Raw genomic sequence first — 42651 nt, 5'->3', positions numbered from 1 at the left:
GCGGGGCGGGCGGGGCCGGCTTGTCGCCGGCTCAGAAGGTTGTTTGGGGCTGCTTGGGGGGGCGCCCCCCCCCCCCCCGGGGGGGGGGGGCCGCCCCCCCCCCCCCCCCGGCCGGAGCACGGGCCGCCCCGGCCGGCCCGCGCAGGACATCCCGTGGAGGAGGAGCCGACCATGCAGGCACACGCCGGTGACGACGCCAGGACCCGAGCGACCCCGCGGACCGCCGAACCCGAGGACCCGGACGCCGGGGGGCCGCCCGCCCGGCCGGACCGCGCCATCACGACCCGCGGCCTGGTCAAGAGCTACCCGGGCCCCGACGGCACCACCACCGACGCCGTGCGCGGCCTGGACCTGGACGTGCTCAGGGGCGAGACGTACGCCTTCCTCGGCCCCAACGGCGCCGGGAAGTCCACCACCCTCGCCGTGCTGTGCGCCCTGGCCCGCCCCACGTCCGGCCGGGCCACGGTGGCCGGCGCCGACGTGCTGCGCCACCCGGACCAGGTACGAAGACTGGTCGGGATGCTCTTCCAGCACAGCGCCCTCGACCCCGACCTGACGGCCGAGCAGAACCTGCACATCCACGCCCGCCTGTACGGCCTGCGCCGCAGGCACGCCCGCGTCCGCGTCACCGAGATGCTGGAAGCCGTAGGACTGGCCGACCGGCGGCGCGCCCTGGTCCGCACCCTCTCCGGAGGCATGCGCCGCCGTCTGGAGCTGGCCCGCGGCCTGCTGCACGCGCCCGAGGTGCTGTTCCTCGACGAGCCGACCACCGGCCTCGATCCGCATGCCCGCGCCCAGGTCTGGCAGTACCTGCGGGCCCTGCGCGACCGGCACGGCAGCACCCTGTTCGTCACCACCCACTACCTGGAGGAGGCCGAGAACTGCGACCGTCTCGGCATCCTCGACCACGGCCGGCTGGTGGCCGAGGGCACGCCCCACGCGCTGAAGGCCGAGATCGGCGCGGACCGCCTGGTCCTGCGCACCGGCGACGACGCGGCGGCCCGGCAGGCCCTCGGCCGGGCCGTCCCGCCGGGCACCGTCCTGACCGCGGATCCCGAGGGACTCTCCCTGCGTCTGCCCGACGGCAGCGCCTGGATCCCGCGCCTGTGCGCCGCGCTGGCGGACGAGGGCATCGCGGTGCACGCCGCGTCCGCGACCCCGCCGACGCTCGACGACGTCTTCTTCCACCACACCGGCCGCAGCATCCACACCCCCCGGTCCCACCCGGCTCCGGGCGTCCCGGCTCCCGGCAGCGCCGGGCCCGCCGCCGAGGAGGCCCCATGACCGCGCCCGCCCCGCCGGCCGCGGACGCCCACGACGGCGCCGCCGACTCCGGCCCCGCGCCAGGGCCGTCGCCGCGCCACGAACTGCGCGCCGTGCACGCCCTGGTCCACCGCGACCTGCTGCGCATGGCGGCCCAGCCCGTCCACACGGCGCTGATGCTGCTCCAGCCGGTGCTCTACCTCTTCGTCCTGGGCGGCGGTCTGGCCGCGCTGATCCCGAACTCCTCGCTCGGTGTCGGCTACCAGACCTACCTCTTCCCCGGCATGCTGATGATGACCGTGCAGGCCCCGGCCATCATCGTCGGCGTCCGCCTGATCACCGACCGGCAGAGCGGCTACCTGCGCGAACTCCTGATGGCCCCGGTCAGCAGACCCACCCTGCTGCTCGGCAGCTGCGCCGGCGGCACCCTCGTCTCCACCGTCCAGGGCGCGGTCCTGCTCTGCCTGGCCGGTGCCGTCGGGCTGCCGTACGACCCGCTCCTGCTGGCGCTCCTGCTCGCCGCGATGATCCTGGCGTCCTTCACCGTCACGGCCCTGGCGCTGCTGCTGGCCGTGAGCATCGACCGGCCGGAGATCTTCCACATGCTGCTCGGCCTGGTGATGATGCCGCTGCTGTTCCTCTCCGGTGGCTTCTTCCCGCTGCACAACCTGCCGGGCTGGGCGCACGCGCTGGCCGCCGTCAACCCGCTCGCCTACGGCGTGGACGTGCTGCGCCGCTGCATCGCGCTGCGGGTCCCGGACGCGGCGACCCCCGCGGGCATCGAGTGGTGGGGCCGGCAGCCTCCGCTGCTCCTGGAGGGCGCGCTCCTGGCCGCCGCCGGCGCCGTGGCCCTGCTCTGGGCCGCGCACCGCTTCGGCCGTCCCGAATGACACCTTCGGCACGGCCGGCGGACGGCGTGTGCGGGGCCTCAGCCCATCTGCCCGGTCCTCGCGTCGCGCCACAGGTCGACGCCGCCGTCGACGGCGTACGTGTCGATCTCGGCCAGCTCCTCCGCCGTGAAGTCGAGGTTCTCCAGCGCGGCGACGTTCTGCTCCAGCTGCTCGGTGCGGGACGCGCCGATGACCAGCGAGGTGATCCGCTCGTCGCGCAGCGCCCAGGCGAGCGCCATCTGCGCGAGGGTCTGGCCGCGCCGCTGGGCGACGGCGTTCAGCGACCGCAGCCGGTCCACCATCTCGTCCGACAGCCAGTCCTTGTCGAACGACGTGCCGGCCGCGGCCCGCGAGCCCTCCGGGATCCCGTCGAGGTAGCGGCCGGTGAGCAGGCCCTGCGCGAGCGCCGTGAAGCCGATGACGCCGAAGCCCTCGTCCCGCGCCGCGTCGAGCAGCCCGTCCGTCTCGATCCAGCGGTTCAGCATGTTGTACGACGGCTGGTGGATGAGAAGGGGCGTCCCCAGGTCCCGCAGGATCGCGGCGGCCTGCCGGGTGCGCTCGGCGTCGTAGGAGGAGATGCCGACGTACAGGGCCTTGCCCTGGCGGACGGCGGTGTCCAGCGCGCCCATCGTCTCCTCCAGGGGCGTGCTCGCGTCGAGGCGGTGCGAGTAGAAGATGTCGACGTAGTCGAGGCCCATGCGCTGCAGGGACTGGTCGAGGGAGGCGAGCAGGTACTTGCGGGAGCCGCCGCCCTGGCCGTACGGGCCGGGCCACATGTCCCAGCCGGCCTTGGTGGAGACGATCATCTCGTCCCGGTAGGGCGCGAGGTCCTGCTTCATCAGCCGCCCGAAGTTGATCTCCGCGGAGCCGTAGGGCGGGCCGTAGTTGTTGGCCAGGTCGTGGTGGGTGATCCCGAGGTCGAAGGCGCGCAGCGCGATGTCCCGCTGGGTCTCGAACGACCGGTCGTCACCGAAGTTGTGCCAGTAGCCGAGCGACAGGACGGGCAGGTCGAGGCCCGATCGCCCGGTGCGCCGGTAGCGCATCGTGCCGTTGTACCGCTCGGGGTCGGCGACGTGGTTCATGGGGGTCTCCGCAGGTGACGGTGGGTTTCGTGCCGTTCGTGGGGTGAACGTGCCTACTGTGCCCCGGCTCGATTGCCGAGTCCAACAGCTCACGCACATCGAATTCATCGCTGTCACTTCTCAAAGCGGCACCCGCCGGCGGCCCGTCACGGCCGCGCGGGGACGGCGCCCGCGCGCCGCCCCCGCGTACGGTCCGGCCGGTCAGACGCTCGCCGTGAAGGTGTAGGTACCCGCCGGCAGATGGTACGTCGCCGGGCCCGCCGGGACGGCCTGCGCCGGCGCGACGACCGACTCGGGCCGCGAGGTGGGCACGGTGACGGAGGCCCAGGTGCTGACGGGCACGGTGACGTGCAGCCGCAGCCGGCCACCCGAGACGGCCCAGTTGCTGGCGGCGCCGCCGTACGGCGTGTCGTATGTGCTGACGGCCGAGGTCACGCCGCCGCCCGGCCGCGGCGCGATGCGCAGTGCGGCGTACCCCGGGCTCGCGGGGCCGAGCCCGCCGACCTGGCGGTAGAGGAAGTCACCGACCGACCCGAGGCCGTAGTGGTTGAAGGAGTTCATGCCCGGGTCGTTGAAGGACCCGTCCGTGCGGATGCCGTCCCAGCGTTCCCAGATCGTGGTGGCCCCGCGGTCGATCATGTAGCCCCAGCCGGGGAAGCCGTGCTGGAGAAGGATCCGGTAGGCCGTCTCGAGGTGACCGTGGTCCGCCAGCACCGGGAGGAGGTTCTCCACGCCGAGGAAGCCGACGCTGAGGTGTCCGTCCGTGGCCGCGACCTTCGCGGCGAGCCGGCCCGCCGCCGCACCGGCCAGGGACGCCGGGAGCAGCTCGAAGGCCAGGGCCAGCACGTAGCCGGTCTGGGTGCCGCCGCGGACCGTGCCGTCGTCCGCGACGAACCGCGCGCGGAAGGCGGCCGCGACCCGGTCGGCGAGCTGCCCGTAGGAGTCGGCTTCGGTGCCGCGGCCGGTGGCGGCCGCCATCCGGGACACCAGACGGGCCGACCAGGCGGAGTAGGCGGTGCAGATGAGGTCCTGCGCCGTGTTGTCGTCGACGTTGAGCCAGTCACCGTACGTCGTCCGATCGCGAATCAGGTCGCTGCCGGAGGTGGCGTGCAGGTAGTCCACCCAGCGGGCCATCGCCGTGAAGTGCCGGTCCGCGACGGTGAGATCGCCGAAGCGCTGCCACAGCGTGTACGGAATGATCACTCCCGCGTCTCCCCAGCCGGCCGTGCCGGACCCGCCGGTCACCGCCGGCGCGACGTCGGTGAAGGCGCCGTCGGGCTGCTGGGCGTCCGCCAGGTCGTCGACGAACTTGGCGAGGAGCCCGTGCGTGTCCAGGTTGAAGGTGGAGGTCGCGCAGAAGGCGGCGATGTCGCCCGTCCAGCCGAGGCGTTCGTCCCGTTGGGGACAGTCGGTCGGGATCGAGAGCATGTTGCTGCGCTCGCCCCACACGATGTTGTGCTGGAGCTTGTTGAGCAGCGTGTCGGAGGCGCTGAACGAGCCCGGCTGCCGGGCGTCCGTCCACACCGCGCGGCCGGTCACGGTGCCGGCGTCGGGCCGGAAACCGGCGGGCAGGCCGCTGAGTTCGGCGTACCGGTAGCCGTGGACGGTGAACCGGGGCTCGTACGTCTCCACGTTCCCGGTGCCGGCGAGGGTGAAGGAGTCGGTGGCCTGGGCGCCGCGCAGGTTGGTGGTGTAGAGCGTGCCGTCGGGGTTGAGGACCTCGCCGTGCCGGACGGTGACGGTGGTGCCGGCGTCCCCGCGGACCGCGATGCGGTTCCAGCCGGCGAAGTTCTGCCCCATGTCGAAGATCCACACCCCGGGCCGTGCCTCGGTGACCGAGACCGGGCGGAACTCCTGCTGCACGGTGACCCCGTTGTCGACCTGCGCGACCAACCGCGGGACCGCCCCGTCCCGGACGGTGACGGCGGTCCAGCCGCTGTCGTCGAAACCGGGGGTGTCCCAGCCCTGGACGTGCAGCCGCGCGTCGTAGCTCTCGCCCTGGTACAGGTCGTCCGCGGTGATCGCGCCGGTGGCCGTGCGCCAGCCGCGGTCGGTCTTCACCAGCTGGGTGGATCCGTCGGCGTACGTGACGAGCAGCTGTGCGCCGTAGAACGGCTGGGTGCCGTAGTGCCGGCTGCCGGCGAAGCCCAGGTTGCCGGAGAACCAGCCGTTGCCGAGCCAGGCGCCGAGCACGTTGGTTCCCTGCCGGAGCCGCGCGGTGACGTCGAACACCTTGTACTGCAGGCGCTTCGCGTAGTCGGTCCAGCCGGGCGCCAGGACGTCGTCGCCGACCTTCGCGCCGTTGAGGCGGGTCTCGTGCAGGCCCAGGGCGGTGGTGAGCAGCCGTGCCGAGGCGATCGGCCCGCGCACCTCGAAGCTCGTGCGGACCATCGGCGCCGGACCCACGACCAGGACGTTCGACCCCCACGGGCCGCCGCCGTAGGTGGCGAGCGCACGGGCCGCGGGCCAGGCGCTGTCGTCGTACCCCGGGTCCTGCCAGCCGGCGGGCGGGTCCTGGTGCGCCCGCCACGTGCCGTCGGTGACCACCGTCGGGCCGCCGGCGACGGTCAGTGCGGCGATCAGTCCGGCCGGGGACGGCGTCGTGTTGGCGCTCGCGATCGCCAGGGTGTTGGCGCCGCTCCTGAGCTGCGCGGTGACGTCGACCGTCGCGGCGGTCTTCCAGGAGTCGGTGACGCGCCGTGAGCTGCTCACCGGGGTTCCGTTGACCCAGACGTCCGCGGTGTCGTCCCCGGTCACGATCAGGGTCGCGGCGGCGGGTGCGGAGTCCAGCGTGAAGGTACGCCGGAACGAGCGGGTGGCGACGGGTGCCTGGGAGGCGGGATCGCCCTCCGGGTACCAGATCCAGGTGGCCCCGGACAGGTCCCGGCCCGGCGCCCGTCCGACGAGATCGGCGGACCACTCGGTCGCGGGCGCCAGCAGTCCCGTCTCGAACCACGCCGGTGCGCTCCACGCGGACGCCCGGCCCTGCGTGTCCCACACCCGCACCCGCCAGAAGCTGCGGGTCAGGCTCTTCAGCGGCGCCCCGGCGTAGGCGATGTCGACCTGCCGGTCGGACGGGACCCGCCCGCTGTCCCACAGGTCGCCGCTGCCGCCCGCCGTGGACGAGACCTGGATCCGGTAACCGCCCTGCCGCTGCTGCGGCTCGGCCGAGTCCAGGGTCCAGCCGAAGCACGGGTGCGGCGCGTCCACGCCGAGGGGGAGGGTGCGGCGCTCGACGGTTCCGGCGGCCACGCGCAGCGGGGACGGCGCCGAGAGGTCGGGAGCGGTGACCCGGGTGTACCAGGGAGCCGTGCCGTAGGCGCCGAGATCGCGGGCCGCCGGCCAGGCGCCGTCGGCGAAGCCGGGCTGTTCCCAGCCCGCCGGCACGTCCTTGCCCGCCGACCAGCTGCCGTCGGTGACGGCGTCGGTCGTGCCGCCCGCGGTCCGCACCCTGATCCGTCCGATGACACCGGCCGCGCCGCCGTCGTTCCGGCTGGCCAGCGCGATGGTGTTGGTCCCCGCGGTGAGGGCGGGCCGCAGGTCCACGTACAGGGCGTCGCGCCAGGAGTCCGCGGCTCGGCGGGAGGCGGCGAGCGGCTTGCCGTTCAGCCATACGTCCACGGAGTCGTCGCCGGTGACGACGAGCTGGGCATCGGTCACCTCGCCCTCGGCGACGGTGAAGCGGCCGCGGAAGTAGCGGTGTCCGGCGGGGGCCGAGGAAGCGGGGTCGCCCTCCGGGTACCAGATCCAGTGGGCCGGGGACAGCGCGACGGGACCGGCCGGCGCGCCGGCCGCCTGCGCGGGTGCGGCGACGGTGCCGACGGCTCCCGTGGCGAGGGCACCGGCGGCCAGCGCCGAGGCCGTGCCGAGGAAGCCGCGTCTGCTGACCGGGGATTCCGGTGAGCCGGGAGTGGGGGATGGGGTCTGACTGGCCAACGGAGTACTCCTTCACGCGGGTCGGGCGAAGCAGGACGGCTCGGTGAGCGGCGCACGCGGACGGGAGCTTCCGTCCGGGCACGGTGTGGCGGGTCGGACGAGAGGATTGAAACGTTTCAAACCGTTAATGCGGTGGAAATGTATGAAAGTTGATGAGCGGCGTCAATAGAGTGGCGCATCGTTTCATTCACTCGGCCACGCTGACCGCGGAGGTGCCGAGCGGCCGAGGGCGACAGCGCGTCGACGACACCGGCGGTGCCGGAGGCCCTCCCGCGCGCCTGTGTCCCCAGCAGGTCCTGGTCCGGAAGCTCACGGCCACGCTGCTCGCCGACGGCGGCGACCTGCGCTACGAGACGGCCGGCGTCTCCCTGCACGCCCTGACCCTCCCCCCCCGAAGCGGACCAGGTCGAAACGGCGGGCCCCGGCCCGGCCGGTGCGCAGGTGCCGGCCCGAGAGGCTCGACGGCTGCCACGGGCATCCCCCTCGCCGTGCCCGGTGAACGCGACGTGCGGGAGGCGTGCGGGATGTGCAACCCCGGTGTTCCATCGGGTGATTGACGTGACGGAAGGTGCCTGCTTCACTGAGGCAGTGGCTGAGCCACTGGACCAAGAAGTCTCTGAACCAGTGGGCCGCCGGACCGGTGAGCCGCTGAACAACTGACCGAAGCCTGGGAGATCCTCCGTGGCCGTCGAGAGCATTCCGCGCCGAACCGTGGTCGACCTGCTGGAAGCACGGCTGCGTGACGACATCCTGAACGGCACGCACGAACCGGGGTCGCTGCTGCCTCCGGAGAGGGAGCTGGCCGCCGGGTACGGAGTCACCCGTACGACCCTCAAGCACGCGCTGACCCGGCTGGAGCAGGCGGGACTGCTGAGCACCCGGCACGGCATCGGCACCCGCATCCTGGACTACCTGCGGGTCGGCGGGGCCGACCTGCTTCCGATGCTGGCCGCACAGGATCCCACCTGGCTGCGGGAGGTCTTCGAGGTGCGGCGCCACGTCGGCGTCCTGATCGCGGGCCGCGCGGCACTCCGGCGCACGGAACGACAGGCCCGGCGGCTGGAGGAGCTGCTCCGCCAGGTCAGGGACGCCGCCGACGCCGACGCCGTGCAGCTCGCCGACGCGGAGGTGCACCGCGAGCTGGCGCGGGCCACGGGGAACCGCGTCTACCTGCTCCTCACGAACACGCTGTTCAACGCCTATCTCCCGGTGCGGGCCGCGCTGCGCGCGCCGTTCGAGGACGCGGCGGGGGCGACGGACCGGCTCGCACCGGTGGTGCGCGCCGTGGTGGACCGGGACGGCGAGGGCGCGCGGCGGGCCGCGGAGACGTACCTCGCCGGCACCGAGAAGATCATGCTCGCCTCGCTGGGCAGCCCTCGCGGCCGCCCGGCCGCCGACCGCCCCCGCTAGCCGCGCCGCGCGGCCCCGGCGCCCGCCCCGCCGATCACCGCCGCGTGCGGCGGGCACGGCGCGCGGCCGAACCGCCGGGCCCCGGCGCGCCCCTGATCATGCGCCGGCGCCCGTTCATCCCTCGTTCTCGTTATGTCATGCACGGGTCAATCGCGCGGGCCCCGGAGGCCGTCCGACGAGGGCGGCCCCGGGGATCCGGGGCGAGCGGGGCCCGGCACCCCCAAGACGGCCGCCCGTCCACCGTGGGCGCGGCGGCGACCGACACCACAAGGAGCATGGTGAACAGATCAAGCAAGAGACGCGGCCTTCTCGTCGGCGTGATGCTGTCCGCGGTCGTCGGCGGCACCGTCCAACCGGCGATCGCCGCACCGCCGCGGGACGCCGGGGACCAGGCCACGCCGTCGCGGACCTCCGCGGTGGGGTCGACCGAGCAGGAGATCGCGCGGACGCTGTCCGCCTCGCTGCGCGACCCGCGGTGGCGCGCGCAGGTCCGTACGGCCGCTCTCGGCACCGAGGACGTGGACCTCCAGGCGCTCACGGGCGCTGCCACCGCCGCGCGGGGCCGCGACCTGTTCGCCTCCGTCGCCGCGGCGGACCGCCGGATCGCCGGACTCAAGGGCCTGCCCGCGTCGACCGGATCGCTGCTGCGCGTCCGGCTGGGCGCGCCGTCCATGCGGTCCGGCCTGACCGCCGGGGCCACGCCCTGGATCGCCGTCGCCGCGACCGCCGACGACGCCAAGACCCTGACGGCGTACGACAGTCAGGGCCGTACGCACTCCGTCGACACCGCGCGCGTCCCCGACCGGCCGCTGTACATCCTGGACATCGACGTCACCAAGGCGCACCGGGCCGGCCTGCGGGTGCTCCAGCAGGCCTTCGTCGACAAGGGGCTGGCCTCCCGGCCGAAGGCGGCGGCCGGCGCGGCCGCCGCGAACGGGGGCTGGTGGGCCACCAAGGTCACGGCCGTCGAGGTGAACGACGACCAGGAGCCGTGGTTCAAGGGCGCCGCCGAGATGTTCTCGCTGGTGACCGGCTTCGGCCAGGACGGCGCCGCACGCGTCGACTCGGTGGACATGCCCTACCTGGACTACGGCGGCACCGTCTACTACCCGAACCAGATCCTGGTCAACTGGTCGAACTACAAGTACGACCTGGCCGACGTCGTCATGATGGAGGACGACGACGGCACCAACTACCGTGCGCTCGCGCAGGCGATCACCACGGCGCTGCTCACCGTGACCGACCAGGGCACCTACATCCCGCTGGTGAACGCGGTCCTGAGCGCGATCCCCGACAGCTGGTTCACCGACGATCCCGACTACGTGGAGTCCTGGTACACCCTCGCCCAGAACTCCACCGGCCGGCTGAACGGCGCCTCGGGCAACGGCTGGATGACCGTCGAGCCCTACTTCGTCTCGGAGTTCTAGACCCGGCGCGCGAGCGCGGACCGTTCACCGCCCGCCGGTGAACGCTCCACGGGGGGTGCCTGCCGGATCGTCCGGTTCGGCAGGCCCCCCCGTAGCTCGGCTTCACGGGCCGGTCTCCTGGTCTTGGGCCAGGGCGTGGACGACCGGGGCGGTGCTCGCGTACAGGTCCCGGTACTGGGCGAACCGGCGATCGTAGACGGCCGCGGTGGCGGGATCGGGGCGGACCACCGACTCCACCGGGTTCCAGGCCGTGATGTCCGGCCGGCCGACCAGACCGGCGGCGAGGAACGCGGCACCGTAGCTCGCGCCGATGGTCGTACGCGGGACGGACTGGTCGAGACCGGTGACGTCGCTGACGATCCGCGGCCACAGCCCGCCCCGGGTGCCGCCGCCGACCGCGACGATCCGCCGGATGTCGGCGCCGGCCGCGAGCATCGTCTCGACGTTGTGCCGGACCCCGAACGCGATCGCCTCCAGCGCCGCCCGCACGAGGTCGCCCCGGGTGTGACCCAGCGTCAGGCCCGCGATCACGCCGCGGGCGTCCGGGTCCATCAGGGGGGTGCGTTCCCCGGCGAAGTACGGAAGCATCACCAGGCCGTTCGCCCCCGGCGGTGACACGGCCGCCTCGTCGAACAGCACCCCGTGGCCGACGTCGCCGACGAGGTGCCCCAGCCAGTCGGTCACGGCTCCGGACGTGGCCATGCCGCCCGCCAGACAGCGGGTGCCGGGCAGCGCGCCGACCGTCGACCACATCGACGGACTGGTCACGAGCCGGTCGACGGTGTTCACCAGAAACATCGTGGTGCCGTACATCAGCATCAGGTCGCCGACCCGGTGGCCGCCCACGCTGACGGCCTCGCTCCAGGCGTCGATCGTCCCGACGACGACGGGAGTGCCGGCCGGGATGCCCGCGACGGCCGTCCTGACCCGTCCGGCCTCCTCGCCCGGCCAGCGCAGCGGGGGCAGTTCGATGCCCGGGGCGATCCGTTCGGCCCACTCGGCGATCCAGCGTTGTCCGTGGATGTCGAACAGCGGGGTGCACTGGCTCGCCGAGTGCAGGTCCAGCACGTAGGCGCCGGTCAGCCGCTGGGCCAGCCAGGAGGCGGGCATGAGAAGACGGCGGGCGCGCGACCACGCCTCGGGTTCCCGCTCCCGGATCCAGGCCAGTTTGGGGCCGACGGCCTGTGACGACAGCGCCGACCCGCACCTGCGGAAGACCGTGTCCGCGCCCAGCTCCCGGTTCAGCGAGGCGATCTGCTCCGTGGCGCGGGTGTCCACGCCGTACAGCACCGCCGGCCGCACCGGCTCTCCCGCGTCGTCGACCAGCAGCGTGCACGGGCCCATGCCGCTGACTCCCACGGCCCGCACGGCGATGTCGTCGCGGTCGAGGAGTTCGGCCGCGAGCGAGACGAACTCGTCCCACCACACCTGTGCGTCCATCTCGACATGCCCGGGCCGGGGACGGTCGACCGCGTGACGGCGTACGGCCTCGCCCAGGATGCGGCCCGCCGCGTCGACCACCACACCCTTGGTGCTGGAGGTGCCCACGTCCACTCCGAGGACGACGTCGATCATGTCTGCCTCCCTTGGCGCCGGATGCGCCACCGTAGCCTGCCGTGCGGACCGGTGACCGCCACCGCGCCCGAGGGGAGCGGGAGTTGCCGCACTCGTTGACATGCTCCTGCCTTGTAGCTAGCTTCACGAGGAGTTCCCGCTGTGCCCCTCGGGCGATCACGGCCCGGGGCCCCGCCAGGCACTCGCATCTCAGGCACCTCATCTCCACGGTTGGACAACGTTGTCAGCCTGCGGCGATCAAGGCAATCTCGGCACGTCGTCCATCCCCCGGGGTCGCGTTCTCGACGTGAAGACAACGTTGTCCGACCTCCACTTCCGAGTAGAGGAGCACAACCCCGTGATCACTCGACTGTCGAGACCACCCGGGACCATGGCGATCGGTCTCCTCGCCGCCGCGGCGCTCGCCGCGGCCGGACTGTGCACGCCCGCGTGGGGGGCCGGGAAGGCCGCGCTCGTCACCTCGCCCGCGTCCCTGGTCAACCCGTTCATCGGGACGTCCAACCAGGCCGACGACTTTCCGGGCGCCGACGTCCCGTTCGGCATGGTGCAGTGGAGCCCTGACACGCCGTCGCGTCCCGACGGCGGGGGCTACGAGTACAACGACTCGTCGATCACCGGCTTCAGCCTGACCCACATCGCGGGACCCGGCTGCGGCGCCGCCGGCGACGTACCGGTGCTGCCCACGGTGGGAGCCGTGAACACCGGTGCCACGGACGCGTTCTCGCACGCCAACGAGTCGGCGTCCGCAGGGTCCTACAAGGTCACGCTCAACAACCAGGTGACCACCGAGCTGACCACCACGACCCGCAGCGGCATGGCCCGCTTCACCTTCCCCTCGACCAGCCAGGCCAACCTGATCTTCAAGCTGACCGGCAGCCAGAACGGCGCCGGCGCCACCCAGTTCACGAAGGTGTCGAACACCGAGGTGAGCGGGCAGATCACCAGTGGCCGCTTCTGCGGTGCGGGCAACACCTACACCGTGTACTTCGACATGGTCTTCGACCAGCCGTTCGCGTCGCAGGGCAGCTCGGTCGCCAAGGCGTCGGCGGACACCTCGCCGGCCCCCGCCAAGGCGTCGAAGAACGCCGCCGAGAAGCCGAACCGGCCGGTGCTGCACGGCAAGAGCCCGAAGGCCGCGGAGGCCAAGCCCACGAAGGGCGCCGCCGCCCCGGCCGCCGCCGCCTCGAACGGCTACGTCACCTTCAACACCACGTCCAACCCGGTCGTGCAGGCCAAGGTCGGCGTCTCCTACGTCTCGGTCGCCAACGCCGTCGCCAACCGGACCGCGGAGAACGGCGGCTGGGACTTCAACGCGACCCGCACCGCCGCCCAGAACGCGTGGAACAGCACGCTCGGCAAGGTACAGATCGCCGGCGGCACGGCCGCGCAGCAGCAGAGCTTCTACACCGCGCTGTACCACTCGCTGCTGCACCCGAACGTGATCAGCGACAGCAACGGCCAGTACTACGGCTTCGACGGCAGGACGCACACCGTGGACGCCGGCCACGGCGCGGTGTACGCGAACTACTCGGGCTGGGACATCTACCGTTCGCAGGCCCAGCTCGAAGCGCTGGTCGCCCCGCAGGTCGCCTCCGACACCGCGCAGTCCATGGTCGACGACTACGCGCAGACCGGGATCTTCCCCAAGTGGTCGGAGAACAACGGCGAGTCGTACGTCATGGTCGGTGACCCGGCGGACGCCATCCTCGCCGACTACTACGCCTTCGGCGCACGGAACTTCGACACCGCCACCGCCCTCGCCGACATGGTCAAGCAGGCGAGCACCGCCAACAACGACCGCCCGGGCCTCGGTTACCTGAACTCGCCGGGCTACATGCCGCACGACGGCAGCTACGGCTGCTGCAACTTCTACGGCCCGGTGGCCACCACCCTGGAGTACGACACGGCCGACTTCGCGATCTCGGCGATGGCCGGCGCGCTCGGCGACACCGCGAACCAGCAGACCTACGCCAACCGCGCGCAGGACTGGCGCAACGTGCTCAACCCCGCCTCCGGTTTCGTGGAGCCCCGCAACGCGAGCGGCGCGTGGACCGGCGGCTTCGACCCGACCAGCGGCACCGACATGGTCGAGGCCGACTCGTGGATCTACACCGGGATGGTGCCGTTCGACATCGGCGGCCTGACCCGCGCCAAGGGCGGCAACACCGCCATGAACCACTACCTGGACACGGTGCTGCGCAGCTACACCGGCGCCAACGGCTACGCCTGGGTCGGCAACGAGCCGAGCATCGAACTCCCCTGGGAGTACGACTACACCGGGCAGCCGTGGAAGACGCAGGGCACCGTGCGGGCGATCCAGGACCAGATCTGGTCCAACACGCCCGGTGGCCTCGCCGACGGCAACGACGACCTCGGCGCCATGAGCGCCTGGTACGTGTGGTCGGCGCTCGGCATGTTCCCGGAGACACCCGGGACCTCCGACCTCGCCCTCGGCTCACCGCTGTTCACCCAGGCCGTGATCACCCTGCCCTCGGGCAGGACGCTGACCGTGAACGGCAACGGGGCCGCGGACAACGCCCCCTACGTGCAGTCCGCGGCGTGGAACGGCTCGGCGTGGAACAACGCCTACGCCCCCACCTCGGCGATCACGTCCGGCGGCACGCTCGACTTCACCCTGGGCACGAGTGCCAACACCTCCTGGGCGACGGCGGCCGGCGCGGCTCCGCCCTCCTACGCCGGGACCACCACCGCCCCCGCTTCGCCGCGGATCGGCCCGCTCACCTCGGCGGTGGCCTCGAACCTCTGCGTGGACGACGCCTCCTCCGGCACCTCCGACGGCACCCACGTCCAGATCTACGGCTGCAACAACACCTATGCCCAGGACTGGATCGTCGCCGGTGACGGCACGATCCGGACCCTCGGCAAGTGTCTGGACGTCGACCACAGCGGGACCACCAACGGCACGCTGATCCAGCTGTGGACCTGCAACGGCAGCGGCGCCCAGCAGTGGACCGCCGGAGCCAACGGGTCGCTGGTCAACCCCCAGTCCAAGCTGTGCCTGGACGACCCCAACTCCTCGACGGCCAGCGGCACCCAGCTCCAGCTCTACACCTGCAACGCCACGGCGGCGCAGAACTGGAAGCTGCCCGCCTGAGTTCCGTGGGACGCGCACCCGTGGGCCGCGGCCGTTCCGCCGCGCCCCCGGGAACGCGTCCCCGGCGGAGGCCGGAGCGCCGGCTCCGCCGGGGGAAGGAGGGACGGGATCAGCAGTACAGGTTGGCGCCCGGGGTGACGCCGAGGATCGACGTGAAGCGCTGGTAGGCGTCCACGCGGCTCTGGACCTGGGCCGGGTTGCGGCCGTCGCACTCGAGGGAGCCGTTGATGGAGCGGATGGTCTGGCCGAAACCGGCGCCGTTGACCATGGCGTTGTGCGGGGTCATCGTGCCGGGACCGCTCTGCGTGTTCCAGTACCACAGGCCGGTCTTCCAGGCGACGGCCGAGTCGTTCTGCACCAGCCAGGGGTTGTTGAGCAGGTCGATGCCGAGCGCGTCGCCTGCCGCCTTGTAGTTGAAGTTCCAGCTGAGCTGGATGGGCCCGCGGCCGTAGTAGGCGGCCTGTCCGGCCGGGCAGCCGTAGGACTGGCTCCGGTCGCAGTACGTCGGGTAGTTGGCGGTGTTCTGCTCGACGACGTAGACCAGCCCGCCGGTCTCGTGGTTGACGTTGGCGAGGAAGGCCGCCGCTTCCTGCTTCCTGGTCGTGTCGCTGCCGGTGGTGGCGAAGCCGGGGTAGGCGCCGAGCGCGGCGGTCAGACCCTGGTAGGTGTAGAAGGAGTTCCGGTTCGGGAACATCTGGTTGAACTGTGCCTCGCTGACGGCGAACCCGGACGGGTTGCCGCCTCCGCCACTGCCGGCCGGCGCGTTCCACTTCTGGTTGGCGCCGCCGGTGCAGGTCCAGATCTGCAGGCGCGTGGCGTTGGCGCTGCTGTTGTCCCGCACGTCGAGGCACTTGTTCGCGGCGGGGTTGACGATGTCGTGGGCGGCGGTGACGACCCACTGCTGATTGGCTCCGCCGGAACAGTCCCAGAGCTGGACGGCGGCCCCGTCGGCGGTGCCGCGGTCGACCACGTCGAGACACTTGCCGAGGGCGCGCAGGGTGCCGTCGCCGTTGTTGGACCAGCTCTGGGCGCCGGTGCCGTTGCAGTCGTAGAGCTGGACGGCGGCGCCGTTGGCGCTGCTCGCGCCGGCCACGTCGACGCACTTGCCGGCCAGGCCCGTGATCTGGCCGGTGGCCGCCTGGGCGGGGACGACGGTGAACAGGGCGGACAGGACCGCGGTGAGGACGACGGCCAGGGTCAGTCTGCCGAGGACGGTGTGCCCGCGGAGGCGGGACATGAGGGCGGGGAGGCGCATGGGGGTGTGCTCCTGAGGTGGGGTGAAGGGGGGTGGGGGGCGTGACCGGCCCGCGGGGGCGGGCGTCTCAGCCGAGGACCTGCTGGATCACGACGATGTGTCCGGCGTCGGGGTCGAGGACGCCTCCGAGCCGGCTGAACGCGCCGTCGGTGAGATCGAGGCACTTGGGTTCCTGCGGTGTCTGCGCGAACGTGCCGCGGTCGTTGATCCGGACGGTCAGGGACGGGCCGTTGGCGACGTCGGTGACCTGGACGCGGGTGCCGAAGGCCAGTTGGGGCTGGCGGGAGAGGGAGGTGGCGGCCGTGTCCGCGGTGTTGTCGAAGACCTCGCCGCTCGCGGTCAGGGCGCCGGCCGGCTGGGGGCCGTAGTGCGTGGCCCAGCACGGTTCGCCGGTCTGCTGCGCGGGCGCGTTCCACTTCTGGTCGGTGGCGCCGGTGCAGGTCCAGAGCTGGATCCGGGCGCCGTTCGCGGAGGAGCGGTCGGTGACGTCGAGGCACTTGCCGGCGAGGCCGGTGATCCGGCCGGTCGCCGCGGCCGCCGGTGCCGCGGTCAACGGGCCGAGGGACAGGGCCAGGAGGGCGATGACGGGAGTTCCGCGTAACGCGGTGCTGAGGAAGGACGAGCGAGCGGTCATGGGGGGTGGGGGAGCCTTTCCGAGGCGGCGCGTGGGTGGGGCGGACACCGAGGACGCACGTCGGGACGACCTGACATGGGGAAGGTAAAAGGTCTATACCAACCACGTCAAGATGTGAACATGTCAGATGTGGCCGGAGTCCGTGCCGTTCGGCCGGACGCCCAAACCGGCGCGCGTCGCATCGGCCCGGCTGGCGGAGGCGTGGGCGTGTGCGCCCGTGATCGTGTGCGCCGTTGGCGGAGCGGCGCCGGCGGACAGCATCTCCTCAGCACTGCGCGAGGAGGCGTGTGATGGCCAGTGAGTTCCAGCGGGACAAGCTCCGGGCGATGTTCGAGGCGTTCGACGCGGACGGGAACGGCTATCTGGAGGAGGAGGACTTCGCGGCGCTCGCGGTCCGCTGGGGCCGGCTGCCGCGGGTGAGAGCGGAGTCGGGGCTGGCGGCGCGGGTGGAGAGCGTGATGCGGGGGTGGTGGCGTCAACTGTCGGCCACCGTCGATGTCGACGGGGACGGCAGGATCGACATGGACGATCTGCTCCGCATGGTCGACCTGCTGCCCACCATCCCGGAGGCGGTCACCGCCACCGCCGACACCGTCTTCGACGCCGTCGACGAGAACGGCGACGGCCGCATCAGCCGGGACGAGCACCGGCACCTGATCGACACCTGGCACGGACGGGCCGTCGAGACCGGAGACGTCTTCGACCGGCTCGACCAGGACGGCGACGGGTACCTGGACCGGCCGGAGTTCGCCGTCCTGTGGACCCAGTTCTGGACCAGCGACGATCCGCGCGAACCCGGCAACCTGATGTGCGGTGACCTGCCTTGCGGCCGGTAGGCGAGCCCGGCGGCTTCGCGCCACAGTGCCCCGACTTCCCGGACATCCGGGTATGGATCTCCGATCCCGGGGCACACGGAGGATCACTCGGCGCCATCCGGCGCCGAACGGTGGCGCAGGGCGCCACCCCTGCAACCTGTGTCTCGCGAGTGGCGCCCCCGCGTCCGCGAGCCGAGCTTGGGGGAGAGGGAATCTCCATGATTCTTCCGGCGGAGAAGGAACTGCGGGCCGCGCTGGCCCGGTTCGCCGACGCGCGCATCGAGCACGACGTACGCCCCACCGGCCGCACCAGCCGCCGGCTGGAGGACGCCACGTACACGCTGTGCGTGATGACCGGAGCCACCGACGCCGACCAGGCACTGCACACCGCGGACGCTCTGCTGCAGGGCTACCTGTCCGCCCGCGAGGAGGGCGCCCAGGAGGACGAGACCCTGGCCGCGTAGCCACGCGAGGCCCGCGCGGTGGCCCTCGGTCGCCGCGCACACGGAATCTTGACACACGCTTTACGCGGGACGGGCAACCGTGGGCCGTGCGATGACTGTCTGAGAGATAGTCGGAGTGGCCTCGCGAGGGTCGAGGAACGAGAGAGTGGGGCATACGGTGGGGCGGCGCAAGGGCGGCATAGGCATCGCACTCGTCACGGGCATGATGATGGTGGGTGCCAGTGCGTGCGGCGGGGGCGGCAGCGACAAGGCGAGCGGCGACGACGCGAAGCCGTCCCAGAAGCCGAGCACGAGTGCCTCACCCACCCCGACGAAGCCCGCGGGCCCGCCGATGCTGCTGGACACGATCACCCCGCAGACCGGCACCACGGTCGGTGTGGCCATGCCGATATCGGTGATCTTCACCGATCCGGTGGCGGCCAAGGCGCGGGCCACCGTGGAGAAGCACCTGAAGGTGAGTGCCTCGCAGCCGGTGACCGGCGCCTGGCACTGGATGGGCGACCGGCGCGCCGACTGGCGGCCGAAGTCGTACTGGCCCTCCGGTACGACGGTGAAGATCGACGCCGACATGAAGGGCGTCAGCAACGGCAACGGGCGCTACGGCGTGCACGGTTACACGCACACCTTCAAGATCGGCGACGATGTCCGCGCCGACGTCTCGGTGACCGCGCACACCATGAAGGTGACCCGCAACGGTCAACCGGTGCGCACCCTCTCGATCAACGCGGGCAGCGCCCAGTACCCGACGTGGAACGGCACGATGGCCGTCATCGACAAGCAGGAGAAGGTCCACATGACCTCCTGCAGCGTCGGCATCAGCTGCGACAAGGGCAGCCCCAACTACTACGACCTGACGCTGCCCTGGGACGTTCACCTCACCCAGTCCGGCACCTACGTGCACTACTCGACCGGCGACCCGAACCCGGGCAGCGGCAGCGCCCGCGGCTCGCACGGCTGCGTCCACCTGTCCATGTCGGACGCCAAGTGGTTCTACGGACAGGTCAAGCAGGGCGACCCGGTGACCATCACCGGCTCGCCGCGCGCCAAGGCCCCCGCGGACAACGGCTACGCCGACTTCAACCTGGGCTGGGACCAGTGGCTCGCGGGCAGCGGATCGGGAGAGCAGACGACCGGCACGCTCTGATCCCGGGCGCCTCGGAAGCGAAAACAGGCCCGTTCTGAACCGCGGGTTCACCGAAAGACGACTCAGAGTTCATCCCAGGCCTACAAGTTCATGGGCATGACCTCAAGACCTCGCTTGCGCAAGCGCACCCGGATCGGCATGGCGATCGCGGTGACCGTCGCCGTGGCCGGCACCGGCACCGTCGTGGCTCAGGCCCACGGCTGGCTGTCGGCCCCGACGCATGACTTCGACGCGGCCGCCGACTCCTTCTCCGGTCACGACAAGGTGACCGGAGACGTGCTGCGCAACGACTCCGGCGCGACCGCCGTCGTACGGCACACCGATCCGTCCCACGGCACGGCGACGGTCAACGCTGACGGCACCTTCACGTACACACCGAGCCCCGGCTTCAAGGGCACGGACACCTTCACGTACACGGCGACCGACGCCGTGGAGCTGTTCAAGGACACCCAGCCGAACGGGAATCCGCTGCCCTCGCTCGCGACGGTGGCGGGCCCGGGCGGCACCACCACCCGGATCTCCGGCGAGGGATACGGCTCCGCGCTCGCCCCGGTGCCGGGCCGCGCGGACCGCTTCTACGGCCTCACCGACCGCGGTCCCAACGCCGACGCCCCCGACGGCAACAAGTCCGAGATGGTCACCGACTTCACGCCGCAGCTCGGCGAGTTCAAGCTCCACAAGGGGAAGGCGGAGCTGATCAGGACGATCACCCTGAAGGGTCCGAAGAGCCTCGGCGGCGTGCGCTACAGCGGCCGTCCGCCGCACGACACGAGCGAGGTGATCGACGACGTCGACGCCACGAACGCGGCCGGCGGCACTCCCGTGCCCGTCGAGCGGGACCCCTACGGCTACGACTCCGAGGGTCTGGTGGCGCTGCCCGACGGCACGTTCTGGGTCTCGGACGAGTACGGCCCGTACCTCACGCACTTCGACGCGAACGGCTACGAGCTGGGCCGGCTGACCCCGTACAAGGACAGCCAGGACAACAAGTTCCACAAGATCCTCGGCTACCTGCCCGCCGAACTGGCCAACCGCTCGAAGAACAAGGGCATGGAGGGCCTGACGGTCACGCCGGACGGCTCGACCCTGGTGGGTGTCATGCAGGCCGCGCTGCAGCAGCCCGACCTCGGCGGCACCAAGGCGTCCAACCTCGCGCCCACCCGCATCGTCACGGTCGACCTGCGCACGCTCAAGACCAAGCAGTACCTGTACCTGCTGGACGACCCGGCCACCACCGGCGACGCGAGCAGCGAGATCACCGCGCTGTCCGCCACGAAGTTCGTCATCGACGAACGCGACGGCAACGTCGAGCCGTTCGCCCGGAAGTCGCTCTACGAGGTCGACGTCAACGGCGCGACCGACGTCAGCGGGCTGACGATCGGCGGCAAGTCGCCCGAGGCGTTCGTCGGCAAGGTCGGCACCAACGCCGCGCTCACCGCGCTCACCGCGGCCGGCGTCCAGGTCGCGCAGAAGCAGCCGTACCTCGATGTCGGGACGCTGGTCAGCCAGCTCGACCCGACCGGGACGTTCTTCGCGCACGACAAGGTCGAGGGCGTCGCCACCACGGACGCCGGCCGGACGCTGTACCTGTCCAACGACGACGACTTCGGCATCGACACCATCGCCGTCGATCCCGACGGGAAGTGGACCGTCCACCAGAAGGTGCTGCCGTCCACGGGCCGGACCGACAACGGCGAGATCCTGAAGGTCGACACCGCCAAGCTGCCGGCCGTGCTCAAGACGGTCACGGTGACCCTCCGCGTGTACTGACCCGCGCGGGCTTCCGCACGGACCCGGTCCGCGGCCCTCGCTCACCTCACGCCGGTGAGCGAGGGCCCGGGGCGCAGCCGTAGCGATCGCGAGCGGGCCGCCCTGGCCCGCTCCACGAGGGACACGGCGGCCGGCCCCCAGTCGGGATGCGCGAAGGAGAACCCCGCCGCGCGCAGCCGGCCCGGCACCACCCGACGGCTCTTGAGCAGCAGTTCCGTGTCCGAGCGCAGTGCGAACGCACCCCATTCGGCCATCCGGCGGGTCGCCGGCAGCCCCACCGGGACGCCCCAGGCCGTGCGGAGCGCCCGCATGAACTCGCGGTGGGGAACGGGACCGGGCGAGGCGAGGTTCACCGGCCCGTCGAGGTCGTCCCGGTCGATCAGGAACTCCACCGCGCGCACGAAGTCCTCGTCGTGGATCCAGGAGACGTACTGCGCACCGCCGGCCACCGGGCCGCCCAGCCCGAGCCGGGTCAGCCGCGACAGCACGTCGAAAACACCGCCCCGGTCCGGGCTCATCACCATCGCCGACCGCAGTGCCACTTTGCGGGTCGCGGGAGTCGGCGCCTCGGCCTGCGCACGCTCCCAGTTCTCCGCGATCCGCACGCTGTACGCCCAGTGGTCCGGCACCCCGGCCTCCGAGCCGCCGACGACCCCGGTCGCCTCGTCGTGCGCGGCGTCGAAGCGATGGGCGTAGACGGTCGCCGTACTCATCTGCAGCCAGACGCGCGGCGGGCGTGCGGCGGCGGCGATCGCCTCGCCGACCACCCGTGTCGAATCCACCCTGGAGTCCATCATGGCCTTCAGGTTCCGGTCCGTGTAACGGCAGGACACGCTGCGTCCTGCCAGGTTGATCACGACGTCGCAGCCGTCCAGCGCCGAGGCCCAGTGGCCGAGCGTGGCGCCGTCCCATCCGATGTCGTGGGGCCGGGCGGGACGCCGGGTCACCACCGTCACGTCGTGCCCGGCCGCCGTCAGGGCACGGTCGAGCACCGTACCCACCTGCCCGGTTCCCCCCGGCAGCACTACCTTCATGCGAACCCCCTCGGCTTCGTCCGGCACAGCGTAGACCCTGATTTTGAACATGTTCAACTCCGCTGGCATTGTTCCTGGACCGACCACGGCGTCCACGGCCGGGTTGACGACCCACCACGCCTCCGGCGCGGGACGTCGCATAGGTTCATGCCATGTTCAAACCCGAGCGGTTCGACCTCGACGCCTATCTGGAACGCATCGGGTGGGACGGAGCCAGGCACGCCGACCTCGCGACCCTGCGGGGGGTCCACCGCGCGCACGCCCTGTCCCTGCCCTTCGAGAACCTGGAGCCGCTCGCCGGCACCGCCCCTTCCCTGGCCTCCGAGGACCTCGTCGCCAAGCTGGTCCGAGGGCGCCGCGGCGGATACTGCTACGAGCACAACACCCTTCTCGGGCTGGCCCTGACCGGCCTCGGCCTGACCGTGACCGGGCTCGCGGGACGGGTCGTGCTGGGGTGACGGTGCGCACACTCGCCGACGAGACCGAGGCGCGGCGCGTGGTGGAGGAGGAGTTCGGCATCCTCGTACCCGAGGGACTCCGACTGCTGGGCTGATCAGCACCGGTTCCCGCCGACGGTGAGGCCGCCGCCGCGACGGGAAATCCCCGGGCCGTTGTCGGTACCCGCTGTTACCTTCATCCGGCGCATGTGATCCACATGTCACGAACACCCATGATGGAGGGGTACTTGAGCAACAGGAGCAGGACACGAAGACACGCACGGACCGCGGTCGTGGGCTGCGTGACGGCGCTGCTGGCCGCAACCGCGGGTACGGCGTGGGGAGTCGACAACCTGCCGCCGGACCAGCCCCGCGTCCAGGACCTCCAGTCGGGCGGCAAGGCCTGCGCGACTGGTGCCGACACCGCCTACGTGTCAGCGCCTCCGCGGCTGACCGCTGTGCTGTACGACCCGGAGGAGGACAACCAGCCCTCCGAGAGCAGCCCCCTCAAGGGAGAGTTCGAGGCGTGGTGGACGGACGCGGCGGGCGTGGTGCAGCACCGCTCGTACACCACCGTCACGCTGTCGTCGGGTACCCGTTTCTCCTGGACGGCGCCGACGGACATCCCGGCGAACACGCCCGTCTCCTGGCACGTCCGTGCCGACGACGGCAAGGCGACGTCGCCGTGGAGCGACGAGGGTGAGGGCTCCGTCTGCACCTTCGTGTACGACGACACCAGCCCGCAGCCGGTGACGATCACCTCTCCCGACTACCCCACGCCCGACCAGGAGTTCTGGGTGGACGGAGTCGGCGTGTACGGCCACTTCACGGTCCGGTCGCCCTCCGACGACGTCGTGTCGTACACCTACGGATTCATCGGCGGTCCCAACGGAACCGTTTCCGCGAAGCAGCCGGGCGCCCCCGCCACCATCACGTTCCTGCCGCTCACCGCCGCTCCCCAGACACTGACGGTGCAGGCCGTCGACCGCTCGGGCCGTGTCAGCACACCGACGCGCTACGCCTTCAACGTGAAGTCCGGCCGCGCGCCGGTCGGCCGCTGGAAACTGGACGATCCGGCGGGCTCCCGCTCGGCCACGGCCGACATCGGCACGGCGGCACGCGCCGGAACCGGCGTCACCTTCGGCGCCGCCGCGCCCACCGGCACGGAGACCACCTCCACCGCCACCCTCGACGGCAGCGGCCACGGCTTCCTCACCCCGGCCCGCCCCGCCGCCGACGTCCGCAAGACCTTCGCCGTCAGCGCGTGGGCACGCCCCGCTCAGACCGGCCGGACCATGACGGTCGCCAGCCAGGACGCGGACGGCGGCCCCGGCTTCACCCTCGGACTGCGCGGCCAGGACTGGTCGTTCACGATCGCCGGCACCCGGGTCTCCGGCGGCGCCCCGGAGACCGGCGAGTGGGCTCATCTGCTCGGGCTGTACGACGCGGAGACGGGCCTCGCGCACCTCTACGTCAACGGCCATGAGGTCGGTACGGCCGCCCCGGCGACCCCTGCCGAAGCGGCCGGCGCGTTCCAGATCGGACGGGCCCGCGGGACGGCCGGCTACCGGGACCGCTGGCACGGCGAGGTCGGTGACGTCCGGGTCTACGACCGGGTCGTGGTACCGCAGGAGGCGGCCGAACTGGCCCGCCGCGCACCGAAACTGCTCGGCCACTGGTCGTTGGAGGACGCGACGGACGGCGCCAGCCCCGAGCGGTCGCACGGTACGCCCCTGCACCTCGGTCCCGGCGCCTCCATATACCGCGGCTCGGACAATTCGTGCATACCGGAGATCGACCCCGACTGCACCTACACGCCGCCGCCACTGGACGGAGACGGTCACCTGACCCTCGACGGCGAGACCGGGTACGCGGCAGCGGAGGGTCCCGTGGTGGACACCTCCGACAGCTTCACACTCGGTGTCGTCGTGCGGCTCGCGGACTCCGAGCCCGCGCACCCGATGACCGTGCTCTCGCAGGCCGGCGAGCACACCGACGCGTTCAAGGTGCGCTACGAACCGGCCGCGCACGCCTGGCAACTGGTGATGCCGGAGAAGGACGAGGCGGGAGCACCCGAGAGGGTCGTCTCGCAGATCGAGGCGGCCGACGGAGGAGAGGGCCAGGGCCACCGTCTCGCCGTGGTCTACGACGACGGCACCGACACCGTCAAGCTCTACGCCGACGGCTACACCAACACCGAGGCGACCGCGACCCTGCCCGACGGATGGCACAGCACCGGTGCCCTTCAGGTCGGCCGGGGCAAGGCCGGTGACGGCTGGGGCGAGTACCTGCACGGTGACGTGGACGAGATCCAGGCCTACGCGGGGGCCCTCAGGGACGAGGACGTCAGGGGGCTCGGGCACACCACGGATCCCTGTCTGTGCTGACACCGTGGCACATCTGACCGGCGGCTCGCCGGAACGTAGTGTTCCGGCGAGTCGCCGATCGTGCGGTCACTCCTTCGGCGCGGCGAGAGCGGCCAGTTCGCGGTTGACGGCCGCCTGGTGCGCCTCGGCGTCCGTCCGGGCCTTCTTCGGACTCCACCGGCCCGCCATCACGAACACGAAGGGCACGAAGAGCACCTGGCCGCCGACGCAGATCCACCACCAGGTGCGCCATTCGCCGGGGCCGTCCTTCGACGCCTTCTGGACCGTGGCGCCGTGCTCCTTGAGGACCTTCAGCTGCGGCCCCGCCTTCTGCACGACGGCGAGGTCCGCGGCGCCGACCTCCTTGACGGCGCGGGCGCTCAGCTCGGGTGGCGTGGTTCCCGGGGCGTACTTGTCCAGTTCGGCGAAGAGATCCGGGTGGGCGCCGACGATGGCCAGCGCGGGCGCCGCCTGCGCGGAGGCGGCCTTGACCTCGGCGCCGTGTTCCACGAGCGGGGTCACCGAGGTGACCAGGACCGGGATGAAGGCCGCGGAGACGGCCACCACGATGCGCACCGTCCAGCCCCACACCGCCAGGCCCGCCGCGGTCGCCGCCGGGTTGTGCTTCTCCACCGTCTCGGTGAAGCTCGCCATCCAGGGCGCGTAGGCGATGCCGCTGAAGACGCCGATGCCGACGAACAGCCAGGCGAACGTGTAGTAGCCGGTCGTCAGATGGGTGGCCCTGGTCGCGAAGACCGCCGTCACCACGATGGAGCCCACCGCACCGACGATCATGAACGGCTTGCGCACCTTCAGCCGGTCCGAGGCCAGTCCGACCAGGACCAGGGCGAGGGCGTTCGCCGCCCAGTACCAGTTGGCCAGCGCGTTGGTGCGCTGCTCGCTGTAGCCGAAGACGGTCGAGAAGTAGACGACGAAGTTGCCGACGGCCGCGTAGTACAGCAGCAGGAACACCGCGATGGCGAACGCCGAGCCCAGCACGTCCAGTCGCATCATCTGCCGCCACTCGCCACGGCGCAGCGCCTCGGTGTCCAGCCCCTTGGCGCGCGCCTCGACCAGCGCCCGGTCCCGCAGCGTCACCATGATCTGGTCGCGCAGCGCCGGGGACAGCTCGCGCAGCGCGAGGACCGCGACGACGAAGACGACGAACCCGGCGATCGCCGAATAGCGCAGTTCGTCCTGCCAGCTCGCGCTGTCCAGGGTGTTGCTGGTGACGGTCGTGACCACGAGGGAGCCGATGACCGGGCCCATCGTCCAGGAGCCCATCGCGGTGGCCCGGCCGAGCTGCGGGGAGAAGTCCCTGATCAGCGCCGGCGTGGCGACCAGCACGATGCCCTCGATGAAGCTGACGACCGCGAAGAGCACCAGGTAGGCGGACTGGTTCGCCGCGTTCGGCAGCCCGAAGAAGACCAGCAGCGAGGCGACGAGCAGCCCGTAGACCACCAGGTTCGCCCGGCCCCAGCGGTCCGCGAGACCCGCCACGAGCGAGGCGAAGGCCCCGACCGCGTTGCCGATCACCGAGACCCAGATGAAGTAGCGGTAGGTCATGCCGAAGTGCGTGATGATCGACGTCGCCACCGCGTACTGGATGTAGAGCATGTAGTACAGGACGACGGTGGTGACGACCACGATCGCGAGGTACGCCATGCGGCGGCCGGTGGGCGGGTAGTCCGTCAGTTCACGGCGGTACAGCCGGGCGAGCGGGCCGCGGACCTCCGCGGCGGGCACATCGGGAGCGGGTCTGTGGGCGTCGGTCGGTGGCGTGGCGGCGGACATACGGCTCCTCCCAGGGATACCCGGATTCCGGGCGCGTCGCGTCGGCACGACAGGGCCCTGCGCCGGCCCGGCTCCGACAGCGTGGCCAGAGGGTAGTACCGACTGGTCGGTACGCCTAGGGGGTCTGCATCCCCGAAACGCCGTGCCGGGACGGCCCGTTCACGGCCGGGCTCGGGAGTTCCCCCGCCGAGTGGGGTGCGGACGGTCCGGAGGCGACGGCGCTAGGCCGAGTCGCGCAGCACCAGTTCGGGGTCGAAGACGACCGACGTCGGTTCGGTGCGGCCGCCCTGGATGTGCTCGTGGAGCAGCCGGGCCATCTCCGCCGCCATCTCCTCGACCGGCTGGCGGACCGTGGTCAGGCGGGGCCGGCAGGACACGGCGATGGCGGAGTCGTCGAAGCCGACGACCGCGACGTCCTCCGGCACCCGTCGGCCGCGCTCGCGCACGACCTGGCAGGCGCCCTGCGCCATGAGGTCGTTGGCGGCGAACACGCCGTCCGTGCCGGGGTGGCGGTCCAGCAGGTCCGACATGGCCGCCAGACCGCTGTCCAGGGTGAACCCGCCCTCGGCGACCGGGACGTAGGGGTGGCCGTGGCGGGCGAGGGTGTCGCGGAAGCCGGCGAGCCGCTCCTGGCTCGCGGCCACGTCCAGCGGACCGCTGATCGTGGCGGGCCGGCGGCAGCCGCGCGCGAGGAGGTGCTCGGCGGCGAGGCGCCCGCCGTCGCGGTGCGCCAGGTCCACGTAGCTGAGCGGGACCGGGCGGGAGGGGCGGGCGAAGAGCACCGCGGGGAGCCGGGCGTCGGCGAGGAGGGCGGGCAGCGGGTCGTCCGCGTGGGTGGAGACCACGAGGGCGCCGTCGGCCCGGCCCTGCCGCAGGTAGGTCAGCACCTCCTCGCGGGCCGCGGCGGACTCGGCGAACATCAGGACGGGGTGCATCGAGCGGGGCCGCAGGAAGCCGACGATCCCGCTGACGACCCGTCCGAAAAACGGGTCCGCGAAGACCGAGGTGGCGAAGGCGTCCTGGCCGGCGGCCGTGGTGTCCCCGGCGCCGGAGACCACCAGCGCGACGGTCTCGGCCCGCCGGGTCACCAGCGAGCGCGCGGCCCGGTTGGGCGCGTACCCGGTCCGCTCGATGGCCCCGCGGACCACTTCCTGTATCCCGGGATCCACGTTGCGGATGCCGTTGACGACCCTGGACACGGTCGCCCGGGAGACACCGGCCTCCCGGGCCACGTCCTCCAGGGTCGGGGCCCGTCTGCTCATGCAGGCACCCTAACGGACCCGCCGACCGGGCAATAGAGCGCTCTCCCGGAGTGCGATGCCGCACTCCGGGAGAGCCCTCCGGTCAGGCGTAGACGCCGAACTCGTACAGCGAGTAACCGTAACCGGTGCCCCGCGCCGTGCCGTTGACCCGGACGTAACGGCCGGTACCGGTGACGTCGAAGTCGTCGATCCCGCCGTTGCCGTCGGTCACGGTGCGCACGGTCTGCCAGTTCTGGCCGTCGTCGGAGGTCTGGATCGTGTACGCCTTGGCGTACGAGGCCTCCCAGGACAGCTGGACGTGCCGGAACGTGGTGCGGGTGCCGAGGTCGACCTGGAGCCACTGGGGGTCGCTCCAGTCGCTGGCCCAGCGCGTGGTCTGGTTGCCGTCGACCGCGTTGGCCGCGGTGCACGGGCAGTCACCGTAACTCGGCTGGTACGACGAGGCGGTGGCCGGTTTCCCGCGTGCCACGTCGGTGCCGGACGGCACCGGCGGGACGACCCGGATGGAGCGGGTCTCGACCCCGACGTTGCCCTTGCCGTCGGTCGCCTTGACGTACACCTTCCACACGCCCGGCCGGTCGGGCGCGGTGAACCTCAGGCGGCCGCCGCCGAGATCGGTGAAGGGCAGCGAGGCCAGGTTCTTGCTCTGGTCGATGTACATGCTGTTGTCGAGGACCTCGTAGGAGATCCGGTCGCCCTCGGGGTCGGTCGCCTTCACGGCCAGCACGACGTCACGTCCGGCCTGCACCTGGCCGGTGCCGCCCTCCACGGTCAGGTCGGAGATGACGGGCGGGGTGTTGTCGTGGCTGGTGTCGCCGCCGTAGGCCCGCTTCACGGCGTAGTACGACAGGCGCTTCTGGCCGGCGGGCAGCAGGTTGAACCAGATACCGCCGAAGTCGTACTCGGTGCCGTAGTGGAACATCGTGGCGCCGAGCGCGACCCCCTTGTGCCCGGTGATGCAGCCCCAGGCCCGGGTGTACCCGTCGGCCTTGGCCTGGTCGGCGGGCTCCAGCGGAACGCCGTTGGCGTCGTCGGGCACCTCCCACTCGCCGGCCGGCCCGGTCTCGGTGACGACGTAGGGCTTGGTGTAACCCCCCTGCTGCCAGGCGGCCTTGACGTCGCAGACCGCGTTGTAGGAGTTGACGGCGTACAGGTCGAGGTCCGGTGCGTTCTTCTTGAAGTAGGGCCAGGCGCCGACCCACGCGTCCGTGGACGTGACCGGGTGGTTGGGGTCGATCGCGTGGATCTTCTTGGTGATGTCGTTGACGAGGGTGGTGTACGCGTTGCGCTGACGTTCCAGTTCGTCGCCGCTGTAGCAGTTCTGCAGCCCGAGGACGGACTCGTTGCCGACGTCCCACATGAGGACGCCCGGGTTGTCTTTGTACGTCTGGACCCACTTGGGGAACTCGTCGAGCACCTGGTTCTTGTAGGCGGTGTCGGTCAGGTAGTTGACGCAGCCGCCGCTGCCGGGGCCGCCGCCGGGCTGGAGCCAGAAGCCGGCGATCACCTTGACGCCGTGCGCGGCCGCGGAGTCGAACAGCGGCTTGCTGGTGGCGTCGGTGCCCCAGGTGCGGATGGTGTTGACGCCCATGGACCTGAGGTCGGGCATGTACTTCTCGGCGTCGGAGACGCTCGGGCCCCAGGTCAGGCCCTTGATCTGGTACGGCTGCCCGTCCACCGTCAGCTGCCAGGCGCCCTGGCCGCCGGTGACCTTGACGACGCTCCCCGCGGCGTGGGCCTGGGCGGCGGGCAGGGCGGCGAGGAGTCCGGCGGCCAGGACGCCGGCGGTGAGGGGTGCCGCGACGCGGCGGGTTCGGGTACGGATGCGGGTGCGGGTGCGTGGGGTCATCTCGGCAGGCTCCTCAGGGCAGTCGGTAGTGCTCGTCGAGCGCGGCGCCCGCCTCCGGATGGGTCTCGTCGTAACCGCGCGCGTCGCACTGGAGGCCGCCGACGACGCAGTGGTCGACCAGCGCCTTGAGCGTGCGGTCGTCCCAGGCGTTGAAGAAGTCGTAGTGGAAGCTGTGTCCCGTTCCGCTGGACAGCCGCACCTTCGACATGTCGCCGTTGACCGGGAAGGCCATCTTGAACTCGATCATCGGCAGCGCCACCGGGTGGTCGGCCGGGCACATGTTGTCGTTCGTGCCGGGCTTGACCACGGGGTAGGCCATGTGGCTCTTGTGGTCGGGGGTGTCCAGGTACGTGCCGTCCCAGCAACTGGGCGCCTGGAAGCGGATGTTGAGCTGGACGTCCGCGCGGTTGGGACAGGTCGCGGGGAACTCGGTGTTGAAGTAGCTGTCACCGCACTCCCAGCCCTCGACGAAGCCGGGGTGGTGGCGGAACTCGTCGGCGCTCTGCAGGGGGCTGCCGACGACGAAGCGCAGTCCCTTGGGGAAGGGGCGGACGCTGGTGTAGTCGGTGACACCGGACTTGTAGTAGATGACCTGCGGGCCGACGGGCAGGATCTGCTGGTTGCCGTTGTACAGGGTGGGCATCCAGTAGCCGGACAGGTCGCCGGGGGCCTTGCAGGTGGTGCCGCCGGCCGACAGCGAGGCGGTCGTGCTGTTGGCGTCGGTCGTCGTGTTGCCCATGAAGGTGTGGTCGTGGGACTTGCCCGGCTGCTGTGGGTACACGATCGGGTCGTCCGGCCTGGTGTGGGTCACCGAGCAGTTGGCCTGGAACTCGTGGAAGTAGCGGTGCGGCGGGTCCTGGGTGGACGGCGTCACACCGGTGACCGGCGGGTTGGCGGGAATGTAGCCGTCGCCGTCCGGGTCCTCCGGGGAGGTGGCGGTGGACGCGGCCATGGCGTGACCGGAGTGGGTCGCCGCGAACGCCGACGCGGCGGCGGTGTGCGGTGCGGGCGGCCCGGCGCTGACGGCGATGCCGCCGAGGCCGAGCGAGGTCAGCAGGAGCGCGCCGGTGATCAGCGTGGCTGACAGGCCTTTCGATCTCCGTGGCATGGAGACCTCCTCCTGGGTGGGGGTGTCAGAGGGCGTCGCCGGCCGTCCCCGTGACGTGGCGTCGGACGCGCCGGACGTCGGGGGTGCCGGGAGACGGATGGGAGAGCGCTCTCCCGCCGAGGAGTGTTGAGGGCATGTCATCAAGGTGTCAAGGGATCCGGCAGAAGAGGGCGAGGAAAGATTCCGGATCCCGGGGCCTTGCCGAACGCTGAAACTCATGAGTTAACTCAAGTCATGAACTAAGCGCGCCGGCCCGGCCGTCGAGACGGGACCCCGACGGAACCGAGGCCGAAGGAGGGGTCATGGCGGAGCCCGCTCGTCCTGGTCGTCACGAGGACGCCCGTCGGAGTGCGTGTTCGGCTGTCACGTGTGCGTTCGGACACGGACGGCGGGTCCTTCACCCACAGGTGCGAGGATCGGCGAGGACGAGCCGGTCACCGCATGACAGCAGGCCCGGCCGGGCAGCACTGCGGCATCCGACGCCGCGTCTGCCACCGAGGGAGCACGCACGTGAGCGATGTGGTCTTCACGGCCGATTTCACCTCCGCCCGCCAATGGGTGGCCGGACGTTCCTGGGCCTATCCCAACGGCGGCCCCACCAACCCGGACGACAACAAACTGGACTACCTCACCTCGGACCCGGCCTACTCACGCAGCGGCACGTTGCGCGCCACCCGCAGGACCGACGGCTGGTGGACCACCGGTCTGCTGACCACCGAAGGAAGCGCGGAAGCCTTCGCCGTCCGCACCGGCGACCAGCTCCGGACCCGCGTCCGCCTGCCCACGGGACTGGGCGCCTGGCCCGCGATCTGGACCTGGCGGGACGGCGGCAACGAGGTCGACGTCTTTGAATACCACCCCGACAACCCCGACCTGCTGGAACTCACCAACCACGTGCGCGAGGGCCACACCTACCTGCGCCACCCGGCGGTGCGCCCGGGCGCGGTCGTCGACCTCGGGGTCACCTTCGGCCGGCGCAGCGTCGTCTGGACGCTGAACGGCGTCCAGGTCTTCGCCGACGGACGCGGCGTCGGGTCCGGCTGGTACGCCTACCTCATCGTCAACCTCTCCGTCTGCGCCGGCCGCTATCACCCCCGCCCCGATCCCAAGACCACCGAACTGTCCTACCGCGTCGAGAACCTGACGGTGCACCGCCCCGTGATCCCGCACGCCGCCGAATCCCACGACGACGACGAAGCGGCGGCCGAGACGGACGCGCGGCCGGGTTGAGTACCGGCGCCGGTGAGGCTGAGTAGCGGCACTCACGCCACGGCACCCCCCGGACCTCGAAGATGGGGATCATCCTTGAGACCGGGAGAAACACATGCTCAGCCGCCTCGCCGACATCCTGGTGACGGCCGTCGGCCGACTCACCGTGACCGCCGACGCCGGTGCCGCGCTCGCGCCGGGCAGCATCGTCGTCGTCAACCACACCTCACTCGCCGATCCGGCCGTCGTCCTCGCCGCGCTGCGCCGCCTGGGCGCGGAACCGGCCGTCATGGCGGCCGCGGGCCTGTGGCGGATCCCCGTGCTGGGCCGCGCGCTCGCCCGCGAAGGCCACATCCCGGTGCACCGCGACGACCCCCGTGCCGCACGCTGCCTCGACCTCTCCGCGACCACCCTGGACCAGGGCCGCATGGTCCTCATCTACGGCGAGGGTGGACTGCCGCGCCGTACCGACCCCGCCGAAGCCGCGCCCGCCGCCTTCCGCAGCGGTCTTGCCCGGCTGGCCGAACGCACCGGCGCGCCCGTCGTCCCCGTCGGCCAGGCCGGAGCCCGGCGCATCACCTCCGGCGGCACCGGCAAGCAGATCGCCGGACTGCTGACCGCACCACTGCGCCGCCCGCCCGTGCACGTCCACGTCGGCGCGCCGATCACCCTGACCGGCGACCGGGCCACCCGCACCGCACAGGCCCACGGCGCGGTCACCGCCGCCTGGCGGACCGCGACCGCACGACTCGGTGAACCGGCCTGAACGACTCGCGCGCCCGGCTCCCGGGCGCTGAGACGACGGCGCGTGCGGCAGGCGGCGTCGGTCTCATGCCGCCAGGAGGTCCAGCTCGGCCCAGATCGTCTTTCCGCTGTCGCCGAATCTGATTCCCCAGCGGTCGCTCATTTCCGCGATCAGGAACAGGCTCCGTGCGCCCTCGTACCCCGGCCAATTCAGCACGGCAAACGTCGCCGGGCGGGGCATCCGGGACGCGTGCGGGGCGCGGAGCCCGTCGGCAGGCCGGAAGGCAGACGGCTCGTTGGACAGGATGTCCGATCGACGGCGTACCGCGGACGAATACGCCGTGCGCGGCACCCTCGCCGGACCGCGGAAGAGCGGCCCGCAACGCTGCGGCCTGCGCCATTAGGATGACGACATGGCTTCCACGACGCGTCGACCTTCCAGCGCCTCGGACCGGCGAGCCGTCCTCGAGAAGCGGATTCTCGCGGTCATCGACGAGCTGCTCCGGGAAGGCGCGACGTACACCGAGCTGAGCGTGGAGCACATCGCCAAGTCCGCGGGGATCTCCCGGTCGACGTTCTACCTCTACTTCCGCGACAAGGTGGACGTGCTGCTGCGCCTGAGCGGCACGCTCAAGCGGGAGAGCTACGCCATCGCCGCGTCCTGGAGTCCTACGGGCCCCGACGGAGGACTGGACGGCCTGGTCCGCACGTACGAACGGATCCTTGAGCACTACCGCAGGTACAGCACGCTGCTGTCCGCCATCCACGAGGTGGCCGCGTACGACCCGGCGGTGCGGGATGCGTGGGACGCGTACCAGAACCAGTTCATAGCGAACGCGGTCGGTGTCATCGAGGAGGAGCGGGACGCCGGTCGCACGGCCGCCGACATCGATCCCGCCGTCGCCGCGAAGAGCGTCGTACGCGGCGGCGGGCAGGTCATCGCACGGCAGGTCGCCGGTGCCGAGGTCACGTCCGACGCGGCGCTGGCCAGGGAACTCGCTCTGACCTACTGGTACGGCGTCTTCCGGCGGCCCGCGCCACCCCGCTCCGCCGCGTAGGAACCCGGCGCCGGACAGGACCGGCAACGCGTCCGCGCCGAACCGGTCGCGGCGCGGCGGGCGTTCACGCCCGGCGCCCTGCCGGGGGCGGGCTCCGGCCGGCCCTGGGGTGCCCGTGCCGCGGACCGACTGGTCAGGAACGCGGGGGCTTCGGCCGAGTGCGAGCCGGGCTCGGCGGTGTGGACCAGAAGCGACTGGTCGCTGCCGCCCCGGACGTCGAGCGCCTGGAAGTCGAGTTCGAGGTCGCCCGCGACCCGGTGACCGAACCTCTTGCGGCCCTGCCGCCGCGCCCGGACCCGGTGATCCGACCACCAGGCGCCGAAGTCCTCGTCCTCAAAGGACAGTTCGCCGACGAGCCGGGCGAGGTCGGGATCGTCCGGGTAGCGCACGGCGTCCATGCGCAGGTACGCGACGCACTCCTGCGCCGCCTTCGCCCAGTCCGCGGCCGCCGCCTGAGGTCGTTGCCGTTCACGATCGACCCACTGATGCTCGGAGGCCGCGAGTCGCGCGATGCAGCCGGCCGGCCGGGCGGCGGGTCGCGGCCCGGACCGGTGTGACCTCGTTCGACCCGCTGCTCGCTGGTGGTCGGCGACACGTTCGTCCACCGTGACGAGAGCCACCTGGCGGAGTCCACCGCGAAGGCCCGACACCGCTGCTCGCGGACGCGGCGGAGGCCGCCACGGGGCCCGGCGGCCGGGACGGGGCCGCGGCTCAGTAGACCGTGACGTCCCAGTGGTTGCCCTCGTCGCAGTACAGGTTGCCGGAGGCCGCCTGCCACTGCGGATAGCCGTCACCGCGGTAGCCGATGTAGGTGAAGCTGTTGTGCACGTAGCCGTCGAGACACGAGTTGTGCGCGAGGTCGACCTTGTAGCCGTTGTAGTGACTGTAGGTGCCGGACGCGTGGCCGACCTCCGTGCCGCCGGTGATGTTGACGGCGCAGCCGCTGGCCCGCTTCAGCGTGACCATGGCGTCGACCGTGCCGGAGTTGATCTGGTCGAACGAGGTGCACGTGGAGTTCGAGCGGGTGGTGCAGTTGCCGCTGGAGCTCCAGGTGATGCCCGCGGCGGAGAGCTTGGTGGCAGCGGCCGACTGGGTCATCTTGGTGCCGCTGGCCTGCGCGGCCGGAGCCGCGAGGGCGAGGGCTGCCGCCGTGAGCAGCGCGGGGACGGCGAGCAGGCGAGGACGGATGGACACGGAGCCTCCTGGTGGGGGAGAGGCGGACCTCTGGTGGGGCAGAGGCGGACCTGTTGACCTGGCGCCCCCACGCTAGCGGGAAACGGCGGCGGGACAAGTGGGCGTCCCCGCCGCGCTCTTGGATCGCGCGCGCCCCGTGCGGAACACCTGGGCCGACGCACGGGGGATACGTTCGCGGCAAGGCAGACGCGCGCTTGACCACCTCCTCGTTCCTCGTCCTGGGCATCATCGACAAGCTCGAGGAGACCAGCGCCTACGAGGTGAGGGTGGCAGCACGCGAACACGCTATCCAGCGACGCCGCCGGCCGAACCCGACCGGGGTTTGACCGCCCCGGCCCTGCCCGAAAGTGTGAACGTCCCGGTCGGACGGCGTGTCGCGATGTTCGGGACCGGCACGCTTCGACTCCCGGAGGCGCGCGGAGAGCAGGGGGCAGATGTGGACCAAGGGCAGCAACGGACTCCGTTACGGCACCGGGCGCGGTACCTGTTCGACAGGACACTCGCCCGCAGCACGGGGACCCTGCTCGGCTGGCTCGCCCTCTGCTGCCTGGCCGTCGTCGTCCCCGTCAGCACCCTGCTGGTGTGGACGGACCCCGACGCCCCGCGATCCGTCTCCGGACGCCTCGCCCAGGTGTGGCGCACCAGCGCGGAGACCCTGCGTCTCGGCGCCGTGACGGGCACGCTGCCGCGGATGCTGCTGTCCGTCCTGCTCGGCCTGATCGCCCTGCTGTGCGTCTCGACCGTCGTCGGAGTCGTCACCACGGGACTCGGCGAACAACTCACCGAACTGCGGCGCGGCCGTTCCCGGGTGCTGGAACGCGACCACGACGTGGTGGTGGGCTGGAACGACCAGATCGTCACCGTCGTCCGCGAACTGACCGCAGGCCGGGCCGGCACCGGACGGCACGTGATCACCGTGCTCGCCGACCGGGACCCGGCCCGGACGGAGGCGGCGCTGACCGCCGCACTCGGCGTCACCGAGGGCGTCCGGCTGGTCTGCCGCAGCGGCACGCTCACCGACCCCGACGACCTGGCCCTGGTCACACCGGCCGCGGCCCGGGCCGTCGTGGTGCTGCCCGCCGAGGACGCCGACGGCGACCTGACGACCGTACGGACCCTGCTCGCGCTGCACACCCTCCTGCCCGACGGACCCGGCCCGCGCGTGGTCGCGGCGGTGCACGACGGCCGTTACCTGCCCGCCGCCCGACTGGCGGCCGGTCCGCGCGGCACGGTCCTCGAAACCGACCGGACCGCCGCACGGCTGCTCGTCCAGTCCGCGCGGCGCCCGGGGATGCCGTCGGCGCTGCGCGACCTCCTCGACTTCTCCGGGGCCGAGTTCCACGTGACCGAGGTGCCGGACGCGGTCGGACTGTCCTTCGAGGAGGTCGCCCTCCGCCTCGACGCCTCCTGCGCCGTCGGACTGCTGCGCCGGGACGGCCGTCCACTGCTCACCCCGGCGCCGCGGACGGTCGTGGAACCGGGCGACCGGCTCGTCACCGTCGCCCACGACGACCGGCCCGTACCGCTCCTGGACCGCTGGGCACCGGTCGACACGACGGCCCTCGCACCGTCCGGGCCCGCGCCCGAACCCGCCACGCGGCTCCTGCTGCGGGGCTGGAACCGCCGGGCTCCGATGATCGTGGACGCGCTGTGCCGAACCGTCCGGCCGGGCTCGACCCTAGACGTCGTCACGGACCCGGGCACCGACCTCCAGCTCGCCCTCGCGCGACACCTGCCCCTCGACCCCGACCCCGACGTCCCGGCGCTCACCGTCACCCACCACACCCGCGACCTGGCCGCCCCCGAGGCCCTGCACGACCTCGAACTCTCCGGCTACGACAGCGTGATCGCCCTCGGCACGGACCACGGGCCCGCTCCCGAGGGCTCCGACGCCCCGACCCTGCTGGCACTGCTGACCCTGCGGTCGTGGGAGGAACGGACGGGACGGGTGCTGCCGGTCGTCGCGGAACTGCACGACCGCCGCAGCGGCAGGGTCGCCCCGCTCGGCCACGCCTCCGACGTCGTCGTCCGCGGCGAACTCACCGCCCTGGTCATGGCCCAGATCGCGCACGACCCCCAACTCGCCGCCGTCTTCGAGGAGATCTTCACGGCACGCGGTGGAGCGCTCGCCCTGCGCACGGCCGACCACTACGTACTCCCGGGCCGCGAGGCCGCGTTCGCCACGGTGGTCGCGGCGGCACTGGAACGCGGCGAGTGCGCCATCGGCTATCACGCCCACGTTCCGCGAACGGCCCGCCGATACGGAGCCGTTCGGCTGGCCCCGGGCAACTCCGAACGACGCGTGTGGCAGGCCGAGGACGAGGTGCTGGTCCTGACGGCGGGACCGGGCCGCGACGACACCGACGCGGACCGGCGGGTGCTGCCCGGCCCGAGACCGCAGTGGTCCGAATCGGCGGGATCGTCCGAATCAGGACCGGGCGAGGAGGCGGGTCTGCGCTGACCGGCGGACGCCGTGCGGGGTGGCGTCCTGGGCTGTGCGGCGCGCGGGCGGTGGACGGGGTCGTAACCGGTGGTCCTTGCCGATGGTGCTCTCGCTTTCGTTAGAGGGTGTAGCGAGAGTGATTGCCTATCGCCCACTCCTGTGTTAGAACATCTAACGAACCTGATAGGCGCTTACGTCGGCGGAGTTCGCCGCCCCCTCAGGCGCCCCGTCACCTCGCGAACCGACACCAGGAGGACTGCCGTCATGAAGCTCCGTACGAACCGCGCCGTGGCCACCCTGATCGCCGCCATGGTCACCGCCGCTGCCCTCGGCACCACCGCCTTCGCCGCGCAGCCCACGGGCCGGCACATGCCCGGCGTCGTCACCGAGTGGTCCGCCGCCTGGAACGGCACCGACCCCGAAGCCCTCGGCGCCCTGTTCGCCGCCGACGGCACCTACACCGACCAGGCCATCGGGGTGACGTTCCGCGGCCGTCAGGAGATCGCCGGGTGGAAGGCCCGCACCGACGGCCTCATCGAGAACGTCCACGTCACCGTCCGCGCGGCCTACCGGGACGGCCGCCACATCACCGTCGAAGGCGTGTACGCCGGCCACATCAAGGGCGCTCCCGAGCCGTTCGCCGTGCCGCTCGCGACCCTGCTCACCACGGACGGTCGCCGGATCGCCGCGGACCAGGACTTCTACAGCCTCGGCGCGGTCCTCGCCCAGTCCGGTCTTCCCGCCGACTGGACCCCGCCGGCCGTGTGAGCGGGCGAGCGAGGAGGGACTTGGAGTCCTCGGCCCGCGGTGTACCGGTCCGCGAGTTCATCACGTGCCCGGAACTGTGGCTTCCATCACGGCGTGTGTGATCTTGTTCTGGTGAGATCACCGGGTGCTCGGTTTCATCCTCCGCCGCCTGCCCTTCTGGGTCCGCGAGCCCGTGTACATCGTGATCGGGTCCGTTCTCGGTGTACGCATCCTGTATCTCGCCGTTCGCGATCACCGTCTGGTCCTGGCCGGCCTCGGCGTCGTGTTCCTCGTGTTCGCCGCCGTCCACGTCGTCATGGTGGTCCGGGCTCTGCGTGCGCGTAGGGAGCGGATGCGAGCGGGGGCCGTCGGCAGGGTGGACACGACGGTCACGGCTCCGGTCGCCCAACTGCAGCCGCAGCCGCAGCCGCAGCCGCAGCCGCAGCCTCTGGCCCAGCTCCACCCCTCGCAGTCTCAGCCCCACCCCGTACCTGGAACCGGGCCGCATCCCGGCCCCTACGTCCAGGAGAAGGAGCCCAACGCGTGGGGCCAGGCCGCGGCGGCCATCGCCCTGTTCGGTGTGCTCGGGGCCGCGCTGTGGCTGGCTCCGCGCGTGTTGCCGTCCGACGAGAGCATTCCGGAGGCCGCCGCCGCGTGTCCGGCCGGTGAGCACCGGGAACTGCCGAAGGCCTACCAGCGGACGCCGCGGCCCGTGACGGGCGAAGTGCTGTGCGAAGCGCTCAACAGCCCCGACCTGGCCGAACTGTTGGGAACACCCGGAGAGGTCGCCACCGCGGCCACCAGCAGCGACGACACGGCACCGCTGACCGGCGGCAAGGTCGCCAACCCGGAGGCCCAGATCACGTTCGACACGTACACCGTGAACGTGTCGGCCACCTACAACGAGCTGACGACCGAGCAGTACGTGAAGCTCATGAAGTACGGCGACGAACAGAACATCAGGACGCTCAAGGTCCTCGACCGGCCCGCGGTCCTCTCCTCCGACCACACGATGAGGATCGAGATCAACCTCGGGAGCACCGGAACCGGCGGATCCGGTGGACCCGTCGGCCAGGGGCCGCTGGCCAGGACGCTGTCCGTGGCCCTGGACCGCGAGGACCGGGGCGGCTCCTGCGACATCACGGTGTGGAGCCAGTCCGGGGCCCTGCCGGACGACAGCGCCCTCCTCGGCATCGCCGAGAAGATTCTTCCGAGGATTCCGGAACGATCCGCCTGACCTGACGCGCCCGACCCGACGCGCCCGACCTGACGGTCAGCTCTCCTGGGCGTCGCGGTCGCCGGTCTCGCGCTGACGGGCGCGCCGGGCGTCGCGGTCGAAGATGCCCAGGATCTCGCAGGAACCGCCCTCGGCGCCGATCGCGTGCGGCATCATCGGGGGGAATGCGGCGGCCTGGTTGGTCTCGACGCGGAACCGCTCCTGTCAGGCGACCGGTCCCTGCCCGGTGCCGATTGGGAGCTGCCCTGTTCGGGAGGAACCCACCATGACGAACCGGTCCGGAGAGACCGCCGCACCCGGCGGCCAGGGCGTCCCCGACGCGCGAAGGCTGCGGGCGATCCTGATCGCGGTCTCCGTCGCGCTGATGGCCGTGATCGCCTCGGTGTCCGGGCTGAACGTCGCGCAGCACGACGAACCCGCACGACGACGCCGAGGCGCAGCGTCACGACGCACGCGAGTGCGGGGACCGGCACGGGAATCGCCGGCTCCGCGATCCGGCCGCGGGGAGCGGGCGTTCGTGTCGCGACCGCCCTCGCGACCGGGTCCGCCCGGCCGCGGTTCGGCGGGCTACGGCCGGGCGGACCCGGTCGCCCAGGCCACCACCCGCCGTCAGCCGGGCTGGTTCAGGCCGTCCAGGTCCTGCCCGGTGGCGAGCCGGGCCCGTACCGTGACGTGGGGCCGCTCGGGCGCGGACAGCGCCAGTGTCCGGCCGTCCCGGGCGGCGGTCACGTCACCGGTCACGCGCAGAGCCGTCACCGCCCTGCTCCCGGCGGCCAGCACGAACCAGCGCCCCCGCGGCGACCGCCAGCCGGCGGCGGCCACGACATGCTGGCCGAACCGGCTGCACGCGGCGGTGGACCGGGCGCGCGCCACCGTCCGCACCTGCTCGGCGGGGCCGTCCCGGCTGGTCCGCAGAGCCACCGTGACATCGCCGGGTCCGCGCCAGGAGTCGGCGCGGGCGCAGGTCCACACGGCCTGCCCGCCCCCGTCGGGCAGGTCCTGCTCGGCGAAGTCCCAGGCGTTCACGGCCCGTACGCCGGCCCCGCGCAGCGACGTCAGCGCGCACGCCTGGTGCGCCCAGGCCAGCAGGGCGGGACCGCCGGTGGCCTCCCGCGGCTGACGAGGCGGGTTCCCGTGGCCGGGCAGGGGCGTGTACGTCAGGTGTACGGGGGAGAGGTCGCCGACTCCCGCGAGCAGGAAGGCGTGGTGCTCGGCGATGCGCTCCGAGGACCGCAGCTGGAGCACCGGACGGCTCGCGCAACCACCGGCCCGTACCTCCGGGACCGGCGCGGTGACCCCGTCCTTCGCGACCGCGAGCGGCCGGGCCAGCACGTCCGGGCGCAGCAGGTCGCGGGTCTGCGCCCCGGCGACCCACGGCGCCAGCAGATAGCGCGCCGATCCCCGGGAGGCGGTCAGGGTCACGGCCGCCGCGGTCGTCACGTCGGCCTCGTCGACTCCGGCGAGGCTCAGCGAGGACCGGCCGGGACCGGACTCCTCGTAGCGGGCGAGGCGTTCGCCGTCGTACAGCAGCACCACGGCGGTGTCGTCGACCTCGCCCGCGTACAGCAACCGGGGTGCGGTCACCGGGGCGTCGGGGCGCGTGCCGGGGGAGAGGGACAGCCGGGTGCCGGTGCGGGCCGGTCGGGCCCACGCGGACAGGGCGCGGCCGAGCAACGCCTCGTCGCGCAGCCGGGAACCGCGGGCCGGCCAGGCCGTGAAGTCGACGCGTGAGGTGTTGTCCCAGACGGTGCCGCCGGTGCGCGGCAGGTCCGCCGGGCCGTACCCGGCCCGTACCGCGGACGTCGGCATGCCGTCGGAGGGCGCCGGTCCGCCGGGCAGGGTCACCGCCAGTCCCGCTCCCGCGATCGAGCAGACGGCGGCGGCGGCCAGGCCCAGCCGAACCCGGCGTCTGCGGCGCAGCAGATCGGTGGGACTGGCGTGCAGCGCGCAGGCGTTGAACTCCGGCGATGCCAGCAGCGCGGCAGCGACCGGGCCCGCGCTCTCGTCGAGCGTGTCCGCCGCCCGCAGGGCCGTGTCCGGGTCCGGCACGCCGGCGCCCGCCAGCACCTCGTGCGCGGCCTCGTCGTCCAGGCCGTGCATCGAGCGCAGCAGGAACGCGGCACGGCAGGCCGCGGGCACCCCTGACAGCCGCTGGGCGAGGGCGAGTTCGTCGGCACCGCCGGACCGCGGGAACAGCCTCAGGCCCACCACGAGCGGCAGCCTGGGCACCAGCGGTATCAGGTGCCGGCGCGGACCGTGGTCGTACGAGAGCGCGCCGCGCACGACGGCCACGAGCAGCGCGTGCTCGACGGGTACGCCACCCGGCCGTTCCGTGCGCGGGTGCGGGACTCTCGCGCCGTGGCCCGGCCGCGCTCCGGTCAGCGCCCGCTGCACGAGGGAGTGGGCGAGGACCACGCGGCGGTGGCGGCCGAGGGCGGCGGGCAGCAGGAGGTGTGCCAGGCGGACCAGATCCCCGTACTGCTCGACCAGGACGGACTCGACCTCGTGGACCGGCGGCCTGGCACCGCGTGCGGGACGTCTGGGCGAGCGAAGGTGCATGGGCTGAGCGCTTTCGGACGGGACGAGAGGACGCGGTGGTATGCCACTCCGTCAAACGAGTGAATCCGGAACGGGTCACAGCGCGCCCGTGACCTGCGGCGCCCGGTACCGTTCCGGGCGTGTCGGCCGCCCGGTGCCGTGAGCCGGGCAGGCGGCGGTGCCTTCTATAGGCTGGCCGCGTGACCACAGCAGACGACCAGCAGCGGCACGCCTCGGCGGCCGGACCCTCCGGTGGGGCCGCGCGGCCGGAGCTGCAGACCCTCGCGGTCCGGTTGCGCCGGATGAACGGTGAGATCAACCGCCTGGTCCACGGTTTCGCCGGCGAACAGGGCCTGCACCCCACGGACGTCCAGGCGCTCGCCGCGATCCTCGACTCCGACGATCCGATGACTCCCGGACGGCTGCGCGAGCACCTGGGACTGACCTCGGGCGCGGTCACCGCCTGCCTCGACCGGCTCGAACGGGCCGGGCACATCCGCCGGGTCCGGGAGAGCGCCGACCGCCGGGTGGTGCACCTGTACTACGCGGCCGACGCCAAGGCCGCCGCGCGCCGTTACTTCCGGCCGCTGGCCCAGGCGGCGGAAGCCGCCCGCGCCCGCTTCTCCGACGAGGAACTGGACGTCGTGCTGCGCTTCTTGGCGGCCATGAACGAGGAACTCCTCCCGCTGAGGTCCCCCGGCGCCTGACCGGCGGACCGGCGACCGTCGAGTCCGCCAGGGCTCGCTCGCCCATCGGATCCCGTCGGGTCCGCCAGGGCTCGCTCGCCCATCGGATCCCGTCGGGTCCGCCAGGGCTCGCTCGCCCATCGGGATCCCGTCGTGTCCGGCCGC

At 72.2% G+C, this 42651-nt stretch carries 30 protein-coding genes and 4 pseudogenes; 18 read left to right on the top strand and 16 right to left on the bottom strand.

Annotated features, from left to right (window positions below):
• Nucleotides 1-171 precede the first annotated feature (171 nt).
• Both ACIRQ9_RS09195 and ACIRQ9_RS09190 read left to right on the top strand, forming a co-directional pair.
• Nucleotides 172-1284, top strand: a complete 1113-nt coding sequence (locus tag ACIRQ9_RS09195; RefSeq protein ID WP_404168845.1) for an ATP-binding cassette domain-containing protein — start codon at nucleotides 172-174, stop codon at nucleotides 1282-1284.
• Entirely contained in the window at nucleotides 1281-2153 is an 873-nt protein-coding gene (locus ACIRQ9_RS09190; protein WP_404168842.1) for an ABC transporter permease, read from the top strand. Before ACIRQ9_RS09195 ends, ACIRQ9_RS09190 begins: the two co-directional genes overlap by 4 nt.
• A 38-nt stretch (nucleotides 2154-2191) precedes the next feature.
• Here the strand turns inward: ACIRQ9_RS09190 and mgrA are convergent, their stop codons facing one another.
• A complete protein-coding gene (mgrA, locus tag ACIRQ9_RS09185) occupies nucleotides 2192-3235 on the bottom strand; it encodes an L-glyceraldehyde 3-phosphate reductase (protein WP_404168839.1) in 1044 nt (347 codons plus the stop codon).
• A gap of 201 nt (nucleotides 3236-3436) precedes the next feature.
• A complete protein-coding gene (locus ACIRQ9_RS09180) occupies nucleotides 3437-7171 on the bottom strand; it encodes a family 78 glycoside hydrolase catalytic domain (RefSeq protein ID WP_404168836.1) in 3735 nt (1244 codons plus the stop codon).
• Between the two features lie 681 nt (nucleotides 7172-7852).
• Here ACIRQ9_RS09180 and ACIRQ9_RS09175 point away from each other — a divergent pair.
• Together ACIRQ9_RS09175 and ACIRQ9_RS09170 are read left to right on the top strand one after the other, a co-directional pair.
• Nucleotides 7853-8581: a FadR/GntR family transcriptional regulator gene (locus tag ACIRQ9_RS09175; RefSeq protein WP_404168833.1), complete on the top strand. Its 729-nt coding sequence runs from the start codon at nucleotides 7853-7855 to the stop codon at nucleotides 8579-8581.
• A gap of 275 nt (nucleotides 8582-8856) precedes the next feature.
• Entirely contained in the window at nucleotides 8857-10008 is a 1152-nt protein-coding gene (locus tag ACIRQ9_RS09170; protein WP_404168830.1) for a DUF3103 family protein, read from the top strand.
• A gap of 102 nt (nucleotides 10009-10110) precedes the next feature.
• Here the strand turns inward: ACIRQ9_RS09170 and ACIRQ9_RS09165 are convergent, their stop codons facing one another.
• On the bottom strand, nucleotides 10111-11583 hold the full coding sequence (locus tag ACIRQ9_RS09165; protein ID WP_404168827.1) for an FGGY-family carbohydrate kinase: 1473 nt from the start codon (nucleotides 11581-11583) through the stop codon (nucleotides 10111-10113).
• Nucleotides 11584-11920: 337 nt separating this feature from the next.
• On the opposite strand from ACIRQ9_RS09165, the gene ACIRQ9_RS09160 reads away from it, so the two are divergent.
• Nucleotides 11921-14698, top strand: coding sequence for a lectin (locus ACIRQ9_RS09160; RefSeq protein WP_404168824.1), 2778 nt, complete (start codon nucleotides 11921-11923; stop codon nucleotides 14696-14698).
• A 109-nt stretch (nucleotides 14699-14807) separates the two neighbouring features.
• Here ACIRQ9_RS09160 and ACIRQ9_RS09155 read toward each other — a convergent pair whose 3' ends face one another.
• The 3 genes and pseudogenes from ACIRQ9_RS09155 to ACIRQ9_RS09145 form a co-directional block, all read right to left on the bottom strand.
• Nucleotides 14808-15935: a glycoside hydrolase family 19 protein gene (locus ACIRQ9_RS09155; protein WP_404169011.1), complete on the bottom strand. Its 1128-nt coding sequence runs from the start codon at nucleotides 15933-15935 to the stop codon at nucleotides 14808-14810.
• Nucleotides 15936-16020: 85 nt separating this feature from the next.
• Nucleotides 16021-16290: pseudogene (locus tag ACIRQ9_RS09150) on the bottom strand (RlpA-like double-psi beta-barrel domain-containing protein); the annotation flags it as partial.
• 63 nt (nucleotides 16291-16353) lie between these two features.
• Nucleotides 16354-16587, bottom strand: a pseudogene (locus ACIRQ9_RS09145) (ricin-type beta-trefoil lectin domain protein); the annotation flags it as partial.
• Between the two features lie 290 nt (nucleotides 16588-16877).
• On the opposite strand from ACIRQ9_RS09145, the gene ACIRQ9_RS09140 reads away from it, so the two are divergent.
• The 4 genes from ACIRQ9_RS09140 to ACIRQ9_RS09125 all read left to right on the top strand — a co-directional run bounded on the left by ACIRQ9_RS09140 (nucleotide 16878) and on the right by ACIRQ9_RS09125 (nucleotide 20780).
• Nucleotides 16878-17423 carry an EF-hand domain-containing protein gene (locus tag ACIRQ9_RS09140; protein ID WP_404168821.1) on the top strand — a complete coding sequence of 182 codons (546 nt, stop codon included), beginning with the start codon at nucleotides 16878-16880 and terminating at the stop codon, nucleotides 17421-17423.
• Nucleotides 17424-17620: 197 nt separating this feature from the next.
• Nucleotides 17621-17866 (top strand): DUF5133 domain-containing protein, encoded by a 246-nt coding sequence (locus tag ACIRQ9_RS09135; RefSeq protein ID WP_404168818.1) that lies wholly within the window; start codon nucleotides 17621-17623, stop codon nucleotides 17864-17866.
• A gap of 205 nt (nucleotides 17867-18071) precedes the next feature.
• On the top strand, nucleotides 18072-19010 hold the full coding sequence (locus tag ACIRQ9_RS09130; RefSeq protein ID WP_404169008.1) for an Ig-like domain-containing protein: 939 nt from the start codon (nucleotides 18072-18074) through the stop codon (nucleotides 19008-19010).
• Nucleotides 19011-19106: 96 nt separating this feature from the next.
• Nucleotides 19107-20780: an esterase-like activity of phytase family protein gene (locus tag ACIRQ9_RS09125; RefSeq protein WP_404168815.1), complete on the top strand. Its 1674-nt coding sequence runs from the start codon at nucleotides 19107-19109 to the stop codon at nucleotides 20778-20780.
• Nucleotides 20781-20821: 41 nt separating this feature from the next.
• Here the strand turns inward: ACIRQ9_RS09125 and ACIRQ9_RS09120 are convergent, their stop codons facing one another.
• Nucleotides 20822-21814, bottom strand: a complete 993-nt coding sequence (locus ACIRQ9_RS09120; protein ID WP_404168812.1) for a TIGR01777 family oxidoreductase — start codon at nucleotides 21812-21814, stop codon at nucleotides 20822-20824.
• 152 nt (nucleotides 21815-21966) lie between these two features.
• On the opposite strand from ACIRQ9_RS09120, the pseudogene ACIRQ9_RS09115 reads away from it, so the two are divergent.
• Nucleotides 21967-22269, top strand: a pseudogene (locus tag ACIRQ9_RS09115) (arylamine N-acetyltransferase); the annotation flags it as partial.
• A gap of 230 nt (nucleotides 22270-22499) precedes the next feature.
• Nucleotides 22500-24638: a LamG-like jellyroll fold domain-containing protein gene (locus ACIRQ9_RS09110; protein ID WP_404168809.1), complete on the top strand. Its 2139-nt coding sequence runs from the start codon at nucleotides 22500-22502 to the stop codon at nucleotides 24636-24638.
• Between the two features lie 66 nt (nucleotides 24639-24704).
• Here the strand turns inward: ACIRQ9_RS09110 and ACIRQ9_RS09105 are convergent, their stop codons facing one another.
• The 4 genes from ACIRQ9_RS09105 to ACIRQ9_RS09090 form a co-directional block, all read right to left on the bottom strand.
• Entirely contained in the window at nucleotides 24705-26411 is a 1707-nt protein-coding gene (locus ACIRQ9_RS09105; protein WP_404168806.1) for an MFS transporter, read from the bottom strand.
• Nucleotides 26412-26632: 221 nt separating this feature from the next.
• Nucleotides 26633-27673: a LacI family DNA-binding transcriptional regulator gene (locus tag ACIRQ9_RS09100; protein ID WP_404168803.1), complete on the bottom strand. Its 1041-nt coding sequence runs from the start codon at nucleotides 27671-27673 to the stop codon at nucleotides 26633-26635.
• Nucleotides 27674-27755: 82 nt separating this feature from the next.
• Complete coding sequence (locus tag ACIRQ9_RS09095) at nucleotides 27756-29522, bottom strand: discoidin domain-containing protein (RefSeq protein ID WP_404168800.1); 1767 nt, start codon at nucleotides 29520-29522, stop codon at nucleotides 27756-27758.
• A 13-nt stretch (nucleotides 29523-29535) separates the two neighbouring features.
• Nucleotides 29536-30630: a DUF1996 domain-containing protein gene (locus ACIRQ9_RS09090; RefSeq protein ID WP_404168797.1), complete on the bottom strand. Its 1095-nt coding sequence runs from the start codon at nucleotides 30628-30630 to the stop codon at nucleotides 29536-29538.
• Nucleotides 30631-31140: 510 nt separating this feature from the next.
• Between ACIRQ9_RS09090 and ACIRQ9_RS09085 the strand changes: the two genes are divergently transcribed.
• Nucleotides 31141-31860 (top strand): beta-glucanase, encoded by a 720-nt coding sequence (locus ACIRQ9_RS09085; protein WP_404168794.1) that lies wholly within the window; start codon nucleotides 31141-31143, stop codon nucleotides 31858-31860.
• Nucleotides 31861-31954: 94 nt separating this feature from the next.
• Nucleotides 31955-32605: a lysophospholipid acyltransferase family protein gene (locus tag ACIRQ9_RS09080; RefSeq protein WP_404168791.1), complete on the top strand. Its 651-nt coding sequence runs from the start codon at nucleotides 31955-31957 to the stop codon at nucleotides 32603-32605.
• A gap of 63 nt (nucleotides 32606-32668) precedes the next feature.
• On the opposite strand, the gene ACIRQ9_RS09075 is transcribed toward ACIRQ9_RS09080, so the two are convergent.
• The gene (locus ACIRQ9_RS09075) at nucleotides 32669-32800 is read right to left on the bottom strand and encodes a hypothetical protein (RefSeq protein WP_404168788.1); all 132 of its coding nucleotides are present in this window, start codon (nucleotides 32798-32800) and stop codon (nucleotides 32669-32671) included.
• Nucleotides 32801-32996: 196 nt separating this feature from the next.
• On the opposite strand from ACIRQ9_RS09075, the gene ACIRQ9_RS09070 reads away from it, so the two are divergent.
• Complete coding sequence (locus ACIRQ9_RS09070) at nucleotides 32997-33641, top strand: TetR/AcrR family transcriptional regulator (RefSeq protein WP_404168785.1); 645 nt, start codon at nucleotides 32997-32999, stop codon at nucleotides 33639-33641.
• Here the strand turns inward: ACIRQ9_RS09070 and ACIRQ9_RS09065 are convergent.
• Both ACIRQ9_RS09065 and ACIRQ9_RS09060 read right to left on the bottom strand, forming a co-directional pair.
• Nucleotides 33590-34246, bottom strand: a complete 657-nt coding sequence (locus ACIRQ9_RS09065; protein ID WP_404169005.1) for a hypothetical protein — start codon at nucleotides 34244-34246, stop codon at nucleotides 33590-33592. The genes ACIRQ9_RS09070 and ACIRQ9_RS09065 overlap by 52 nt on opposite strands.
• Nucleotides 34247-34352: 106 nt before the next feature.
• A complete protein-coding gene (locus ACIRQ9_RS09060; RefSeq protein ID WP_404168782.1) occupies nucleotides 34353-34835 on the bottom strand; it encodes a hypothetical protein in 483 nt (160 codons plus the stop codon).
• 436 nt (nucleotides 34836-35271) lie between these two features.
• Here ACIRQ9_RS09060 and ACIRQ9_RS09055 point away from each other — a divergent pair, with 436 nt between their 5' ends.
• The 3 genes from ACIRQ9_RS09055 (at nucleotide 35272) to ACIRQ9_RS09045 (ending at nucleotide 39262) form a co-directional block, all read left to right on the top strand.
• The gene (locus tag ACIRQ9_RS09055; protein WP_404168779.1) at nucleotides 35272-37296 is read left to right on the top strand and encodes an NAD-binding lipoprotein; all 2025 of its coding nucleotides are present in this window, start codon (nucleotides 35272-35274) and stop codon (nucleotides 37294-37296) included.
• 246 nt (nucleotides 37297-37542) lie between these two features.
• Entirely contained in the window at nucleotides 37543-38046 is a 504-nt protein-coding gene (locus ACIRQ9_RS09050; RefSeq protein ID WP_404168777.1) for a nuclear transport factor 2 family protein, read from the top strand.
• Between the two features lie 124 nt (nucleotides 38047-38170).
• Complete coding sequence (locus ACIRQ9_RS09045) at nucleotides 38171-39262, top strand: DUF6215 domain-containing protein (RefSeq protein ID WP_404168774.1); 1092 nt, start codon at nucleotides 38171-38173, stop codon at nucleotides 39260-39262.
• A gap of 36 nt (nucleotides 39263-39298) precedes the next feature.
• On the opposite strand, the pseudogene ACIRQ9_RS09040 reads toward ACIRQ9_RS09045, so the two are convergent.
• A pseudogene (locus ACIRQ9_RS09040) lies at nucleotides 39299-39460 on the bottom strand (transcriptional regulator); the annotation flags it as partial.
• 411 nt (nucleotides 39461-39871) lie between these two features.
• Nucleotides 39872-41821: a hypothetical protein gene (locus tag ACIRQ9_RS09035; RefSeq protein ID WP_404168771.1), complete on the bottom strand. Its 1950-nt coding sequence runs from the start codon at nucleotides 41819-41821 to the stop codon at nucleotides 39872-39874.
• A gap of 179 nt (nucleotides 41822-42000) precedes the next feature.
• On the opposite strand from ACIRQ9_RS09035, the gene ACIRQ9_RS09030 reads away from it, so the two are divergent.
• The gene (locus ACIRQ9_RS09030) at nucleotides 42001-42507 is read left to right on the top strand and encodes a MarR family winged helix-turn-helix transcriptional regulator (RefSeq protein ID WP_404168768.1); all 507 of its coding nucleotides are present in this window, start codon (nucleotides 42001-42003) and stop codon (nucleotides 42505-42507) included.
• Nucleotides 42508-42651: the final 144 nt, after the last annotated feature.

Origin of the sequence: Streptomyces sp. NPDC101237, from assembly GCF_044767465.1 — a bacterium.
Taxonomy (GTDB): domain Bacteria; phylum Actinomycetota; class Actinomycetes; order Streptomycetales; family Streptomycetaceae; genus Streptomyces; species Streptomyces gramineus.
This window is presented reverse-complemented; position numbering and strand designations above follow the sequence as displayed.

Coding starts and splice junctions, on each gene's coding strand:
- ACIRQ9_RS09155 (WP_404169011.1), bottom strand. CDS start 15,935: ATGTCCCGCCTCCGCGGGCACACCGTCCTCGGCAGACTGACCCTGGCC.
- ACIRQ9_RS09035 (WP_404168771.1), bottom strand. CDS start 41,821: ATGCACCTTCGCTCGCCCAGACGTCCCGCACGCGGTGCCAGGCCGCCG.
- ACIRQ9_RS09100 (WP_404168803.1), bottom strand. CDS start 27,673: ATGAGCAGACGGGCCCCGACCCTGGAGGACGTGGCCCGGGAGGCCGGT.
- ACIRQ9_RS09195 (WP_404168845.1), top strand. CDS start 172: ATGCAGGCACACGCCGGTGACGACGCCAGGACCCGAGCGACCCCGCGG.
- ACIRQ9_RS09080 (WP_404168791.1), top strand. CDS start 31,955: ATGCTCAGCCGCCTCGCCGACATCCTGGTGACGGCCGTCGGCCGACTC.
- ACIRQ9_RS09050 (WP_404168777.1), top strand. CDS start 37,543: ATGAAGCTCCGTACGAACCGCGCCGTGGCCACCCTGATCGCCGCCATG.
- ACIRQ9_RS09125 (WP_404168815.1), top strand. CDS start 19,107: ATGACCTCAAGACCTCGCTTGCGCAAGCGCACCCGGATCGGCATGGCG.
- ACIRQ9_RS09190 (WP_404168842.1), top strand. CDS start 1,281: ATGACCGCGCCCGCCCCGCCGGCCGCGGACGCCCACGACGGCGCCGCC.
- mgrA (WP_404168839.1), bottom strand. CDS start 3,235: ATGAACCACGTCGCCGACCCCGAGCGGTACAACGGCACGATGCGCTAC.
- ACIRQ9_RS09165 (WP_404168827.1), bottom strand. CDS start 11,583: ATGATCGACGTCGTCCTCGGAGTGGACGTGGGCACCTCCAGCACCAAG.
- ACIRQ9_RS09095 (WP_404168800.1), bottom strand. CDS start 29,522: ATGACCCCACGCACCCGCACCCGCATCCGTACCCGAACCCGCCGCGTC.
- ACIRQ9_RS09070 (WP_404168785.1), top strand. CDS start 32,997: ATGGCTTCCACGACGCGTCGACCTTCCAGCGCCTCGGACCGGCGAGCC.
- ACIRQ9_RS09140 (WP_404168821.1), top strand. CDS start 16,878: ATGGCCAGTGAGTTCCAGCGGGACAAGCTCCGGGCGATGTTCGAGGCG.
- ACIRQ9_RS09130 (WP_404169008.1), top strand. CDS start 18,072: ATGATGGTGGGTGCCAGTGCGTGCGGCGGGGGCGGCAGCGACAAGGCG.
- ACIRQ9_RS09090 (WP_404168797.1), bottom strand. CDS start 30,630: ATGCCACGGAGATCGAAAGGCCTGTCAGCCACGCTGATCACCGGCGCG.
- ACIRQ9_RS09170 (WP_404168830.1), top strand. CDS start 8,857: ATGGTGAACAGATCAAGCAAGAGACGCGGCCTTCTCGTCGGCGTGATG.
- ACIRQ9_RS09120 (WP_404168812.1), bottom strand. CDS start 21,814: ATGAAGGTAGTGCTGCCGGGGGGAACCGGGCAGGTGGGTACGGTGCTC.
- ACIRQ9_RS09105 (WP_404168806.1), bottom strand. CDS start 26,411: ATGTCCGCCGCCACGCCACCGACCGACGCCCACAGACCCGCTCCCGAT.
- ACIRQ9_RS09135 (WP_404168818.1), top strand. CDS start 17,621: ATGATTCTTCCGGCGGAGAAGGAACTGCGGGCCGCGCTGGCCCGGTTC.